We start from the raw sequence: 55,849 nt of genomic DNA on the forward strand, positions 1-55,849 counted from the left end.
GCTGACGCCCAGCCAGCGGGCGAAGGCCGGATTGCAGCCGGCGATGCAGCCATCGGCCCCGGCCCAGGCCAACGGCGTGCCCAGGGCATCGAGGGACGGCGGGGGTGCGGGGTCGGACATTGCACCAATGTAGTGCAAAAACGCGGGTCCGGGGTCGGATCCCTTTCCGTCAGGAAAGGGCCCTGACCACTGCCGCAGGGCGAGCAAGCTCGCCCACTACCGGATACGTGAGCGGGTCACAGTTTCATATTGAGGCCGACGAACACGCTACGGCCAGGGGCCGGCGAAAACATCGGGCGAGCGCTGTCCCAGAAGAAGCTGTCGTACCAGGCGTAGGCGTACTGGCGTCCGGTAACGTTCTTCAGCTGCAGGTCCACGCTCCAGCGTGGGTTGATCTGGTAGGCCGCGCTGAGGTCGAGCACGGCAAAGCCACCGAACTTTCCGGCCACATTGCGCTCCTCAAGGTAGTAGTCGCCCTGCGCGCGTGCCTGCAGGCCGAGGCGAAGCGCGTCGCTGGCGCGGTAATCCGCCCCCAGGTTGCTGATGTATCGCGGGGTGGCGGCCACTTCGCGGCCCTGCAGGGAAATGCTGGCGTCGCGGTCGTCGCGGGTGATCTTCGCTTCCTGGTAGGCGTGCGACGCCCATACCGTCCAGTCGTCGCCCAGCTTCAGGCTCAACTGCGCATCCACGCCGCGTCGGCGGGTCTTGCCCAAGGTGACCGTGGTACCGGTGGCCGGCATGTTGGACACCTCGTTTTCCGCATCCTGCTGCCATACCGCCAGACGTACCTGGCTGCCCGCGAACGGCTGGAACTTCAGGCCCAGCTCCATGCCGGTGTTGGTGGACGGATGCATCGGCGCCTGGCCCGGGGCGAGGTAAGCCGGCGCGGTGGATCCAGTGAGCACCTGGAAAGTGCGGCCCCAGTTTGCGTAGACGTGGGTGTTCTCGCCCAGGCTGTGGATGACGCTCAGTTTGGGCTGGCCGATGCTGCCGTAATCCTGCAGCCGAGCGCTGAGGCCGTTCATCAGGTGGGTACGGCCACTGAAGCGGTCCACACGGTAGGCCGGCACGATCTTCCACGCCTCGACGGGCTGGTAGATGGCCTGCACGTAGGCGCCCCAATTGTCGAAGCTGTGGCGGTCGTTGTTCTGCACCCGTGTCGGGGCACGGCTGAAGTCGGTGGGTTCGGCGTAGGCGTAGCGATCGCGGAGGTAGCTGTTGTCCTGCTGCTCGTAGTTCAAGCCGCCCTCGACGGTAAGCGCGGGGCTGGCCTGCCAGGTGAGCGTGCTGAGCAGGCCGGTCTGCCGCTCATCCCACACGCGGCGCTGGCGCGGCAGGTTGCCGGTGGGCAGGTCGCTGAAGGTCACGCGGCGGTCGTCTTCGTAGCGGTTGTAATAGAGCCGCGTGCCGAAGGTGAGCCTCTCAGACAGTTTCATATCCAGGTGCGCGGCAATCTGGCGCATGTCGCGGTCATCGCCATCGTTGCCGTTGCGCAGGTCGCTGCCGCGGCGATGCGTGCGCAGTTCGTCGGCGGTCATGAAGCCGGGTTCTTCGGCTTCGTGGTGGTACGCACGCGCGGTCAGGCCCACGCGCAGGCCTTCGTCCAGCGAGCCGTAGAACCATTTGCCGCCCAGCGAATATTTCTTCGAGGTGTCGTGGTCGCGGTAGCCATCGCTGGCCTGGGTGCCGACGAAATAGTTCTGTGCGACGCCATTGGCTTCACGGCCTACCGCCAGCTGCGCATCACGGGTGTTGTAGCTGCCGTAGGCCAGCCGCGCATCGGTATAGCTGCCGCCCTGGCGCGTGCCGAAATTCACGTTGCCGCCGATGTTGTGCAAGCCATAGCGCGGATCGTTGGTACCGCGCACTACTTCGATGTAGCTGATTTCCAGCGGGAACAGCATGTCGATGAAGCGCTGGTTGCCGCTGTTGACGTTGCTGGGAATGCCATCGATCAGCGTCTTGATGGCATTGAGGTAGCCCTCACCGTTGAAGGCGCGGAAGCTGACCTTGCCCGATTCGGCACCCTGCCGGGTTTCGGTGAGCTGGATGCCGGGCATCTGCCCGAGCAGTTCCCAGCTGTGCGAGACGTTGCGGTCTTCGATCTGGTCCGCGCCCAGCACGTCCACCGAGGTCAGCACCTGGTGCGCGCTCAGCTGGCCCTCCCCGTGCTGGTGTACCTGCACCCTGCCGAGGGTGAGTGCGGCGTCGGCCGATTGTGCGAGTGCTTCAGGGGCGAACGGAGCCGCCGCGAGGGCGGCCACCAGCGTGGAGGTCTTCATCGGGGCAGAAGGGTGCGGGCAAAAATGTAATTATATAACATTTCGTCCGCGACTCTTTGTAGAGTCGAGCCGTGCTCGACTGCCGCAGCCAAAAGCAGTCGAGCATGGCTCGACTCTACAAGGGCGGTGAAGCAGTCGAGCGTGGCTCGACTCTACAAGGGCGGTGAAGCAGTCGAGCGTGGCTCGACCCTACAGGCGCGGGTGCCGAATGATGCGCTTACACCGGGTAGCCGGTGGCTTCCCTGGCCTTCTTCCAGGCGCTTTCAAACTCGCGCGCGGAGATTTCGTCGTCTTCGTCGAAATCCAGGAACGACACCGGCTGGTCGGCCAGCAGGAAGCGGTCATCGCTGTGGGCGTGCTCGTCGGCCCAGACCATCTTGGTGCCGTAGATCTCCACCTGGCGCACGATCTTCTCGCCACGGGCTTCCATCAGCACGTTGCCCTTGCCCAGGCCCGATTCGGCCCAGTGCTTGTAGTACTTCTTTGCGTTGTTGTTCTTGATGTTCTTCATTGCAGGGGGTCCTGGCCGCAGGCGCGGCCGGAGAGTTCGGAATGGCGCCATTATCAGGCATCCGGGGTCAGAACCCTTTCCTGCGGAAAGGGATCCGACCCCTGCCGATTCAGTTCGGCAGCGCCACGCCCTTCGGCCACAGCATCCAGATGTTGCCCTTCTGCTTCATGTCGCCGGCCAGCTTGCCTGCGGCATCGCCACTGCCCCAGTACAGGTCCGCGCGCACTTCGCCGGCAATGGCGCCGCCGGTGTCCTGCGCGGCCACCGGGCGCACCACCGGGGTGCCGTCCGGGCGCGTGGTGGACAGCCACAGCAGGCTGCCCAGCGGCACCACGGTGCGATCCACTGCGACGCTGTAGCCGGCGCTGAGCGGCACGTTCAGTGAACCTCGCGGGCCTTCCGGGCTGTCCGGGTTGCGCACGAAGAACACGTAGCTGGGGTTGCTGCGCAGCAGTTCCGGCACGCGCGCGGGATTGGCCCTGGCCCAGGCGCGGATCGCGTCCATGGTGACGTCTTCCTTCTTCAGCTGGCCCTGGTCGACCAGCCAGCGACCGATCGCGCGGTAGGGGTGGCCGTTCTGTTCCGCATAGGCCAGCCGCACCTGCGTGCCATCGGGCAGGCGCACGCGGCCTGACCCCTGGATTTGCAGCAGCTGCAGGTCCATCGGGTCAGTCAGCCAAGCCAGTACCGGGGCCTTGGCGCCCTTGGCCGCGATGGTGCCGGCGTCGTCATAGGGCTTGAGCACCTTGCCCTCGACGCGCCCGCGCAGGCGCTTGCCCTTCAGTTCCGGGTAGACGCTGTCCAGCTGCACCACCACCAGATCATCGGGCGTGCCGTACACCGGTACGCTGGCAGCAGCCGTGCGGGTGAGGCTGCCGGCGTAGATCGGCTCGTAGTAGCCGGTAATCAGTCCGTCGGTCTGGTGACCGCCGGCACGCAGCGCATAGACATCGAGGTCGCGCTGCAGGAACTGCCGGATCGCGGCCGGGTCCTTGTCTGAAACCGCCGCGGCGGTGGCGCAGGGTTTGGCCCAGACCGCATCGTTCTTCAGGCGGGTGCAGCTACTGCGCCAGGCGACGAAACCGGCCTGCAGGTCGTTGTCGGAAACAGACGGCAATGCACCCCATTCGGCCTTGACGTACGTGGCAGGCGATGGGGCAGGCGGTGCCTCTGGTGGCGTTCCCAATGTGGAACACCCCGCCAGCAGCACGAGGGTACCCAGGCTCCAGTACCTGCGGTTCGATTGGGCGTTGAATGCGGTCATGGGTCAAATGTAGTGCAAATGACCCTCTGCGTAGCAGCTTTTTCACGGCGTTTACCAACTCATCCGCTTCAGGATCGCATTGCCCGACAGATGATGCTTGACCACGGCGGCGATATGCAGGAACAGAAGCCCGCCCAGAACGACGCATGCATAGCGGTGTGCAGTATTGAACGCCATGGTCAGCTGCGGGTCGCTGATGGGCTGTGGAAAGCTCACCAGGTTGAACACATTTATCTCCCGCTCCATCATCAGCACGCCCGTCAGCAGCACGACGGTCGTGACAAGATACAGAGCGGCGTGAGCAATCAAGGCAGCCCATTCCGCTCCGCTGGCGGGTGCATCCCGGTGATTTGAGATGGCAATCACCACGCGTATGGCGAACAACGGAATCAACACCGAGGTGATGGACACGTTGAAGAAACCAATGGTTTCAGCGACGGTATGCGGCACGTCAAGAAGCGCCACGTAGAAACCACTGACAGTGGCCCAGAGGATGATGACCGCAGAGATCCAGTGCAGCAGCACCTGGGCTTTTGAGTAGCGCATGGGAGGCAATTCGCTCGATTGACGATGTCGGGCGACCTTAGGCATTCACCTCCTTGAACAACATCGAATGGATTGCAAAAAGTTCCCAGAGCCATCCATTCAGTGATTCCGATCAGATTCCCGAGGGATTCGCCCGTTGCCAGCTGCAAGCCGGCAGCCCTCTTTACGGCGTCTGCAGTAGCAGCGAGTGCAGGATGCGCGCGTCTTCGGCATCCAGTGTCTTCGGCAGGTCGTCGCGGCCACGGAAGCGGCGGTGGAAGGCGGCGATGGTGGCTTCGCGGTTGTCCAGCGGATAGCCGAAGCGGGCCAGCGCATTCCACGCGTCGAAACCCTCCGGCGCAGCACCGTCGGCCGCGCGCGGCCAGACGCCGAACCCGGCGTCGGCCAGCTGCTGCCAAGGGAAGAAGCGGCTCGGATCCTGCTTGCGGGTCGGCGCCAGGTCGGCATGGCCGATGACCTGCCGCGGCGGGATGTTCAGCCGTTCAGTGAGATCGCGCAGCAGCACGATCAATGACTCGATCTGCGCCGGGCTGAAGGGGCTGCGACCGTCGTTGTCGAGTTCGATGCCGACCGAGGCTGAATTGAGATCGGTGATGGTGCCCCAGCGTCCGGCACCCGCGTGCCACGCACGGCGTTCATCGGCCACCAGCTGGTAGCGATGGCCATCGGCACCGATCAGGTAGTGCGCGCTGACCCGTCCGCCGCTGTTGGCGGTACGCAGCGTGTGCAGGCTCTGCTGCACCGACTTCTGCTCGGTGTGATGGATGACGATGATGACCGGCGTGCGTGCATTCTGGTTCGGCGACGGCACCCAGGTGGCGAGCGGGTTGCGGGTTTCCTGCGGCGCGGAGGCACAGGCGGCCAGCAGCAGGCAGGCCGAGAGCATCAGGGCGGTGCGGATCGGGTGCATGGCCTGATTGTGCGTGATCAGGCGCGATGATGCATGCCGCCGTGCCGAGCAAGCTTGGCACCCACCCGAGAGGATGCGGTAGATCCACGCCATGCGTGGATGGTCTACCCGCTGTGCCGACCAAGTGGTCGGCACCCGCCAGAGCAGACCCAGACCCAGTGCCAAGCAAGCTTGGCACCCACCAGAACAGTAGAAGTGCCGACCAACGGTCGGCACCCACAACATCAATGCAGTAGCTCGGCCGCTACTTCAGGCCTCGTAGGCGGACTCGCCGTGCGAGGTCACATCCAGGCCGGTGCGCTCTGCTTCCTCGGTCACGCGCAGGCCGACCACGCTGCGCACCACCAGCAGGATCAGCGTGGTCACTACCGCCGACCAGACCACGGTCAAGCCGACGCTGACCACCTGCACCCAGACCTGATGGGCGATATCCAGATCGGCCTTGGTGCCGCCCAGCGACTGCGCACTGAACACACCGGTGAGAATCGCGCCGACGATGCCGCCGACACCATGCACACCGAACACGTCGGCGGTGTCGTCCACCTTCAGCAGGCGCTTCAAACCGGTCACACCCCACACGCAGACCACGCCGGCGACGAAGCCGATGATGATCGCGCCGAGCGGGCCGACGGTGCCGCAGGCCGGGGTGATGCCGACCAGGCCGGCCACTGCGCCCGAGGCCGCGCCCAGTGCAGACGGCTTGCCCTTGCTGATCGCTTCCACCAGCGTCCAACCGAGTACGGCAGCGGCCGTGGCCAGCACGGTGTTGAGGAAGGCTAGCGAGGCGACGGTATCGGCGGCAGCGGCGGAACCCGCGTTGAAGCCGAACCAGCCGACCCACAGCAGCATCGCGCCGATATAGGTAAACGGCACGTTGTGCGGCTTCAGCGCGGTCTGGCCATAGCCCAGGCGCTTGCCGACGAACCACGCGGCGACCAGACCGGCCACACCGGCGTTGATGTGGACCACGGTGCCACCGGCGAAATCGATCGCGCCCATCTCACCCAGGTAGCCGCCACCCCAGACGATGTGCGCCATCGGGATGTAGCTGAGGGTGAACCACAGCGCCGAGAACAACAGCACCGCGCGGAACTTGATACGCTCGGCGAACGCGCCGACGATCAGCGCAGTGGTGATGCCGGCGAAGGTCGACTGGAAGGCGACGAACAGGTAATCCGGCAGGCCCTTGATCGGGGTGTTGCCGACCGACTCCGGAGTGAAGCCCTTGAGGAAGGCGAATTCGGTGAACGAGCCGAAGAACGGGTTGCCGGCGCTGAACACCGCGCTGTAGCCATACGCCACCCACAGCAGCAGCACCAGCGAGAACACCACCAGGATCTGGCTGAGCACCGACAGCACGTTCTTCGAACGCACCAGGCCGCCATAGAACAAGGCCAGGCCCGGCACCACCATCAGCAGCACCAGCAGAGTGGACGTCAGCATCCAGGCCACGTCGCCATGGTCGTAGGTCGCGGCGGCTTCAGCCGCGGCCGGTGCGGCGGCCGGAGCGACCGGGTCCTGCAGTGGTTCGACCGCCACGCTTTCGCTCGGCAGCGGCGAGATCTGGGCCTGAGCGTGGGCACTGCCCGGCCACGCACCGGCGGCCAGCGCGCTGAGCAGCATCAACAGGCACACGAAGTGGAACCGGGCTTGCCACCCGGTGAGAAGGCGCATCTTCATGGGGGAGTCTCCGGAAAGGGGTTACAGCGCGTCGGCACCGATTTCGCCGGTGCGGATGCGGATGACCTGTTCGACGGCGGTGACGAAGATCTTGCCGTCACCGATCTTGCCGGTGCCTGCCGACGACTGGATCGCTTCGATCACCGCGTCGGCACGCTCGTCGGTGACCACGGTTTCGATCTTGATCTTCGGCAGGAAGTCGACGACGTACTCGGCGCCGCGATACAGCTCGGTGTGGCCCTTCTGGCGGCCGAAGCCTTTCACTTCGGTCACGGTGATGCCCGACACGCCTGCGTCGGAGAGGGCCTCGCGGACCTCGTCGAGCTTGAACGGCCGGATGATGGCGGAGATCAGTTTCATGTGCATGTCCCGAGGGTGGATGGGGCCAGCGCGCCAGCGCGCGTTGGCATCAGGCAACCAGCGGCCATCAGGATGATGGCCGTGGCTGTTGCACCGGACACGTACAGGGCCGGGACGGCCGTGCCTCTCTCCTTGCACGACCGACGCGGGAGGGAGGGCGGCCCTGGTCGCGTATCCGGTCTCTCTTGCCCCTGTTTCAGCGGACTAACAGTCCGCTCTACTGCAGCGGGCCAGCGGCCCGCTCTACCACGGCGGGTCGGGGTCCGCCCTGCGGCTCCCCAGCCGCGAAGACGGAAGCGATGGCGGCGGGTGGGAGGGGGAGGCCCACCGCCATCGCCACCGATCAGCTGGCGTAGTACAGCTGGTATTCCAGCGGGTGGGTGGCCGCGCGGAACTTGGTCACTTCCTGCATCTTCAGCGCGATGTAGCCGTCGATGAAGTCATCGCTCATCACGCCGCCGGCCTTCAGGAACTCGCGGTCCTTGTCCAGCGCTTCCAGCGCCTGGTCCAGCGAGGAGCAGACCTGCGGGATCAGCTTCTCTTCTTCCGGCGGCAGGTCGTACAGGTCCTTGTCGCTCGGTGCGCCCGGGTCGATCTGGTTCTTGATGCCGTCCAGGCCGGCCATCATCAGCGCGGTGAAGGTGAGGTAGCCGGACTGGATCGGATCCGGGAAGCGCATTTCGATGCGGCGTGCCTTCGGGTTGGACACCCACGGAATGCGGCACGAAGCCGAACGGTTGCGGGCCGAGTAGGCCAGCATCACCGGTGCTTCGTAGCCCGGCACCAGGCGCTTGTAGCTGTTGGTGCCCGAGTTGGCGAAGGCGTTGATGGCCTTGGCGTGCTTGAAGATGCCGCCGATGTACCACAGCGCCAGCTGGCTCAGGCCACCGTAGCCGTCACCGGAGAACAGGTTGGTGCCGCCCTTGGACAGCGACTGATGCACGTGCATGCCGCTGCCGTTGTCGCCGACGATCGGCTTGGGCATGAAGGTGACGGTCTTGCCGTTGCGGTGCGCGACGTTCTTGATCACGTACTTCATGCGCAGCAGTTCGTCGGCCTTCTGCACCAGGGTGCTGAACTTGGTGCCGATCTCGCACTGGCCGGCGGTGGCCACTTCGTGGTGCTGCACTTCCACTTCGATGCCGACCTGTTCCAGGGTCTTGCACATCTCGGCGCGCAGGTCGTGCAGGGTGTCGGTCGGCGGCACCGGGAAGTAGCCGCCCTTCACGCCCGGACGGTAGCCGCTGTTGGCGCCGTCGTACTTGGCGCCGCTGTTCCACGCCGCTTCTTCCGAGTCGACCTGGAAGAAGGTGTGGCCCATTTCATTGGCGAAGCGGACCGAATCGAAGATGAAGAATTCCGGCTCCGGGCCGAAGAACGCGGTTTCGGCGATGCCGGAGGACTTCAGGTAGGCCTCGGCGCGCTTGGCGATGCCGCGCGGGCAACGGCCATACGGCTGCATGGTGGCCGGATCGAGGATGTCGCAGCTGATCACGATGGTCGGATCGGCGTAGAACGGGTCGACGTAGGCGCTGGCGGTATCCGGCAGCAGCACCATGTCCGATTCGGCGATGCCCTTCCAGCCGGCGATCGAGCTGCCATCGAACATCTTGCCTTCTTCGAACAGCGACGGCTCGACGATGCTGACCGGGAAGGTCACGTGCTGCTCGACACCACGCATGTCGACAAAGCGCAGGTCGACGAACTCGATCTGGTTGTCCTTGATCAGCTTCTCAACGTTTTCCACGGACATCGGTACGACCTCGGATGGGGATGAATGCCTGCTGAGGTACAGCAACGACCGTGCCAACTTTTCGCAGGCTGCAAGTCATTGATTTCAAAAAGGCCGCCCCGCAGCGGTGCAGAACCGTTCGCACCAAATGGGTGCAACCGGCAGCGGACGCACCCGTTTGGTGCGGCAGTGATCGTCTATCCTCTCGACCTTCTTCCTTCCTGCCGCGCGTGCCCGCACCGTCCATGTCCGACCTGCTCTCCGCCCTGTTGCTGGGCATCCTCGAAGGCTTGACCGAGTTCCTGCCGATCTCCAGCACCGGCCACCTGCTCATCGCCCAGCACTGGCTGGGTGCCCGTTCGGACTTCTTCAACATCGTCATCCAGGCCGGCGCGATCGTGGCGGTGGTACTGGTGTTCCGCCAGCGCCTGCTGCAGTTGGCCACCGGTTTCGGGCAGCGCGAGAACCGCGAGTACGTATTCAAGCTGGGCGCGGCCTTCCTGGTCACCGCCGTGGTCGGCCTGGTGGTGCGCAAAGCCGGCTGGTCGCTGCCCGAGACGGTCAGCCCGGTGGCCTGGGCACTGATCATCGGTGGCATCTGGATGCTGCTGGTGGAGGCCTACACCGCGCGCCTGCCCGACCGCGACCAGGTGACCTGGACCGTGGCGATCGGCGTCGGCCTGGCGCAGGTGGTGGCCGGCGTGTTCCCCGGCACCTCGCGTTCGGCCTCGGCGATCTTCCTGGCCATGCTGCTGGGCCTGAGCCGCCGCGCGGCAGCCGCCGAGTTCGTGTTCCTGGTCGGCATTCCCACCATGTTCGCCGCCAGCGCCTACACCTTCCTGGAAATGGCCAAGGCCGGACAGCTGGGCAGCGAGAACTGGACCGAGGTGGGCGTGGCCTTCCTTGCCGCGGCCGTCACCGGCTTCGTCGTAGTGAAGTGGCTGATGGGCTACATCAAATCGCACAGGTTCACCGCGTTCGCGCTTTACCGCATCGCGCTGGGCGCCGCGCTGCTGCTGTGGTTGCCGTCCGGCAGCTGAACAGCGCCGGGGCACGGTAACCCCGTTGCCGGCCCCACCCCGTTTCCCCCACGGTTCCCCAAGGAGAATCACCATGAACCGCAAGCTCACCCTGCTCCTCCCGCTGGCCCTGATGGCCGCCTGCAGCCAGACCCCGGCCCCGGCCGGCAACGGCGGCGACGACGTGGCCCCGGCCGCGGCCAAGGCAGCAGACCAGCAGACGCTGGCGCACCTGGACGCGCAGCGCCTGCAGAGCCAGCACTGGCTGCTGCAGCAGGCCACCGGTGCCGATGGCAAGCGCATCGACGCGCTGTTCGCCCGCGAAGACAAGCCGGTCACCCTGGACTTCGCTGATGGCCGCCTGTCGGTCAGCAACGCCTGCAACCACATGGGTGGCGGCTACACCCTGGCCGACGGCAAGCTGACGGTCAGTGCGATGGCCTCGACCATGATGGCCTGCACCGACAAGGCGCTGATGGCGCTGGACGAGGCCGTGTCGAGCCGCCTGCAGGGCGAGCTGAAGGCCGAGCAGGATGCCGATGGCAAGCTGACCCTGACCAACGCGAAGGGCGATGTGCTGGTGTTCAACCCGGAACCGACCGCTGAAACCCGCTACGGCGGCGCCGGCGAAACCGTATTCCTGGAAGTGGCCGCCAAGACCGAGAAGTGCTCGCACCCGCTGATCCCGGACTACCAGTGCCTGCAGGTGCGTGAAGTGAAGTTCGACGACAAGGGCCTGAAGCAGGGTGAGCCGGGCAAGTTCGAGAACTTCTACGGCAACATCGAGGGTTACACCCACGAGGACGGCGTGCGCAACGTGGTGCGCGTGAAGCGCTACGAAGTGAAGAACCCGCCGGCCGATGCGCCGTCGCAGGCGTACGTGCTGGACATGGTGGTCGAGTCGGCCATCGAGAAGAAGTAAGACGACAGAAGGGCGGCCGCGAGGTCGCCCTTCTTCGTTGTGTAGAGTCGAGCCATGCTCGACTGCTTCTACGGTGAGTCGAGCATGGCTCGACACTACAGAAGCAAAGCCGGCCAGCGGCCGGCTCTCCCCATCGTGCCGCTCAGCCCAGCGCCGGGTTCAACGTGTAGGTGCCATGCAGTGCGGCTTCGGCCAGCACGTGGCCGTGCATGGCGCGATATGCGTCGGCGGCGGTGAAGCGCGCCGGAAGCTCCAGCGAGGCCACATCCAGCGCGAACACGCGGAAGAAATAGCGGTGCACGCGTTCGTCGTTGAACGGCGGATAGGGGCCGTCATAGCCCAGGTAATCGCCGGCCATGTCCGGGTTGCCCGCAAACCAGCCGGTGAAGTCGTTCAGGCCCTGGCGGCTGCCCGCCGGGCCAGCCGGTGCGGTCTTGCCCTTCACCACGAAGCCATCGCTGCAGCTACCGGCGGCGATCTCCTGCACCGAGGCCGGAATATCGGCCATCACCCAGTGCACGAAGTCGCAGCGCGGCTGGTCGCGCGGCACGGTCATGTCGCTGCGGCCGACCGTTTCCGCAACGGTCGGCACATCCGGGTCCACGCACACCAGCAGGAACGAACGCGTGCCTTCCGGTGCGCCGTTCCAGGCCAGGTGCGGATTGCGGTCCGGCGCGAAGCCGGTGGCATCGCCGGCGGCGAACGCGCGGTCGATCGGCGCGCCGTTGGTCAGGCTGTGGCTGCTCAGTTGCATCGGCTTCTCCTTACTCTTCCGGGTAACCCAGGCGCACCGCAATCGGGGTGAGCTTGGCAAAAGCGGCGCTCATCACGTCGCGGTAGTTGCGCCAGTGGCCCGGCGGAAAGCGCGGTGCGCCCAGCTGTGCGGCCGGCGGCATCTGCCGCTCGAACAGGCGTCCCAGCAGCTCGGCCATCGCGTGCGGATCATTGCCGATCTGGTCGATGCGCAGCAGCACGTGCGGATACAGTTCTTCCTCATGCAGGGTGGCAACCTGCGCCAGCCCGCGCGCCAGCCATTCGCTGGCTTCAGCCAGCGAGGTCATCGCCAGCGGAGCGGCAGCGCCGTAGGCCACCCAGTCCAGCAGCATGTCGCGCGGGTCACGCAGCACGAGCACCAGTCGTCCCTGCGGCAGCTGCGGGCGCAGCGCCCACAGCAGGGCGTTGTCCCACCACAGCAGCCAGTCGATGACGGCATCGCCCTGCAGGCCACGCGCCGGCAGCTGCTCGCGCCAGCGCTGCACCAGCCGCTCCGGGGTCAGCACGCCGGAGGCGAGGTCCTGCAGCGTGTGGTAGTTCTGGAATGCATCATCCGGCGGATTGCTGGTGTACCGGTCACTGCGCAGCACCGGGCTGGCGGCCGCCAGGCCGGTCGCAACCCGCTCCACACCCGAACCCGGCGCACCCCACAGGAAGATCGGCGCGGAGCTGGCATCACTGTCGATCTCGCCCTTCTCCGGCCAGCTCGGCGGCGCCTTGGCCTGTGGCGGAAGCGGCAGGCGCTGCGGTGCCTGGTCGGCCTGCAGCGCCATCCACGTCTGCAGCGCCTGTTCCGGCTGGCCAGCGCGGTCCTGGATTTCACCCAGCCAGGTACGCAGGTCGGCGCGATGGCCGTCCGGCGCCCTGTCGATCAGCGCCTGCACGCGCGCGATCGCGGCGACCGGATCACGCTGCAGCAGGCCTTCGACCAGGCGTGTTTCGCCACTGACGCGGCCCGGTTCGAGGCTGACGATACGTTCGGCGATGGCTTCGGCCTGTTCGTGTTCGCCCACCATGTCATGCAGGCGCAGGCGTGCTTCCAGTGCCGGCAGATGACCCGGCATCGCGTCCATCCAGCGCTCCACGGTCGCTGCGGCGGTCGGGCTGCCGACTTCTTCCACGGCCAGGCGTGCCAGCCACAGGTCGTGCAGCTGCGGATGCTGTTCCAGGGCAGCGTCCAGGCGCGCGCGGGCCTCGTCTTCGCGGCCCAGGCGCTGCCAGGACATCAGCAGCAGCTGCAGCACCTGGCGGTCGTCGGGGATCGATTCCAGCAACGGCAGCAGATGGTCCAGCGCCTGCAGCGGCTGGCCGCCGCGCAGCGACAGTTCACCGGCCAGGCGACGCATCGACGGCGTATCCATGCCTTCCTGCTGAAGCGCGATCTGCATCGCTTCGGCAGCCGCCTCCAGGTTGCCCTGGCGCAGCGCCAACTGCACTACCAGGCCATGCAGCGAGCTGATGGCCGGGTTCAGTTCCAGCACGCGGCGGAATGCCTGCTCGGCGAAGGCCAGCATGTCCTTGCCCAGGTAGGCGAAGCCCAGTGCGTACAGCACGCGGGTGTCGTTGGGCTGCGCCTGGTTGGCCGCGGACAGCAGCGTCAGCGCACGATCCGGGTCGTCGCGGCGCAGCGCGATCATGCCGTCGATGGTCAGCAGTTCCGGGTGGTCCGGCTCAACGCGCGAGGCCAGCGTGGACAGGCGCTGGGCTTCATCGAAGTCGTTGCGGCCGATCGCCAGGTGCGCCTGCATCAGATAGGCGGCGAAGGAGTTCGGGTCAAGCCCGGTGGTACGTGCCAGCGCTTCGTCAGCGCCCTGGTACTGGCGCAGGGCGAGCAGCAGGCCAGCGTGCTGCAGGTGCAGCTGGGCATCATCGGGGGCCAGCTGCAACGCCTGCTGCAGCGCCTCCATCGCATCCTCGGCCTTGCCCTGCTGCTGCAGCGCAAGCGCCAGCCAGCGGTGGGCTTCGGCCTGGCCGGGTTCATCACGGGTCCACGCTTGGGCCAGCTGCACGGCCTGGTCGGCCTGGTTCTGGCGCAACGCTTGGATGATCTGGTCTTGCATGGCGGTCCGGTTCAAGTGCAAACCCGCATTGTAGCGGTCCACGCACCGGTGCCGGTTCAGCCCGCCAGCACCCGCTGCAGGCGCTGCGCCACCCAGCGCTCGGAGAAGCCGTCACCCCGCCAGTTTTCCAGGAAGCCGCAGTGGCCTCCCCAGCAGGCGGTTTCCAGGTGCGCCTGGCGCGGCAGCTGCCAATCGCTGAAAGTCGCGTACGGGATCACCGGGTCGTCCTGCGCCATCAGGATGTCGGCCGGCACCTGCAGGGTGGACAGGCGGTCACCGGCAATCGAATAGCCATCGAAATAGGCCTGCAGCGAGCCGAAGGTGGTGTGCCGTTCGACCAGCCAGGCAGTCAGTGCACGGATGTCCAGCTTCAGCACGCGGTCGTCGCAGTCGCTCAGCTCGGGAAACAGATCGCGCTTGCGGCGCAGCGAGCCGGCCCATTTGCGGCGGAAGTACCAGTCGTACATCGCTGGGCCGTTTTCGATGCTCTCCATCGTCAGCCCCGGGTCCAGCACAGGGCACACCGAGGCCACCCGCAGCAGCGGCACGCCGGCAGCCGGCGCGCGCAAGGCCAGGCGCAGCACGAAGTTGCCACCCAGCGAATAGCCGGCGGCCACCAGCGGCAGCTGCGGCCAGCGCTGGGCGATGTCACCCGCGGCATGCACCACTTCATCGATCAGGTTGGAGTGGAAGATGCCGGGGTTCAGATGGTGGGTGTTGCCATGGTCGCGGAAGTTCAGCCGCACCACATCGAAACCCTGTTCGATCATGCGCGCGGCAGCCATGCGCATGTAACTGGATTCGGCACTGCCCTCCCAGCCATGCAGCAGCAGGGCCATGCCTTTCGGTTCGCGGCCTTCGACATGGCTGTGCCAGCCCTGCAGGCGCACGCCATCACCGCCGTCGAGGATCAGCTCTTCGCTGACCGCACCGGTGGCGGCCAGCAGCAGCAGGCCGCGCTGCAGGCGCATGCGGCTGGAGCTGAGCATCGACTGCAGGTGCGGATTGCGCAGCCAGCGCGGCGGCTGGTAGTCAGTCGCATGCAACGTCGGTGTACCGGCGTCCAGGACGGGTGGCGGGACCAGGGCCACCGTGCCCTCAGCCGGTGCTCATGGCCGCCACGATGCGCGCGCGCGAGGTTTCCGCGATGCGTCGACGGCCTTCCAGGTCCTGGGTACCGATCGGCTCCAGGAAATGCACTTCGGTATGCCGCGCCGGCTCACCCAGCAGGCGCAGGAAATTGGCGGCGAAACTCTCGCCCGGGCCGAATGCCACGATGGTCTGTGCGTCACCCTTGAACCCATAGACCAGCGCCACAGGCTGCACCGGAACACCGGTTTCGACCGCGGCCTGGAAGATGCGGGCATGGAACGGCCCCACTTCATGGCCACCGCGGGTGCGCCCTTCCGGGAACACGCCTACTGCCTTGCCGGCACGCAGGCGATCGGCCATCACCTGCATCACGCCACCGAGCGATTCGGTATTGCCGCGCTGGTGGAAGATGGTCTGCCCGCGCGCGGCGAGCCAACCGACCAGCGGCCAGCTGGCGATTTCGCGCTTGGCGACGAAGCCCATCATGCGCTGGCTGTGCAGGATGCTGATGTCCACCCAGCTGACGTGGTTGGCGACGAACAGCACGGCACCGGGCAAGGGCTGGCCCACCCGTGACAGGCGGAAGCCGAAGATCCACATCAGGCCCCCCTGCCACCAGTTCACCACCTTCGCCCCGAAGGTATCCTCGCCCACGCGCAGCTCGCCCCACGGCGGGAGCATGCCGATCAGGATCAGCGGCAGGAACACGGTGATGTGGACCAACAGCAGCGGTACGCGGTACAGGTAACGGCACACACGCGCCACGCCGCCACGGGGGGCCGGAGTGGGGGAAGTCATCCGCGCACGATACCGGAGCGCCGCAGCAGCTGCCAGCCGATTTAGGCCATAACCGCCATTGACCGGGGCAATCGGCGGGGAACGCTGGGTTCTGCCGCCGTCAACACGCCCGCCGGGGGCTCAACCGTGGCCGGCGGCCACCACCGCCAGGGTCAGCCGAGAGATGCACACCAGCCGGCCCTGCTCGTCTTCGATGCGGATCTCCCACAGCTGGGTGCTGCGGCCGACGTGCAGCGCGCGGGCGGTGCCGGTGACCGTGCCCGAGCGCACGGCGCGCACGTGGTTGGCGTTGATTTCCAGGCCCACGCAGATCTGCTTGCCGGTATCCACGCACAGGTTGCCGGCGCTGCTGCCCAGGGTCTCGGCCAGCACCACCGAGGCACCGCCGTGCAGGATGCCGTACGGCTGCCGGGTGCGCTCGTCCACCGGCATGGTGGCCTGCAGCCAGTCTTCGCCCGCAGCGCTGAAGACGATGCCGAGGGATTCGATCGCCGTGTTGCGGCTGAGCGCGTTGAGCTGCTCGATGGAAACGGCTTCGCGGAATACCTGGGTCATGCGGGCACCTTCAGAGGATGGGAACGAGGCCGGCGCCGAATGCAGTCAGCATGCGCACCAGCAGCCACTTCGGGCCGACGTTGACTTCGGGGAAGTCGCCGACGGCGACGTAGCAGTTGTGGAACGCCGGGTCCTGCCGTGGCAGCGGCTGCGGGCAGTCCGGACCGGGCTTGAACTCGTAGTCGGTGGCGTAGCGCCACGGCCAGAAGTCGAGGATCGGCAGCGCTTCGGAGGCTTTGCCGACGCTGTAGTTCAGGCCCGACAGCACTGGCGGCTTGGCCCGCGGCGCCACTGTCCACGAGTTCTGCGGATGGGTATCGCGCAGGATGCTCTCGGCCAGCTGCTCGGCAAACACCGGATCGTCGATGATCACCGCGCCTTCGGTGTTGTAGTTCTCGCTGCGCGGATCGAAGTTGTGGGTGCCGACCACGCCGATGCGGCGATCGACCACCAACGACTTGGCGTGCAGGCCCATGCGGGCGCCCTTGCGGGTGACCGGCAACGGCTTGTTGACCGCCTTGCTGCCCAGGAACGACGGACGCGTCTCGGTGCGCAGCAGGCGCGTTTCCACCTCGCTGCCGGCGGCGCGGCGACGTTCGCGCGCGTTCTGGTAGGCACTGCCGGTACGCGGATGATGCACCGCCACCTGCTTGCGGGGCGCGGCCAGATCCCCTTCGCTGCCACCACCGGCATTGCTGCCAGCGGCGCTGCCGCCGATCAGCGGATTGCGCCCGCCGTCGTCGTCGCCTCCGGGCGCGGCGATCGGGTCGGGCAGCAGATTGCGGTAGTCGACCGGTGCATCCAGCGGGAACGGCTTGTACTCGAAGATGTTGAAGCCCAGTTCGCGCATGTTGCGTCGCTTGTACTTGTACGACAGCGCATACACGATCGGGTTGTCGGTGGCCGCCAGGCTGTTGCTGGACACCACCACGCGCGGCGGCTGCGGGCGCTTGCGCAGCTCGCGGAACAGCTTCTGCGCCGGCTTGGACAGCACCAGGTACGGCGTCTGCAGGATCACTTCCTTCTGCGCACCGGCGATCAGTGCATCCAGCTGCGGCTCGGTCACGTGCTGGCCGGCCAGCGGGGCATCGGCCTTCTCGCGGCGGTGCTTGCGCGGCAGGTCGGCGACGTAGCGCACCGAGGCCACCGGCAGCGCGGTATCCACGAAGGAACGGGTGATGAACTCCATGTCATTGGCTTCAGCGCTGACCCGCTGCACCCGCTCCGGGCGGCGGAACGTGGCGGGCGGCAGCACCGGCACGCCTTCGCGCAGCAGGGTGCGGCCCACGTCATTCAGGCGCTCGGCCGGCACGCTGCGCTTGGCGCGCCAGAACGCATCGAAGTTGGCCGCCATCGCCCGCGCTTCCGGGCCGGCGATCATGACGTCGCGATCGCGGAAGTTGTACTCGCGATCCCAGTCGTAATAGTCGTCCTGGTAGTTGCGGCCGCCGACCACGCCGATCGCATCGTCGATCACCAGCAGCTTGTTGTGCATGCGCTGGTTGAAGCGACGGAAGCAGCACAGCACGCTGCCGGCGTAATCGAAGTAGTTCAGCCGGGCCTTGCCGAAGGTCGGGTTGTAGACCCGCAGCTGGAAGTTCTGGTGGGCGCCGGACAACGCGCCGAGGATCTGCAGGTCGGAGATCGCCGAGAGCTGGTCGATCAGCACCCGCACCTTCACCCCGCGCCGCGACGCGGCCAGCAGTTCGTCGATGACCAGCCGCGCGCTGTCGTCCTTGTCGAAGATGTAGGTCTGCAGGTCGATGCTGCGGGTGGCACTGCGCAGCAGGTTCAGGCGCGCCACCAGGGCGCCCTCCCCCTCGTCCAGCAGGGTGGCGTAGTGGCGCGGCTGCTCCGGGGTGGATTCGGTGAACGCCCGGCCGGCCAACGCCCGCAGCGGCGAATCCTGTGCGCAGCGGTCGGCGCGCTGGCAGTCGACCTGGATCGAGCGCGCCTGCACGGCGATCGCTTCGGCGCGGTCGCGCTCGGCATTGGACAGCGATGCACAACCGCTGCCCAGCAACACGGTTGCCAGCGCCAGTACACGCAGCAGGAGGTTCACGGTTTCGGCGCCTCGCTCAGGCGCGCTCGCAATACGAAGGTCACTCGGTCACTCAAGGCAAGCTGCCAGCTGTCCATTCCATACCGGCCTCGCTGCACGGTACCGCGGCTGACGACGTCGCAATCATAGCCGGGTCGGGCGCAATCCGCTTTCTCGACCTTCAGTGTCTCGGGGTGGCTGATCCCGCGCAGGGTCAGCCGCCCGTTGATGTCGCCCCCGTCTTCCACGGTCTCCGGCCAGTACGGCAGCGAGTCGAACTCGACCACCGGGTGGCGGCCTGCGTCGAAGAACTCCTCGCCGCGCATCCAGCCGGTGTAGCGCGCCTTGCCGGGGATCTCGACCGAGCGCGTGAACATCTTCAGGTGCACCTGGTGGCGGCCGTCGGAGAGGATCTCGATGCGACCCTCGAAGTGCGGGAACAGGCCTTCGATGCGCTGCCCGAAGCGGGTGCGCACCTCGAAACCGATCTGCGAGCGCTGGGTATCCAGGTGCAGGACCCGGTGCGCTTCAGCGACCACCGGCGGCAAGGGCGTTGGCGGTGGCGCGGCAGCCCAGGCCGCGCCGGAAGCCAGCAGCACGGGCAGCAGAAAGCGGCTGCGCCGCGCCAGGCTCATTGGATCACGGCCACCAGAACGCGTTCAGGCTGGCCACGCCCGGCTCGATCGAGGCCTCGCGCGGGAAGCCGAGCACGGCAATGCCGGCCGGCGGCATGCCGCGATAGTCGCTGCTGGTGCCTTCCGTCATCAACGCCACCAGGCGCTCCAGGCCGGGGTTGTGGCCGACGATCAGCACCCGGTCGAGGTCACGGCGGTCGTCCACCAGCGCCGCCAGGGTGCCGGGGGTGGCCTCGTAGATGCGGTCTTCCAGGCGCTTCTCGACATAGCCGATGGTGCCGAGCACGGCTTCCAGGGTCTCCCGGGTGCGCCGCGCCGGTGAGCACAGCACGCAGTCCGGCAGCAGGTTGTTCTCCTTCAGCCACTTGCCGGCGGCTTCGGCTTCGGCGAGCCCCACCGGCGACAACGGCCGGTCGAGGTCGGCCTGGCCGGGGGTAGCCGGTTCGGCATGGGCATGGCGCAGCAGGATCAGTTCACGCATCGCGGGTTTCCATGAAGAAGAGGATGCAGCAGAAAGAGTGACGCAGGCATCAAAGCTTCAGCCAGGACAGCAGCGGCTCCCAGTCGGCCTGGTGCTCGCGCACCTGGGCCGAGCGGTAGTCGAACAGGCTGCGGCCCAGGCCGGTCATGACCACATAGCTCTGGCTGTCGCGCAGCTGCGCGACCACCGGGTACGGCCATTCACCCAGCATCTGCAGCGCCTGCTGCGAGGTCTGGGTCCATGGTTTGGTACGGTTGAGCACCAGCCCCACCGGCAGCTTGCGGCTGTGCACGCGCGGGTTCTGGGCCAGGCTGTTGAGGAAGCCGACGATCGCTTCTATGTCCAGCGCCGAGGGCAGCACCGGTACCACCACCGCGTCGGCAGCGTCGAGGAAATGGGGAATATCGTCAGCCAGGGCACCGGCCGGCGCATCGATGATGACGGTGTCGGTGCCGTCGGGCAGCTTCTGCGCCCACTGCTTCTTCCGATACACGTCGATGGGGAGCACCGCGCTTTCCAGCCCGGCACGGCGTTGTGCCCAGCGGGTGCTGGAACCCTGCGGGTCGGCATCGGCAATCACCGTGGCCTTGCCCTGCAATGCCGCGTACGCGGCCAGGTGGGTGGCGACGGTGGTCTTGCCCACCCCGCCCTTGGAACCGGCCACCAGGATCGTCTTCATGCCAGCCTCGCTTCCGGGTACGTGCCCCGAGCGTACACCGGTGATGGTGACGGGAGGTAGCGTCGTGCTGAACCAGCGGCCATCGCCTTTGCTATCGTGGCGCCCCCGAAGGATCGAACCGGCATGAGCGAACTGCAGGATCTGAGCGCGTTGATCCGCGCCAATACCCCACTGATCGTCATCGAGACCCAGGACGAGGGTCGCATCGTCGAGCTGTTCCGGCAGACGCTGATGCACGTATGGCGGGCGCTGCACCGCTGGTCGATCACCGAGGGCCTGCGCCGGATCGACCTGGACAGCGAAGACCCGCCGGTCGGGCCGCCCGACGCCAGCGCGGCCCTGCAGATGATCCGCCAGGCCGACCAGCGCGGCGTCTACCTGCTGCTCGATTTCCACCCCTACCTGGGCTATGCCAGCCACCAGCGCGCCCTGCGCGACCTGATCCAGCGCCGCCACAGCGAGCCGCACGTGCTGGTGCTGATCGGCGCCAAGGTGGAACTGCCGGCCGAGCTGGAAGCACTGGCGGTGCGCTTCAACCCGCGCCTGCCCGATGCCAATGCCCTGCTGAAGATGCTGCGCGAGGAGGCCGACGCCTATGCGCGCGAGCATGGCGGCCGCCGGGTTGAAGTCGACAGCGAAGCGGTCAAGAAGATCCTGAAGAACCTGCAGGGCCTGAGCCTGGTCGATGCCCGGCGCATCGCGCGCCAGCTGATCTACGCCGACGGCGCACTGCGCGACGACGACCTGCCGCAGCTGGCGCGGCTGAAGTTCGAGCTGCTCAACCGCAGCGGCCACCTGTTCTTCGAGCATGACAGCGCGCGCTTCGGCGATGTGGCCGGTGCCAACCGGCTCAAGCGCTGGATCAACCAGCGGCGGGTGGCGTTCATTGCCGGCTCCGCCCCGGCCGGGCTGGACCCGCCGCGCGGCATGCTGCTGCTGGGTGTACAGGGCTGTGGCAAGTCGATGCTGGCCAAGGCCACCGCCGCCGGCTTCGGCGTGCCCCTGCTGCGCCTGGACGTGGGCGCGCTGTACAACAAGTACCACGGCGAGACCGAAGCCAACCTGCGCCAGGCACTGGCCTCGGCCGAACAACTCGCGCCCTGCGTGCTGTGGATGGACGAGATCGAGAAGGGCCTGGCCAGCGGAGGCGAGGACGGCGGCGTGTCACGCCGCGTGCTCGGTTACCTGCTGACCTGGATGGCCGAACGCAAAGCGCCGGTGTTCATCGTCGCCACCGCCAACCAGGTGCACGAGCTGCCCGCCGAGCTGCTGCGCAAGGGCCGCTTCGACGAGATCTTCTTCGTCGATCTGCCCTCGCCTGACGTGCGCGTGGAACTGCTGCGGCTGCACCTGGGCCGGCGGCAGCTCAACGCCGACGACTTCGCACTGCCCGCGCTGGCGGCGGCCGCCAATGGTTTTTCCGGCGCCGAGATCGAGCAGGCGATCGTGGCTGGCCTGTATGCGGCGCATGCCGAGGGCCGGCCGCTGGACACCGAGCTGCTGATGACCGAGATCCGCGCCACCCGACCGCTGTCGGTGCTGATGGCAGAGCAGGTAGAAGCACTGCGTGCGTGGGCGTCGGAGCGGACGGTTTCCGCGGACGACTGAGGGGTTTCCAGCGAACGGCGCAGCCCCTCGTGGCTGGTCGCTCAAAGCAACAGCCGTGGTTGGCCGGGTGGGTAGGCTGCGCAGGGGACGCTGCAAGTACGTCCATGTAAGCTCGGTCGCCGCTTGCTTGTGTGCGCTGTCCTGCGCACACGGCAAGACCGGGGTTGGGCGTCCTGCCCAGCCCGCCCGAGGCATGCCTCGGACCCATGCGGCTCACGCCCCTGCGCAGCCTACCCACCCGGCCCCTGATAGTCTCCGGGGGCGATCAGCCACGTGGAAGAAAGAAGAAGAGCAAAAGCGCTTGGCCGGCCGCTCTTTGTAGAGCCGAGCCCACACTCGGCTGCTCTTCGATCAGATATCGAATAGTCGATTCCGTTACAGATTCATCCACGCATGGCGTGGATCTACCGTGTCGACCAAGGTCGACACCTACCAACAGCTGCCGGAATCTGTCGAAGGCGGGGCACTGTGGGTTTGCGGGGTGTGAGCCGCATGGATGCGGCGACCAAGCCCCCAGGACGGGTTTACGGCGGCCCCGCAAACCCACAGTGCCCCGCCATCCCGCAGGAAGCCCGCTGTTGCTTCGGCTGTTGCTGTTGCTTCAGCTGTTGCCTCTGCGGGTGCCGGGTGCAACCCGGCCGAACCCCTTCCCTCAGGGCCAGGCAGGCGGTGCGGCCGCCCAGGCCTGCTGCACCTCGGCCAGCGACGTGCGCTCATCCTCACGCCACTGCGGCAGCAGCTGCCCATAGTTGGCCGTGGTACTCCACTGCGTCGGCTCGGTGCGTACCGCAGCCGCATACCACTGCACCGCCTCCTGCTTCTGCCCCATCCGCCACAATGCCAACGCATAGGTCGGTGGCACCCAGGTGGGCTTCGTACGGGCGTTGCTGGCCGATACCAGCCACTGTTCCAGCGCCGCCTCCGGCTTGCCCTGGCGCAGCAGGTCCCAACCGTAGTTCCAGCGCACGCTGCGGCCGCTGCTGCTCTGTGCCGGCGCCTCTTTCATCGCCTCGCCATACAGCTGCTCGGCCAGCTCGCCACGGCCCTGCGCGCCGGCCACCGATGCCAGCTGCACCGTCGCTTCCACCGCGCGGCGGCCGCGCTCACGCAGCTTGACCAGCTGGGCCACCAGCTCATCGCCATCGCCCTGCACCGCCACCATCGGCGTTGCCGCCAGGTCGTTGTCGAAGTAGAACTCCTGTGGTGCCGGCACAGCCGGCGCGGCCCACGCAGTGGCCACTCCCGAGGCCAGCAGCACGCTGGCCAGGATCTTTCCTGGAACTGACATCCCTTCTCCCCAGGCCGCAACTGCAGCCTCCCTCTCTCTCCCCGATCCTAACCCCAGCACCGCCGCGGGCGCGAGTGCCGGGGGCTCGCGGCCCCGCTGCTACAATTCGCGCCTTTCCCGCCGCGTGCCTGCACGCGGCCGGTGCCAGCCGATCCTACCGGGCCAGCCATGACCAGTACCGCGCAACTCACTTCGCCCTCGTCCGCCGACCTGCTCGACCGTGATTACACGCTCGACCACAAGTACACCCGCAGCGAGGGGCGGATCTATCTGAGTGGCGTGCAGGCGCTGGTGCGGCTGCCGCTGATGCAGCGGCTGCGCGACGCCGCCGAAGGCATCGACAGCGCCGGCTTTGTCAGCGGCTACCGTGGCAGCCCGCTGGGTGGCTTCGACCTGGAGCTGTGGCGCGCGCGCAAGCACCTTGAAGCAGCCAAGGTGAAGTTCACCCCGGGCCTGAACGAGGACCTGGGCGCCACCATGGTGTGGGGCACGCAGCAGACCAACCTGTTCCCCGGCGCCAACGTGCAGGGCGTGTTCGGCATGTGGTACGGCAAGGGCCCGGGCGTGGACCGCTGCGGCGACGTGTTCAAGCACGCCAATGCCGCCGGCACCTCGCGCTACGGCGGCGTGCTGGCGCTGGCTGCCGACGACCATGCCTGCCGCAGCTCGACGCTGCCGCACGGCAGCGAGGACGAATTCGTCAGCGCGATGATGCCGGTGCTGAACCCGGCCGGCGTGCAGGACATCCTCGACATGGGCCTGCTGGGCTGGGCGATGAGCCGCTATACCGGCCGCTGGGTCGGCTTCAAGACCATCGCCGAGACGGTGGAATCGTCGGCCTCGGTCGAGGTCGACCCGATGGCGCGCCGCATCGTGCTGCCGGAAGACTTCGAGATGCCGTCGGGTGGTCTCAACATCCGCTGGCCGGACCCGCCGCTGGACCAGGAAATGCGCCTGCACCGCTATGCGGTGAAGGCGGCGCAGGCGTTTGCCCGCGCCAACGGCATCGACAAGGTGGTGATGGATGCGCCGCGCGCGCGGCTGGGCATCGTCACCACCGGCAAGAGCTATCTGGACGTGCTGCAGGCGCTGGAATACCTGGGCCTGGATGAAGTCGCGTGCGCCGACATCGGCATCCGCGTGTACAAGGTCGGCATGACCTGGCCGCTGGAACCGCAGGGCATCGCGCGCTTCGCGCAGGGCCTGGAAGACATCATCGTGGTGGAGGAGAAGCGTGCCTTCATCGAGCGCCAGATGAAGGAACAGTTCTTCAACTGGCCGGCCAGCTGGGGCCAGCGCCCGTCCATCGTCGGCAAGTACGACGAGAGCGGCGAATGGATCCTGCCGTCCACCGGTGAGCTGACGCCGGCCACCATCGCCGGCGTGATCGGCCGCCGCATCCAGAAGTTCTTCAACAACGAATCGATCGAGCAGCGCCTGCAGTGGATGCAGGAGAAGGAAGCCGAGCTTGCGTTGCCGCGCGCCAGCTTCCCGCGCGTACCGCACTACTGCTCGGGCTGCCCGCACAACACCTCCACCCAGGTGCCGGAAGGCTCGCGGGCGCTGGCCGGCATCGGTTGCCACTACATGGTGACCTGGATGGACCGCAGCACCGACACCTTCACCCACATGGGCGGCGAAGGCGTGACCTGGGCCGGGCAGGCGCCGTTCACCGACACCCCGCACGTATTCCAGAATCTGGGCGACGGCACCTATTTCCACAGTGGCTCGCTGGCGATCCGCCAGGCGGTCGCCGCCGGCGTCAACATCACCTACAAGATCCTCTACAACGACGCGGTGGCGATGACCGGCGGCCAGCCGGTGGACGGCCCGCTGAGCGTGCCGGACATCGCAAAGCAGATGCGCGCCGAAGGCATCCACACCATCGTGGTGCTGTCGGACAACATCGGCAAGTGGACCGGCCAACGCGAGCACTTCCCCAGCGACGTCGAGTTCCACGACCGCAGCGAGCTGGATGAGGTGCAGAAGCGCCTGCGCGAGGTGAAGGGTGTTTCGATCCTGATCTACGAACAGACCTGCGCCACCGAGAAGCGCCGCCGCCGCAAGCGCGGCAAGCTGGAAGATCCGCAGAAGCGCGTGCTGATCAATTCGCTGGTCTGTGAAGGCTGTGGCGACTGCGGCAAGAAGAGCTTCTGCGTGTCGGTACTGCCGAAGGAAACCGAGTTCGGGCGCAAGCGCGAGATCGACCAGTCCAACTGCAACAAGGACTATTCCTGCGTGAACGGTTTCTGCCCGAGCTTCGTCACCGTGCACGGGGGCCAGCCGCGCAAGGGCAGCAAGCGCGATGCTTCCACCCTGCTGGACAACCTGCCGGCACCGGCCATCCGCGGCACCCTCGAACAGCCCTGGAACATCCTGATCACCGGCGTCGGCGGTACCGGCGTGGTGACCATCGGCGCGCTGCTGGGCATGGCCGGCCACCTGGAAGGCAAGGGTGCGACCGTGCTCGACCAGACCGGCCTGGCACAGAAGGGCGGCGCGGTGACCACGCACATCCGCATCGCCCGTCGTCCCGAAGACATCCACGCCGTGCGCATCGCCGCCGGTGAGGCTGACCTGGTGGTGGGCTGCGACATGGTGGTGGTCAACGACTACTGGGCCCTGTCGAAGGTGCGTGCCGGCCGTTCGCAGGTGGTGCTGAACACCTACGAAGCGATGCCCGGTACCTTCACCACCCGCCCGGACATGCAGTTCCCCGCCGCCGACATCGTGGCCGGTGTGCGCGTGGCGCTGGGTGGCGAGGAACCGCTGCTGCTGGATGCCACCCAGCTGGCCACCGCGCTGCTGGGCGATGCCATCGCCGCCAACCTGTTCATCCTCGGCTACGCGTGGCAGCAGGGTCTGGTACCGCTGTCGTTCGACTCGCTGATGCGCGCCATCGAACTCAACGGCGCGGCCGTGGCGATGAACCAGCAGGCCTTTGCCTGGGGCCGCCTGTCGGTGGTCGATCCGCAGGCCGTGCAGCAGGCCGCAGGCCTGCTGCGCAACCGCCACACCGATACCGAATCCACCCCGGGCCCGCTGCATCCGCTGCCGCCGGGTGAGTGGGAAGGCAACGAATGGGGTGCCACCGCCGCACCGCGCAACACCGGCGATGAACGCGAACTGCGTGGCCTGCCCTCGCACGGTGGCGACGTGGCGTTCCTGCCGCTGGACGATGCACGCCTGTCGCGTTCGCTGGATGAAATGATCGAGCGCCGCGCCGCCTTCCTGGTCGAGTACCAGGACGCCGCCTACGCCAACCGCTACCGCAGCGTGATCGAGCGCGTGCGTGCGGCCGAAGCCGAGCGCATCGGCGGCTCCACCGCGCTGACCGAGACCGTGGCCCGCTACCTGTTCAAGCTGATGGCCTACAAGGACGAGTACGAAGTGGCCCGCCTGTACACCAGCGGTGACTTCCAGCGCCGCCTGCAGCAGCAGTTCGAGGGCGATTACCAGCTGCGCTTCCACCTGGCACCGCCGCTGTTCGCCAGGAAGGACGAGCAGGGCCGGTTGCTGAAGAAGGAATACGGCCCGTGGATGTTCAAGGCCTTCGGCCTGCTGGCCAAGCTGAAGTTCCTGCGTGGCGGCCGACTTGATGTGTTCGGCCGCACCGAGGAACGCCGCATGGAGCGCAAGCTGATCGGTGACTACGAGGCCACCGTGCAGCTGCTGCTGGATGGCCTGGAAGACGGCCGCCTGGCACTGGCGGTGGAAATCGCCAGCGTGCCCGAGCACATCCGAGGCTTCGGCCACGTCAAGGAAGCGCATTTCGAGCAGGCCAAGGCGCGCGAAGCCGCCCTGCTGGCGCAGTGGCGCAATCCGAAGGCGCTGCATATCGTGCAGGTGGCTTGAGCACCGCTGACGGCACGAAAGCAACCTATTGATTGCATAATGAGATAGCAATCGATAGGTTGCCTCCAGCGAAGGAAAGAGATAGGTTGCTTGTCGTAATGCAACCTATCCTTTGCGTACACGTTCGCGTACGGCCACTTTCTAGGGGACTGCCGATATGGACAGGCCGCTGCACACGGTGAGGACACCTCAACAACTGGCACCGCTGATGCGTGCGTTCAGGCGCCAGGCGGGCCTGAGCCAGGCGCAGTTGGCGGCACAGCTCGGCATAAGCCGCCAGGCAGTAGGCGCATTGGAGCGCGACCCGGCATCGGCAAGCTTCGAACGGCTGATGCGGGTCTGGGCAGTGCTGGGTCTGGAAGTCAGATTGCAGCAGCGAAGCCCCCCGGAGACAACGTCAACGTTGGAGTGGTGAGCCATGGGTACGCTGCGGGTCTGGATGAATGGTGTCGAGGTCGCGCTCTGGGATGATGTCCGGAGCGGCTCTCCCCGGCTTTCGTACGTCGACTCGTGGATCAGCTCCGCCCAGTCCCGGCCGTTGTCACTCTCACTGCCCCTGCTCCCGGAGGGTGAGAGCCATCGGGGCGATGTCGTCAACAACTACTTCGACAACCTTCTTCCCGACAACGCCGTCATCCGCAACCGGATCCGCGACAGGTTCTCCACGCGCAGCAGCGACACATTCGATCTTCTCGAAGCCATTGGCCGGGATTGCGTCGGCGCAGTGCAACTGCTGCCGCTTTCGCATACACCGGGGGACATCCAGCAGATTACGTGCGAAGCGTTGGACGAATCAGGCGTCGCTGCGATCCTGCGTCAGGTGACGGCAGGGAATCTACCTGGCGCACCCACCAGTGATGATGCGTTCCGCATATCCATCGCCGGTGCGCAGGAGAAGACGGGACTTCTGCTGCATGCTGGCCAGTGGTGCATTCCTACCGGCAGTACCCCATCCACCCATATCTTCAAGCTGCCGCTTGGCATTGTAGGCAACATGCGGGCGGACATGCACCAATCCGTCGAGAACGAATGGCTGTGCATGCAACTGCTTTCCGCCTTTGGAATCCCCGTTGCGAATACGCAGATGGGACGCTTCAAGGACGAACGCGCGCTTATTGTGGAGCGATTCGACCGCCGCCTTTCTGCAGATCGCCGGTGGTGGCTGCGGCTGCCGCAGGAAGACATGTGCCAGGTCTTCGGTCTGCCCGCTGCCAGGAAGTATGAATCCGATGGCGGCCCAGGCATCGTGACCATCATGGATCTGCTTCGACAATCCGAGCATTTCGAGGATCGGGCGACCTTCTTCAAGACGCAAATTCTTTTCTGGATGTTGGCTGCAACCGATGGACATGCCAAGAACTTCAGTGTTTACCTCGAAGCCGGTGGACGCTTCCGCCTGACACCCGTCTACGACGTATTGTCGGTGCATCCCATCCTGGGTAGGGGGCCAAACCAGCTCGACCCGCGGAATGCACAGCTCGCCATGTCCGTCCAGGGCAAGAACCGCCACCGGAAGCTGCACCTTGTGCGACGACGCCATTGGAACGAAACCGCACGCGCCTGTGGTGTCGCTGATGGTGCGGAGCCGTGGATCGAAGCGCTGATCGCAGCCGTCGAACCCGCCATCGAGCAGGTCACGCGTCAGCTCCCAAGTGATTTCCCCGTAAACGTGTCCGAACCCATTTTCAACGGGCTGCGCGCTGCGGCGGCACGCCTTTCCAGCATGTCGCCGGACGCCTGATCACCCCAGCCGCCACAGCAGCAACCGGTTGTTGGCCGGCATCGCCACATCACCCAGGCGGGTGAAGCCGTTGTCCGCCGCCAGTGCCTGCACCGCTTCCACATCGCGGATGCCGCTGCGTGGATCACGCGCCTTAAGCCAGGCATCGAACTGCGCGTTGCTGTCGCTGGTGTAGCGGCCGCCGTAGTTGAACGGGCCGTATACCGCCAGCAGCGCACCATGCCGCAGCACCGATGGCAGCGCGGCGAACAGCGCCTGCACATGCTCCCAGCTCATGATGTGCAACGTGTTGGCGCTGAATGCGGCATCGAACGTGCTGCCCTCGGGCAACGACAGGCCCGGCGCCGGGGGGAGTTCCACCTGCAGTGCCACCGGCGGCAGCAGATTCAGCAACGCCGCCTCCGCGCGCCAGGCCTCGATGCCGGGCAGATGGTCCGGATGATCGCTAGGCTGCCAGCGCAGCCAGGGCCAGCGCTCGGCGAAGAACGCCGCGTGCTGGCCGGTGCCACTGCCGATCTCCAGCAGCCGATGGCGGTCGCCCATCCACGGGTCGAGTGCGGTGGCGATGGGTTCGCGGTTGCGCTCGCAGGCTTCTGAATACGGCTTGCTCGACATCAGGGACGGTGTCCAGGCGGGGTCGGCCCCATTGTGCACGAGGGGGTGTCTGCAGGGCTTGCAGCCCTGCACCCGCAGGAGCCGGAGCAACAGCAACAGCAACAGCAACAGCCAAAGCAACTGCAACAGCGGGCTTCCTGGGGGATGGCGGGGTGGGTCCGGTTGCGGGGGACGCCGTGAATCCATCCATGGAGGCTCGGTCGCGCCATCCATGGCGCTCACGCCCCCGCAACCGGACCCACCCCGCCTTCGACAGTTTCCCGCCATCTGTCGGAACCTGCTGCTGATGGAACCTGCTGCTGATGGAACCTGCTGCTGTTGGTGGGTGCCGACCGTTGGTCGGCACGACAATGATCAGTGCTCGAACAGTTCCCCCTGCACCACCGGCTCCTTTTCGCGGAAGCCACCGAGTCCGACACCCACCAGCCGGTAGCGGGTCTCCGCCGGCAGGTCCACCCGCGCGCGCAGGGCCAGGGCGATGTCGCGCAGTTCTTCCATCGATTCCGGCGGGCGCTCCGGGGTGAAGCTGCGGGTGAGGATGCGGAACTGTGCGGTCTTCAGTTTCAGTACCACGGTGTGGCCGACGCGTTCGGTCTTGCGCGTGGCATTCCAGGTCTTCTCTGCCAACTGCACGATCGCCTCCCCCAGGTCTTCCAGCGGCAGATCCTCGGCGAAGGTGTCTTCGGAGGAAATCGACTGCACCTGCTGGTCCGGCTCCACCGGCCGCTCGTCGATGCCGCGTGCGCGGTTGTATAGGCTGCGGCCGAAACTGCCGAACGCCTCTTCCAGATCGATCAAGGCCCACTGCCGCAGATCGCCGCAGGTGACGATGCCACGTGCGGCAAGTTTTCCTTCCATCACCTTGCCGACGCCGGGCACGCGGTTCACCGGCAGCGGCAGCAGAAACGCGTCCACCCGCTGCGGCGGAATCACGAACTGGCCATCGGGCTTGCGCCAGTCCGAAGCGATCTTGGCCAGGAACTTGTTCGGCGCGATCCCGGCTGAAGCGGTCAGGTTCGTCTCCTCGCGGATCTGCGTGCGGATGGTACGGGCGATATCGGTGGCCAGTTCGATGCCGCTCTTCGGCTCGGTCACGTCCAGGTAAGCCTCGTCCAGCGACAACGGCTCGACCAGGTCGGTGTGGCGCAGGAAGATCTCGCGCACGTGGCGTGACACCGCTTTGTAACGTGCGAAGTCCGGCGGCACGAAGATCGCATCCGGACACAGGCGTTCGGCACGCAGCGCCGGCATTGCCGAACGCACGCCGAACACGCGTGCCTCGTACGAGGCCGCGCACACCACCGAGCGGGCGCCACGCCATGCCACAACCACCGGCTTGCCGCGCAGTGACGGATCGTCGCGCTGCTCCACCGACGCGTAGAACGCGTCCATGTCGACGTGGATGATCTTGCGCAGTCGGGTCATGTCAGGCGGAAAGGGAGGGGACGTGCCGAACGGGCCACACGCCGAAGTATGGTCGTTGCACATCAACAGGATGCGCGTATTCCATTGAAAACACTACGGTTGCGTACGGTTGAAATGTTTGATCGGCGCAGTTTCCACGGGCATCCTCGAGCGCTTGTTTCCCTGTTTCCCCGCTTCCAGGATTGTGCTTCATGACCCGTCTCCACGCGTTCAACCGCGAACAGCTGCTGGCCAGCGCACGCGGTGAACTGTTCGGCACCGCCGCCGGCCGTTTGCCCAACGATCCGATGCTGATGTTCGACCGCATCACCGACATCCGCGAGGACGGCGGACCGCATGGCAAGGGCATGGTACGCGCCGAACTGGATATCCGCCCGGACCTGTGGTTCTTCGGCTGCCACTTCATCGGCGACCCGGTGATGCCCGGCTGCCTCGGCCTGGATGCCATGTGGCAGCTGACCGGCTTCTTCCTGACCTGGCTGGGCGCCCCCGGCAAGGGCCGCGCACTGGGCTGCGGCGAGGTGAAGTTCACCGGCCAGGTACTGCCGGAGGCCAAGCTGGTGCGCTACGAGATCGACATCAGCCGTGTCATCAACCGCAAGCTGGTGATGGCCCAGTCGGACGCCCGCATGTACGTGGATGACCGCGAAATCTACAGCGCGCGCGACCTGCGCGTCGGCCTGTTCACTGAAACCGGGAGCTTCTGATGCGTCGCGTCGTCATCACCGGCATGGGCATCACGTCCTGCCTCGGCAATGATCTGGATACCGTTTCGGCTGCGCTGCGCGAAGGGCGCTCGGGCATCACCGCCCTGGCCGACCACGCCGAAGCGGGCCTGCGCAGCCAGGTCGGCGGTCGCGTCGACCTCGACCTGGAGGCGCTGATCGACCGCAAGCAGAAGCGCTTCATGAGCGATGCGGCGGCCTTCGCCTACCTGTCCATGCGCGATGCGATCGCCGATGCCGGGCTCAGCCCCGAGCAGGTCAGCAACCTGCGCACCGGCCTGATCGCCGGTTCCGGCGGCGGCTCCAGCGAATGGCAGATCGGCGCGGTCGACCTGCTGCGCGAACGTGGTGTGCGCAAGGTCGGCCCGTACATGGTGCCGCGCACGATGTGCTCGACGGTCTCGGCCTGCCTGGCCACCGCCTACCAGATCAAGGGCGTCAGCTACTCGCTGTCAGCCGCCTGTGCGACCTCGGCACACTGCATCGGCGCCGCCGCGGACATGATCCGCCATGGCGCGCAGGACATCATGTTCGCCGGTGGCGGTGAAGACCTGCACTGGTCGATGAGCGTGATGTTCGATGCGATGGGTGCGCTGTCGACCAGCTTCAACGAGACCCCGGCCAGCGCCTCGCGTCCGTACGACAAGGACCGCGACGGCTTCGTCATCGCCGGTGGCGGCGGCATGCTGGTGCTGGAGGACTACGACCACGCCGTTGCGCGCGGCGCGCACATCCATGCCGAGCTGATCGGCTATGGCGTGACCTCCGATGGCGCCGACATGGTCGCGCCGTCCGGCGAAGGCGCGGTGCGCTGCATGAAGATGGCGCTGCAGGGCGTCGACCGCCCGCTGGACTATCTCAACACCCACGGCACTTCCACGCCGCTGGGCGACGTAACCGAGCTCAACGCGATCCGCGAAGTGTTCGGCGATGCGGTGCCACCGCTGTCCTCGACCAAGGCGTTGTCCGGCCACTCGCTGGGTGCGGCCAGCGTGCATGAGGCGATCTACTGCCTGCTGATGATGCGCGATGGCTTCGTTGCCGGTTCGGCCAACATCGGCGAACTGGACCCGAAGGTGGAAAGCTTCCCGATCCTGCGCGAGAGCCTCGAGCAGAAGCTGGATACGGTGATGTCCAACAGCTTTGGCTTCGGTGGCACCAACGCTGCACTGGTGTTCGGGCGGGTGTGATGGGGCAGGTGTGCCGACCAACGGTCGGCACCCACCTGGGCGGTGGTCGGTACCTACCGGTTATTTCGGCAGCAGCGGCAGCAGCAGCGCGTGCGCGTCCACCAGCGAGCCGACGATGCGGTGGCCCAGTGCGCGCAGCTCTTCATCCGGATGCACCAGGTCCGGCACCTGGATCACGGTCATGCCTGCCGCCAGCGCTGCACGCGTGCCGGCCGGTGAGTCTTCCAGCGCCAGGCAGCGCTCGGGCACCTGGCCCAGCCGCTGCGCGGCCAGCAGGTAGATATCCGGCGCCGGCTTCGGCCGCGCCACATCACCACTGGTGATCACGGCATCGAAATACGGCAGCAGGCCGGCAGCGGCCAGCTTGCGGTTGGCCCGCGGCTGCCGCGTGGTGGTTGCCACCGCGCGCGGTACCGCGTGCGCTTTCAGCAGCTCCAGCAGCTCCAGAATGCCCGGACGCAGCGGCAGGCCGGTCTGTGTGCGTGCTTCGTACAGCTCATGGCAGCGTGCGGCCACCGCTTCGATCACGCTTTCCTCGATACCCTGCGCACGCAGCAGCGCGTGCGTGTCACGGTCACCGAGGCCGACCATGCGCAGGAACACGGTCTCGTCCAGGCCCAGCCCGAATTCGTCGGCCGCCTCGCTCCAGCAGGCCAGCGAGACCCGCTCGCTGTCGATCATCAGGCCGTCCATGTCAAAGATGACGGCGTCGGGCAGGAACGGCAGCGCAGCGATGGTGGTCATGGAGCGAACAGCGTATCCAGATCGGTGGAGGTGAGCTGCCGCCATTGCCCCTCGTCCAGTCCCTGCAGGTCCAGCCCGCCGACACGGCTGCGGTGCAGGGCCTGCACGTGGTTGCCGGTGGCGGCGAACATGCGGCGTACCTGATGGTAGCGGCCTTCATGCAGCACCAGGCGTGCGCGGCGCGCATCCAGCACTTCCAGTTCAGCCGGCAGCAGGGGGGTCTTCTCGGACTCCAGCATCAGCGTACCGCTGGCGAACAACGCCACTTCGTCGCCGCGCAGGTCGTCGCTCAGTTCCACTTCGTAAACCTTGGGCAGCTTCGACTTCGGCGAGATGATCCGGTGCAGCAGGCCGCCATCGTCGGTCAGCAGCAGCAGGCCGCTGGTCTCGCGGTCGAGGCGGCCCACGGTGGACAGCACCGGATCGCGGTCACGGAAGCGCGGCGGCAGCAGGTCGTAGATCAAGCGGCCGGTGTCCTTGGTCGAACAGGTGTAGCCGGCCGGCTTGTGCAGCGCGATCGACAGCCCCACCGGCGGGTCCAGCGGCTCGCCGTCGACCCGGATCGCCTCGTGCGGCACCTGGTCGTCGGCATACAGCACCTCGCCGCCGGCGTCGGTGACGCGGCCTTCGCGGAACATCCACTGCACCTGCTTGCGGCTGCCATAGCCCAGGTTGGCAATAAGCTTGACCAGCTTCACTTGCCCTTCCCCTTCACCGCTTCCACCAGCTTGAAGCCATCACGCTCGGCGATCACGCGCACCGCGCCAAAGCTCTCGTTGAGCGTGTACTCGTACGGCAGGTGGCGGTTGGCCACCACGTACAGGCGTCCGCCCGGGCGCAGCGCCTGCGCGGCCACGGCGATGAAGCGCTGGCCGATATCCGGGCGATCGGCGCGCGAGGGCGTGTGGAACGGCGGGTTGCTGATGATGACGTCGTAGCCCGGCTCGATGCCGGCGGTGACGTCCTGCCACAGGAAGCGCAGCGGCAGCGCGCGCGGCGGCGGCGCCAGGTTCAGTTCGGCCAGGGCCAGCGCACGCTGCTCGGCTTCGTACAGATCCAGCGCGGTGATCTTCGGGCAGCGTTCCAGCAGCTCGCGCGACAGGTAGCCATAGCCCGCGCCGAGGTCGGCGGCACGCCCGGCCAGGTCGGCCGGCAGGTGCTCGGCCAACAGCGCCGACGCCGGGTCGATGCGATCCCAGGCGAACACGCCCGGGCGGCTGAGGAAACGGCCGCCGACGATCGGCCGCACCGCATCCAGTGCCGACCAGCGCTTGGCCAGGTCGGCGTCGTGCTGGCCCTGCATCGGGGCGGTCCAGTACACGCGGCAGTGGTTCTTGGTCAGGCTGCCGCCGAGGCCGGTCAGTTGCTTGAGGTCGCCCTCGCCCGAACGTGCGCCTTCGTTGTTGGACTGGCAGGCGACGATGCGGCCGCCGTCGGCGACCAGCGCCAGCGCGCGCGCGAACAGGGCACGGGCCTCCTCGCGCTGGCGCGGCGGCAGCACCAGCACCAGCGGGTAGCGGCCCTTGCCGGCCACATCATCCAGCTGGCCGCTGACGGTCCAGCCGGCGGCCTGCTGCAGCGGCTGCGCGAACGGGGCAAAGCTCTGCTCGCAATGCACTTCGCGGTTGCCGGCCACTTCGCGCAGCGGCCAGCCGTCGCGGGCACGCAGGAAGGCCACCGGGCCCTCCGGCCAGCGCAGGGCGCCTTGGGAGAACGGCAGGAACAGGGTCTGCAGGGGGGCGTCGTCGCTGGAGGCCATCGGCGCGGGTACTTCAAGCGTGAGGGCCGTCCATTGTACCGGCTTGGCCGGGCCGGCCCCGGCGGCCGCTTTGCGAAACCCGAACGGGGCCTTGATCTGCCAGCAACATTGAAACGTTCAGGGTAGAGGCTCCCCCGGAAACCCAGGAGAACCTGCATGCGAGCCTTGTTCGTCGGTGGCGTGGTCGACAACAGTGAAATGGACCTGGAAGGCAGCCATCCGCCCGTGCATTACCCCGAGGACACCGGCGGTGGCCACTCGCGCTACCGGCTGCACCAGGTCGGCCATGGTGCCGACGGAAGCGTGGCCTATGCGGTGTACGGCGCACCGGACCTGGCCGACGACGAGGTGGCGAGGGTCGCGGAAGAACGCGCCTACGCGCGCCGGTTCGAGGCGACGCCTACGTTGTTCGAGCATTGATCCAAACAGCCACGCATGGCGTGGCTCTACTGCAACCTCTGGAAAATCCACGCTGTGCGTGGACGGCATGAGGCCTGGCCGATGACGAGGTCACGCACATCCATGCGTGGCCCTTTCCAGTAGATCCACGCCATGCGTGGATGGGGTTGGCAGGTTGCCGTCAGACCCTGGGCGGCAACCTGCGGATGCTGGCGATCTCGTCCAGCCACACGTGGTGCTGCTGCACCGGCGTATCGTAGTCATCCAGCCGCAGCTGGCCGTTGCTGCCTTCGTCGCCGGCCTCGTTGCGGTATTGCTGCACCGTCGGTTTCACGGCGACGGTGCCGAGCAACCGGCGACCATCCTGCAGGGTCAGTTCCACCTGCGTTTCGCCTTCCAGCTGCGGCAGCAGGGCTTCCAGGCGCGCGATCTGCGCCGGATCGGTATGGATGCGGGGAGCTGTACGGGACATCGGCGACCTCCTGCGTGCAGGGTCGCCGATCGGCCGTGAATGCTCAGTGCAGCGCGCTGTCCGCGCGTGGCACCTGCACTTTGCGTACCGCAGCCACCAGCTGTGCCACCGAGTACGGCTTGGCCACGTGTTCCTGGAAGCCCGACGCCAACGCTCGGCGCCGGTCATCGGCACGTGCCAGCGCGGTCACGGCAACCGCCGGCAGGGTCATCGCATCCACGCCCATGTCCTCGCGCAGCGTGCGCACCAGGCCATAGCCATCCATGCCCGGCATGCCGATGTCGGTCAGCATCACGTGGTACTGCAGGTGCCCGGTATCGGCCAGCAGCGCCAGCGCTTCACCGGCCGAGCTGGCTGCCGACACGCTTGCGCCCTGCTCTTCCAGCATGCGCCGCAGGTACTCCAGCACTTCCGGCTGGTCTTCCACCGCCAGCACGTGCATGCCACGCAGCGGATACGGCTCGACGATCACCGGCTCCAGGATCGGTCCGCTGATCACTTCGCGCAGCGGCCGCCGTTCGGCATCGGGAATGTGCTGCGGCAGGCGCACGGTGAAGGTGGCGCCGTGGCCATGGCCCTCGCTGGCGGCGGCGACGGTACCGCCATGCAGTTCGACCAGCTGCTGCACGATTGCCAGACCCAGGCCGAGGCCGCCATGCCGTCGGGTGGTGGTGCCATCGGCCTGGCGGAAGCGGCTGAACAGATGATTGAGGAATTCGGGCGCGATGCCGTCGCCGGTGTCGCGCACGGTGATCACCCAGTGGTTGCCGTCGGCCTGCAGCTGCAGATCGATGCGGCCTTCGGCCGGGGTGAACTTGATCGCATTCGACAGCAGGTTCCACAACACCTGCTGCAGGCGGGTGGCATCGCCCAGCACCAGGCTGGGCTGCTCCGGCAGCTGCAGGCTCACGTCCAGCGCCTTGCCTTCGGCGACCAGCTCCTGCGCGCCGATGGCTTCGCCCAGCAGGTCGCGCAGGTCCAGTATCTCCACCTCCAGCTGCACCTTGCCCAGCAGCATGCTGCTGAGGTCGAGCATGTCCGAGATCAGCCGCTTCTGCGCACCGGCGCTGTTGGCGATCACGTTCAGGCCCTTGTACAGCGGGCTGGTGTTGTCCACGCGCTGCAGCAGCAGCTCGCTCCAACCGAGGATGGTGGTCAGTGGCGTACGCAGTTCATGCGACAGCGTGGCCAGGAACTCATCCTTCAGCCGCGCCATGTTCTCGGCTGCGCTGCGCGCGGCACGCTCGGACTGCAGCAGCTCCTCGCGGGCCAGTTCGATCTCGCGGCGTTCGGTCACGTCCGGGCTGCTGCCGGCCAGGCCGATGAAGCGGCCCATCCGCGAGAAGCGCGGACGCGCGTTCATCTCCAACCAACGCCAGTCGCCATCGGCGCGTCGGGCCCGCACCAGCGCATGCATCGACCGCTGCGCCTTCAGCGCTTCCTGCAGTTCGTACTCGAACACCGACGCATCGTCCGGGTGCACCAGGCCACGCCAGACGTCTTCCGGCACGCGCGTCTCGTCGCCGCCGAAGAACTCACTGAAAGCGCTGTTGACGAAACGGGCATGGCCGCGCTCGTCGAGCACCCACACCGGCATCGGCAGACCGTCGGCCAGCGCACTGAAGCGGGCTTCGCTTTCGCCCAGCTCCACTTCCATCTGCTTGCGCGCGGTGATGTCGAAGAACAGGATGCCGACCTTGTCCTCACCCGGGCGGCCCACGCGCACCGCATCCACCGCGAACGAGCGGCCCAGCGCACGCGCTTCCATCTCGAACTGTGCCGGCCGGCCACTGCGGGCAACTTCGCCGTAGATGCGGAACCAGTCTTCCTCGTGGCCCGGTTCCAGCGCCGTCATGCGCTGGCCACGCGCATCCTTCAGGCCGGTGTGGCGCTCGAAGGCGTCGTTGACCTCGATGAAACGATAGTCGACCGCACGATCGCCCTCGAACAGCACCTGGATCACGCAGAAACCGGCGTTGATGCGCTCAAGCACGCCATGATGCAGGTCGGGTTCGGGCGCCGGCACCATCATCGGTGGGCGCTCCACGAGGGGCGGCAGTGTGGACAAGGGCGTCAGTGCAGGCCGGGTTGGAGGCACAGCATCTTCCAAAGGGCGTATTCACAGCGTCAAGCGCCGTCAGTCATGGTTGACGACGATGAATTGGCGGCAACCACTCTTGCGCATGACGCAATCTGCCATTGCGGCGGCCCGGCCGCAGGATCACACTCGATCTGTGATCAACATCGTCCCCATCGCGGGGACGCAGGAGACCGTCATGAAACGCTCACTCGCGATTGCCCTGCTGGCAGGCGCCCTGGTGGCGGGCGGCGCCAACGCTGCACTTCGCACCGTGACCGATGCGGACGCGCCACGTGCGTTGCAGGCCGATGGCCCGGTCAGCGTGAAATGGGAGGACCCGGCCAAATTCACCGAGATCCGCCAGAGCACCAACCGCTTCGAGGCCGAGCGTGGCGACTGGGTACAGCAGCTGGCACGCTACCTGCAGACCACCGCCGCCAAGCCGCTGCAGCCTGGGCAGACCCTCGATGTGACCCTGGTCGACATCAAGCGCGCCGGTGACTACGAGCCGTGGCATGGCCCGCGTGGCCGCGACATCCGGATCATGCGTGACATCTACCCGCCGCGGATCAGCCTGCAGTACACGTTGAAGGACGCCAGCGGCCGTATCGTCAGCGAGGGCGATGCGCGCCTCAGCGATACCGGCTACCTGCACAACCTGGGGCTGAAGAGCGACAGTGATCCGCTGCGCTACGAGAAGCGCCTGATCGATGACTGGGTGAAGCGGCAGCTGGCCAGCCAGGCCACCGCCGCACGATGATCCCGGGCGGCGCGACCCACCGGTAGGTGTCGACCTTGGTCGACACGCATTCAAAGCGCCGACCAAGGTCGGCCGCTACCAGAGCCGTGCACGGCCAGCGTTCGGTCAGTCCTGATAGACCTTCGCCACGCGCTTGACCGCGCAGGGCAGCTGGTACGCACTCACGCCGCAGCGCGGCGCCAGTTCGGACAGCGTCGGTGCACTGCCCCACAGTTCCACCACGCTGCCGATGCCGGCCTGCGCGTGCGCGGTCAGGTCCACGGTCAGCATGTCCATCGACACGCGCCCGATCAGGGCACCGGGCTGACCATCGATCAGCGCCGGGGTGCCATTCGGGGCAAACTGCGGATAACCGTCGGCATAGCCGAGCGCGACCACGCCCACGCGGGTGCGTGCCTTGGCCACGAAGCGGGCGCCATAGCCCACCGGCTCACCGGCCTCGATCCAGCGCTCGGCGATCACCCTGGACTGCATCGTCATCACCGGGCGCAGGCGCTCGGTCAACGCGGTGTTGTCCGGCAGCGGGTTGGCGCCGTACAGCATCAGGCCCGGGCGGACCCAGTCGCTGCGCACATCCGGCCAGCCCAGCAGTGCCGGCGAGTTGCACACGCTGGTCTCGCCGCGCAGGCCGTCGATGGCCCGCGCGAAGGTCGCCGCCTGCTCGTGGGTGCGTTCGCTGTCCAGCTCGTCGGCGCGCGCCAGGTGGGTCATCAGCACGATGCGCTCGACCTGCGGCAGCGCCGACAGGCGTGCATGCGCCGCGCGGAAGCTGTCCACGTCCAGGCCGAGGCGATGCATGCCGCTGTCCAGCTTCAGCCACACCGTCAGCGGGCGCGGGCTGTCGAACGCGACCAGGGCTTCCAGCTGCCACGGCGAGCCCACCGCGAACCAGAAATCGTGTTCGGCCACCAGCGCCATGTCGCTGGGCTCGAAGATGCCTTCCAGCAGCAGGATCGGCGCACGGATGCCGGCCTGGCGCAGTTCCAGCGCCTCTTCGATGGTGGCCACGCCGAAGCCATCGGCCTCGCCTTCCAGTGCCTGCGCACAGCGCACTGCGCCGTGGCCATAGGCATCGGCCTTGATGATCGCCAGGGCCTTGCCACCGCCCAGTTCACGGGCGAGCCGGTAGTTGCTGCGCAGGGCGCCCAGATCGATCAGCGCGCGGGCAGGACGCATGTGCGGTTCTCTTGTTGCGGCGCGTGACCGTACTGGCCGTAGCGGAAAATATCCAGGCCTTCGGTGCTGATCTGCGGCTGGCGCGCGCTCATCAGGTCGGCCAGGTAGCGGCCCGAGCCGCAGGCCATGGTCCAGCCCAGCGTGCCGTGGCCGGTGTTGAGGTACAGGTTGCGGAATGGCGTGGCGCCGATCACCGGCGTACCGTCCGGCGTGGCCGGGCGCAGGCCGGTCCAGAACTGCGCGCGCGACAGGTCACCGCCCTTCGGGTAGAGATCGCTGACCACCAGCTCCAGGGTCTCGCGACGGCGCTGCGACAGCGACAGGTCGAAGCCGGCCACTTCGGCCATGCCACCGACGCGGATGCGGTCGTCAAAACGGGTCACCGCCACCTTGTAGCTCTCATCGAGGATGGTCGAGGTCGGCGCCATCGCCGGGTCGGTGATCGGCAGGGTCAGCGAGTAGCCCTTCAGCGGATACACCGGCAGGCGCATGCCCAGCGATGCGACCAGCGCCGGCGAATAGCTGCCGAGCGCGACCACGAAGCGGTCGGCGGTTTCCAGCTTGCCGTCGATGCGTACGCCGGTGATGCGATCGCCATCGAACTCCAGGCCGGTGATGTCCTGGTCGAAACGGAACTCGACACCGGCATCCACGCACATCTGCGCCAGGCGGCGGGTGAACAGCTGGCAGTCGCCGGTCTGGTCACGCGGCAGGCGCAGCGCGCCGACCAGGCCATCGACATGGGCCAGGGCCGGTTCGGCCTGGATGATGCCGGCGCGGTCCAGTACCTCGTACGGCACGCCGTACTGGGCCAGGATCTCGATGTCCTGCGCCGAGGCATCAAGCTGCTGCTGGGTGCGGAACAGCTGGGTGGTGCCCAGGTCGCGGCCTTCGAACTCGATGCCGATCTGCGCGCGCAGCTCGTTCAGGCAGTCGCGGCTGTACTCGGACATGCGCACCATGCGCGCCTTGTTGATCGCGTAGCGCTCGTGGGTGCAGTTGCGCAGCATCTGCCACAGCCAGCGGTACTGGGCCAGGTCCATGCCCGGCTTGATCGCCAGCGGCGCATGCTTCTCGAACAGCCAACCGATGGCCTTCTTCGGCACGCCCGGGGCGGCCCACGGCGAGGTGTAGCCGAACGACAGCTGGCCGGCATTGGCAAAGCTGGTTTCCAGCGCCGGGCCGGGTTGGCGGTCGATGACCGTGACTTCAAACCCGGCCTGTCGCAGGTACCAGGCACTGGTGGTGCCGATCACGCCGCTGCCGAGAACTAGGACTCGCATGGGACTTCTCCAACCCGATCATTCCCTGCACTGGAGCGTGCCGGGACCATAATTGGGGAAGTATAGACAGCCATTCCCAGTTGATTTGCCTGATTTGCAATCAACCGGCAGAATGTTCCCCTGCAATTCATTCCCCAAGGTTGACGGCCATGGCCACCCGTACCCGCGAACTGGACAAGATCGACCGCAAGATCCTGCGCATCCTGCAGGCCGAGGGCCGTATCTCCTTCACCGAACTGGGCGAGCGGGTCGGCCTGTCGACCACCCCGTGCACCGAGCGCGTGCGCCGGCTCGAGCGCGAAGGGGTAATCACCGGCTACCACGCCCACCTCGACCCGGCGGCGGTGAAAGCCAGCCTGCTGGTGTTCGTGGAGATCAGCCTGGCCTACAAGTCCGGCGACATCTTCGAAGAGTTCCGGCGCGCGGCCCTGAAGCTGCCCAACGTGCTGGAGTGCCATCTGGTCTCGGGCGACTTCGATTACCTGCTGAAGGCACGGATCAGCGAAATGGCCTCCTACCGCAAGCTGCTCGGCAGCACCTTGCTGACACTGCCGCATGTACGAGAGTCGAAGAGCTACATCGTGATGGAAGAAGTGAAGGAAACGCTGAGCCTGCCGATTCCGGATTGAGTCCGGAACGGTAGTGGGGCCAGATCCCGTGCAGCGGGCTCTGACCCCCGGGTCCGTCAGCGCTGCTGCGGATGCTTCTGCGAGCGCTGTTCCTGCTGCTTGCCACCCTTGTGCGGCTGCTGCGGCTCCATCTGCTGCTGTTGCTGTTGCTGCTGTTGTTGCTGCGGGTTGCGGCCCTGCGGTTCCTTGCCGGGATGACGGTTCTGCTGGTTTTTCATGATCGCGATCCAGTGGACGAAGGACATGCGGCGGCGGAATGCCGGCGCACGGTCACGTTGGTCCCGGAACGGTTAATCGCAGGCGAAAAAGCAGTGATCTGCAGCAGGTTGTTTTCGTGCGTTCAGGCCGGACAGCGTGCGGTAGCCGCCAACCTCGTTTGGCACCCGAGATCAGCGCTTGATCTGCTGGCCATCGCCGGCCGGCACGCTGTCGTAATAGCGGCCAGTACGCGAATCGAACACGCGGTTCGGACCGGCCGGGCGTACCCCGGGGACGATACGGCCATTGCGGTCGTACACCTTGTCGGCCGGCTTCGGCGCCGGGGTGGGCGCGATCTGGGCGGGGCCGGTGGACCTGATCGGCTGCGCCGGCTGCGGCGACGGCAGGACCTGCGGCTGCGGGCGGGCGGCCTGCGGCGGCGGCATCACCGGCTGCGGTGCCACGGTGGTGGCACTGCGGGTGGCGGTCGGGCTCGACGACGTCGGTACCTGGGCCTGCACGACCAGGGGCACCAGGGCCATCAACAGCAGGGAAAGGGTCGGTTTCATGTCACGCTCCGGCGTGGATCACATGTACCTTGCGCCTGCACCTGTGTGCCGGCCATGAACGGCCATCACACTTGCAAGCGCGCGCCGGCACCCCCACGTTTTCCGCCATCCCCAGGCCATCAACCCCACGGAGCGCCGCCATGACTGCCTTCGACCTGACGCCCCCCACCGCCACCCAGACCGAGGCGCTGATCGCCGGCCTCAGCAGCGAGGAGCGCCGCGTGCTGCTGCAGCACGGTACCGAGGCGCCGTTCTGCGGCGTGTTCCTCGACAACAAGCGCGAGGGTGTCTACTGCTGCCGGCTGTGCGCACTGCCGCTGTTCCGCTCCAGCACCAAGTTCGATTCCGGCACCGGTTGGCCGAGCTTCTTCGCCCCGTTCGACCCGGCACACGTGCGCGAAATCCGCGATACCAGCCACGGCATGGTCCGCACCGAGATCACCTGCGCGCGCTGCGGCAGCCACCTGGGTCACGTTTTCCCGGACGGCCCGCCGCCCACCTACGAGCGCCACTGCCTGAACTCCGTCTCACTTTCGTTCACCGGCAATGGCGAGCCCTGGCCCGACCCGTTGCAGCGTGGCGGCGCCGAAAGCGGCGTGGCGGGCTGAAACACCCCGTTGACCGATTTCACAGAATTCCCTCTTCAGAAAACCGGGCGACGGGCCGACAAGGAGATATCCCCTCTCCTTGCGTCCCCCATGCTCATCATCGTTGGATTCCTGGTCGTCATCGTCAGCGTGATCGGGGGCTATCTCGGTGCCCACGGCCGCCTGGGTGCCCTCTGGCAGCCCTACGAGCTGGTCATCATCGGTGGCGCCGCGCTCGGCGCCTTCCTGGTCGGCACCCCGGCCAAGACGGTCAAGCAGACCCTGCAGGCCATGGTCGGCGTGTTCAAGGGCCCGCGCTACAAGCAGCAGGACTACATCGATGTGCTCAGCCTGCTCTATGAACTGCTCAACAAGGCCCGCCGCGAAGGCTTCATGGCGCTGGAAGACCACGTCGAGCGCCCGGCCGAAAGCGCGCTGTTCGGCAACTACCCCAAGGTGCAGGCCGACCACCACCTGATCGACTTCATCACCGACTGCCTGCGCCTGATGATCGGCAGCAACATCGAGCCGCACGAGCTGGAGCCGCTGCTGGAACTGGAGCTGGAAAAGCACCACGCCGAGGCCATGGCGCCGTCGCAGGTTCTGACCAAGGTCGCCGACGGACTGCCCGGTTTCGGCATCGTCGCGGCGGTGCTCGGCATCGTCATCACCATGGGTTCGATCGGCGGGGATATCGTCGAGGTCGGCGGCCATGTGGCCGGCGCGCTGGTCGGCACCTTCCTGGGCATCCTGCTGGGCTACGGTTTCGTCGGCCCGATGGCGGCCGCGATGGAAGCGCGCGCCGAGCAGGACAGCCGCATCTACGAATCGGTGAAGACCGCGCTGCTGGCCTGCCTGCGTGGCTACAACCCGAAGATCGCGCTGGAATTCGCCCGCAAGACGCTGCCGTCGAACGTGCGCCCGGCCTTCTCCGATTTCGAGCAGCACCTGAAGACGGTCAAGTAAGCCATGGCCGAGACCAAGCCCACCGTCATCGTCCGCCGGGTCAAGAAGGCCGGCCACGCCGCCCATCATGGCGGTTCGTGGAAGGTGGCCTATGCCGACTTCGTGACCGCGATGATGGCGTTCTTCCTGGTGTTGTGGCTGATGGCCACCACCAACAAGAACGACCGTGCGGCCATTTCCGAGTACTTCCGCAACCCCAGCCCGCTGAGCGGGCAGAACGCCACGCCGGCGCCCGGCATGGCCGGCCCGGGTGGCGCCAGCACCTCGATGATCAAGCTCGGTGGTGCCACCGACATCTCGCGGGGCAGCAGCAACGATCCCTTCCAGAACCAGAAGGAAGCGGTGCCGCAGCCGGTGGACCAGCAGCAGCGCGACAAGCAGCAGCTGGAAGCGCTGATGAAGGAACTGCAGGAAGCGATCAGCAAGAGCCAGGCACTGGAGCCGTTCAAGGACCAGCTGCTGCTGGACCTGACCCCGGAAGGCCTGCGCATCCAGATCGTGGACAAGCAGAACCGGCCGATGTTCGACCTCGGCAGCGCCACGCTGAAGCCGTACACGCAGCAGATCCTGCACGAGCTGGCCAATTACCTGAACCACGTGCCGAACCGGATCAGCCTGACCGGCCACACCGACATCACCGCCTATTCGGCCGCGCGCGGCTACGGCAACTGGGAACTAAGCGCCGATCGTGCCAACGCCGCACGGCGCGCACTGGTGGACGGCGGCCTGGAGGACAGCAAGATCACCCGCGTGGTCGGCCTGTCTTCGTCGGTGCTGTTCGACAAGGTCGACCCGCAGAATCCGATCAACCGCCGCATCAGCATCGTGGTGATGACCCAGGCCGCCGAAGCAGCCGCCCTGGCCGGTGCCGGCCCGCAGGTGGGGCTGTCGGCCCCCGCCGCCGACCCGGACGTGCAGGCCGCGCAGGGGCCGGCAAAGTAAATGGTAGGTGCGGACCTTGGTCCGCACCCACCAGGGGCATGACCCGGCGCACCCGCTACAATGGCGGTCTTTCCGTTTCCAGGTGACTCCACCCCATGTCCCAGAACTCCAAGGCCAAGCGCGACAAGCGCAAGAAGCAGCAGGCCAAGCGCCCGTTCCTCCGCCTGAACGCCCAGCAGCAGGTGCAGAACCATGCCGTGCTGACCAACGAAGACGGCCAGGTGGTCGCGGCCATCGGCCTGCAGGGCCGTGAGTGGCTGCTGGCCATCGGCGGCCAGACCATGGGCAACGCCGAGAACCCGGTGCCGATGCTGGCCATGCTCAAGCACCTGGCCAACGTGCAGGAGAAGGAAGGCCGCAAGGTCAACCTGGAGTACTCCGAACTGCTGCAGAAGCTGCTGGACACCCTGGCCGCCGAATCCGAGCAGACCGCCGACGAGTACCTGGACAAGCTGGTCGCCGAGTTCGAAGGCGTCGACGCTGCTGAGGGCGAGGAAGGCGAAGCCGCCGAGGGCGAGGTGGCCGAAGACGCCGCTGCCGAGGCCGCTCCGGCCGCTGACAGCGACAGCAAGCCGCAGGCCTGAACCGGCCGCGGCGGTGACGGTCTACGTCGATGACGCGGTGCATCCCTGGCGCGGACAGCGCTGGGCGCACCTGATGGCCGACACCCTGGCCGAGCTGCACGCGATGGCGGCGCAGCTCGGCATTCCCCCGCGGGCCTTCCAGAACAAGGCCAGCGGCGCCCACTACGACGTCACCGCCGAGCTGCGTACGCAGGCGATCGCGCTCGGCGCGCAGGCGATCTCAAGGCACACCGACCGCGCGCTGGTCAAAGCGGTGATCGCCAACGCCAGGGCGCAGTACCGGCCGTAGATGGGAGCGCCGGGCATGGCCCGGCGCTACCGATCAATCTCAGAACGGGTCGCTGCCCAGCCGGATTTCCACGTTCAGCAGCGAGCACAGCGCCAGCATCGCGTCGTCGTCGCGGGTCAGCGCCATCACGCCGGTGAAGCCGTCGCTGCCGGCATCCACGCTCCACAGCGTGTAGTTGTGCTCGCGCAGGCGGTCGAAGGCGGTGGACATCAGCTGCACGCCGTCCAGGTCTTCGGCGAAGTCCTCGTCGTCCAGGTCGCCGCCCCAGTCCAGCTGCAGGTTGAAGCGCGCCGACAGCTCGTTCACCGCCGACTGCAGCGATTCCAGGTCATCTCGTTCCACCTCGAAACCGGACTGCCAGGCAATGGCCGTGAACAGCGCTGGCAGCCAGTCGCTGTCCGCTTCCAGCGGCTGCCCGTCCTCGGACAGGTGCTCGCGCCAGCGGTTGAACTGCTGCAGGGCCAGTTCCTCGTCACCCGGGTTGATCAGCACCAGCAGGTTCCAGACCCGCGCCTCGAAGCCGTCTTCGTCGAAGTCGTGGATGTCTTCCTCGAAGTCGAAATAGTCGCTGTTGTCGGGCATGGCGGAGCTTCCTCTGGGGCAAGCCGGCATTCTACGGTTTATCCTGTGCCGCTGAAGCCGGCCTTGGTGGCCGTCACTGTGAATGAAGCGATGAGCGATACCCCTCCCGACCACCTGGCAATCAACCCGGCCAGCCCCTTCCATGATGCGCAGGCGCTGGAGCGCGGCGTTGGCGTGCGTTTCAACGACGTCGAGCGCGACAACGTCGAGGAATACTCGGTCAGCGAAGGCTGGATCCGCGTGCAGGCCGGCAAGGCCCGCGACCGCCGCGGCAACCCGATGACCATCAAGGTCAAGGGCAAGGTCGAGGTGTATTTCCTGGAAACGAAGCCGGAATAACCGGCTTGTGTAGAGTCGAGCCATGCTCGACTGCTTTCCGTTCCGGGTTCATGACGCCTGGGGCAAGAGCAGTCGAGCATGGCTCGACTCTACATTCGGCGTCATTCGCGCTTGCGCGATTCCAGCAGGTCCAGGTTGCGGATCAGGCGCCGTGAGATCTCGTCGGAGATCACCCCGCGCCGGGTCAGCCGGAACAGCTCCTCGCGCTCGGCATTCAGGCCGGCGCTGCGCAGCTGGCGGTAGCCCAGTTCCATGCGCCGCACCTTCTCCGGGTCGACGTCGGGCCCGTCGCTGTCCTTCTCCAGGTGGCGCTGGTAAAGCAGGCTGACCCGCGAGGCGGCATCGTTGTACAGCTGCACGTTCTCGGTGTTCTGGTTCATCACCATCTGCTGGCGCATGCGCTCGACCCCGGCCAGCGCCGCCTTCGACGACAGCCGGCGCGCCAGATCCTCTTCCTTGCGCTCACCCGAATCGGACGGCAGCTGCAGGCCTTTCAACAGCCGCGGCAGCGCGATGCTGGCGCCCAGCAGCGAGAACAGGATCACCGACGCGGCCAGGAAGATCACCAGGTCACGCGCCGGGAATGCACTGCCGTCGGGCAGGAAAAGCGGCAGGGTCAACACGCCGGCCAGGGTAATCGCACCGCGCACGCCGGCCACCGAGGTCGCCACCACGATGCGCCAGTTCGGCGCCTCGCCCCGCTCCAGGCCGCGACGACGCGCGCGCAGCAGGTTCCAGCGCAGCGACAGCCACACCCACAGCAGGCGCAGCACGACCAGTGCCAGATTGATCACCACCACATACACCAGCAGCCACCACGCACTCTGGTGGCCGGTCTCGTTCATGGTGGTGGTGGCGCGTTCGACAATGCCCGGCAGCTGCTCGCCCAGCAGCACGAACATGATGCCGTTGAAGCTGAACTGCAGCATGTTCCAGACCCCGGCGCGCTGCACGCGCATGCTGCCGGAGACGCGTCCGGTCAGCTCGACATAGCTCATCGCGATACCGGCGGCGACCGCGGCGAGGATGCCCGAGGCATGGATCTCTTCGGCCAGCAGATAGGCTGCGAACGGAATCAGCAGGTTGACCAGCATCGCCGCGCCCGGCTCTTCGCCGAAGCGGCGCCACAGCCAGCGCTGGAAGGTCGACACGCCCAGCGTCACCGCCACGCCCACGGCGAGGCCGGCCACCGCCACCCACACGAAGGTCAGCGAGGCGGTGGCCAGCGAGAAGGTGCCGGTCATCACTGCCGCCACCGCGAAGCGGAAGCAGACCAGGCCCGAGGCATCGTTCAGCAGCGACTCGCCCTCAAGGATGTGCATCAGGCGCTTGGGAATCGGCGCCTTGGAAGCGATGGCCCCGACCGCCACCGGGTCGGTCGGCGACACGATGGCCGCCAGCGCGAAGCACACCGCCAGCGGCATCACCGGAATCAGCCAGTGGATGAGGAAGCCGGCGCCGATGACGGTGAACACCACCAGGCCGAACGCCAGCTCGAGGATCGCGCCCTTGTCGCGGAACAGGCCCTGCTTGGGAATACGCCAGCCATCCAGGAACAGCAGCGGCGGCAGGAACAGCAGGAAGAACACCTCCGGCTCCAGCGCGTGGCCGCGGTTGAACACGCCGGCGATGACCGCACCCAGGCCGATCTGCACCAGCGGCAGCGGCAACGAGAACGGCAGGACACGAACCAGGTAGCCGCTGGCGACAACGGCCACCAGCATCGCCAGGACGACTTCAATGGTATGCATGCTTCTTCCAGGAAGCGGCGCGCGGGGAGGCTCGCAAGCCAGCGCCGGAAACCCGGAAAAAACTACCACATGCGGCCATGACCGCGACGGCCGGGGCCGCCGCGCGTCAGCCCCGGCTCATGCCCCGTCGAAGCGGTACAGATCCATGGCGAGGAAGCCAGCATCGATACCGGCGTCGATGCGGCGTGCACCGAAGCCGCCCTCGCCGGCCGCGCCCATCGCGAAGAACAGCGGCAGCAGGTGCTCGTCGGTCGGGTGCGCACGTTCGGCGAACGGCGCCTGCCGGCGGTAATCGAGCAGGGCCTGGCGGTCGTCGGCGGCCAGGCGCTGCTCCACCCACTCGATGAAGGGCCGCACGTACGGCGCTTCCTTGCCGTCCTGGTAGTCGCCCCAGTCGTGCAGGTTGTGGGTGATGCTGCCCGAGCCGACCAGCAGCACGCCCTGCTCGCGCAGCGGCGCCAGCGCGCGGCCGAGCGCGAACTGGTGCTCGGGGCCGAGCATCGGCTGGATCGACACCGGCACCACCGGGATGTCGGCCTGCGGGCGCAGCAGCCGCAGCGGCACCCAGGCACCGTGGTCGAGGCCACGCTGCGGGTCGAGTGCCACCGGCAGGCCAGCGGCGGCGATGCGGCCGGCCACCTCTTCGGCCAGCGCTGGATCGCCCGGCGCCGGGTACTGCAGTTCAAACAGCGCGCGCGGGAAGCCGCCGAAGTCATGGATGGTCGGTGGCTGCGGATGCGCGCCGACCAGCGGCTGCCGGCCCAGCCAGTGCGCCGAGGCCATCACGATGGCGCGCGGCGTCGGCAGGTCGCGCGCCAGCTCGGCCAGGCGCACGCCAACCTGGCCCGGATTCAGGGCGGTCATCGGCGAACCATGCGAGATGTACAGCGAAGGCAGGCGGGACATGGAATTCTCCAGTTGCAGGGTCAGGCGGCGATCAGCGCGAACGCAGGGTCCACTTGCCATCGCCGACTAGGAACAGCACTACCAACGCCAGTGCCCAGAACGCGGGGTATTCCCAGCCGCCGCCGGCATTGGCGAAACCGAAGCCGTTGGCGCCGTGCACGGTGACGATGGTGCCCAGCAGCAGCGGCACACCGACCAGGCCCACCCAGCGTGCGTAGATGCCCAGCAGGAGCGCGACGGTGATCACCAGCTCGACGCCGATGGTGAGGTAGCCGAGCACGCCGGGCAGGCCCAGCGACTCGAAGAACGCCGCCGTGCCGGCCGGGGTGAACACCAGCAGCTTGGTCAGCGCATGGACCAGGAACAGCACGCCCAGGGCCAGGCGCAGCAGGGTGGCGCCGTACGGGGCCAGCGGCGAAACAGGAGCGGTCGTGGTGCGCATGGGGAAACACCTTGAAGGGAGTGGGCACAGGTTATTGCGCCTTCGTGGACCAATAAATACGATGGATTGACCGTATTTATTTCAAAAGGCGCAACAATGGACACCCTCGAGGCGATGCGCGTGTTCGTGGCGGTGGTCGAGCGCAACGGCTTCAGTGCCGCCGCCCAGGCCCTGGATATGTCTACTGCCGGCGTCACCCGCCAGGTCGCCGCGCTGGAAAAGCGCCTGTCCACGCGCCTGCTCCACCGCACCACGCGCCGGGTCAGCCCGACCAGTGCCGGCGCGGCCTACTACGCCCAGTGCGTGCGCCTGCTGGCCGAGTTCGACGCGCTGGAGGCCAGCATCGGCGCGCAGGCGCTGGAGCCCTCCGGCACGCTGCGCATCAACGCACCGGTCAGCTGGGGTATCGCCCGCCTCGGCCCGCTGCTGGCCAGCTACCGCGAACGCTTCCCGCAGGTGGAACTGGACCTGGCCCTGTCCGACCGGCTGGTGGACATGGTCGAGGAAGGCTACGACGTCGCCATCCGCATCACCCGCGAGCCGGGGCCGACGTTGATCGCGCGACGTCTGGGCGAATCGCGGGTGAGCCTGTGCGCCGCGCCGTCCTACCTGGCCGCACGCGGCACCCCACAGACGCCGCAGGACCTGCAGGCACACGCGTGCCTGAGCTACAGCTACTGGGCCGCCGGCAACAACTGGCCGCTGCAGGGGCCCGGCGGCGAAGTGAAGGTGGCGGTGAGCAGCCTGCTGCACGCCAACAACGGCGACGTGCTGCGCGAAGCAGCAATCGCCGGCATGGGCGTGATCCTGCAACCGGATTTCCTGCTGGAAGACGCGCTGGCCGATGGCCGCCTGGTGCGCATCCTGCCCGAATGGGAGGCCTCGCCGATCGGCATCTTCGCGGTCTATACCAGCCGCAGCCATCTGGCACCGAAGGTGCGCAGTTTCATCGACCATCTGGTGGAGGCTGGGGTGTAGCCGAATCTGGCGCTTGCCGGTAGTGCCGGCCGCTGGCCGGCAATCAGACACATCCCGGTCCTGGGCGAATGCCGCCAGCGGCCGGCACTACACTTAGGCGGCAACCTCATCCAGCGCCTCGATGATCCGCTCCAGCGGCGCCGGCCGCCCAAGCAGGTAACCCTGCACCTGGTCGCAGCCGTGCGCAGCCAGCCAGTCCAGCTGTCCGGGCGTCTCCACGCCTTCGGCGATGATGGTCAGGCCCATGCTGTGGCCCAGCGACAGCAGCGCGCGGCAGATCGAGGCATTGCGCGGATTGGTTTCCACGTCGGCGACGAAGCTGCGGTCAATCTTCAGGATGTCCAGCGGCAGGTGCTGCAGGTAGGACATGCTGGAATAACCGGTACCGAAATCATCCAGCGACACACTGATGCCCTGCTCGTGCAGGCGTTGCATGGTCTGCATCGCCTGCGCCGGCTTGCGCATCAGGCTGCTCTCGGTCAGCTCCACGTGCAGCGCGCCGCGGGCCAGGCCGAACTCCTGCTGCGCGCGGGTGAACTCGGCCACCAGGTCGCTGTTGAAGAACTGCACCGCCGATACATTGACCGCGATCGGCAGCTCGCCCCAACCGGCCTCGACCAGCCGGCGCTGCGCCTTCGCCGCCGCACGGATCACCCAGCGGCCCAGCGCCAGGATCAGCCCGGTGTCCTCACACAGCTGGATGAACTCGTTGGGCGGGATGAAGCTGCCATCGGCCTGCGGCCAGCGCAGCAGAGCCTCCAGCGCGGCCGGGCTGCCATCGCTGGCGTGCCGGATCGGCTGGAAATACAGCTGGAACTCGTTGTCGATGGCGGCGTGGATGCGTCCGGCCAGGCGCAGGCGGTCGGCCAACCGCGTGGTCACCGCCGCGTCGAACCAGACCACCACATTGCCTTCGGCGCGCGCGGCATGCGCGGCCTGTGCGGCCATGCCGATCACCTGCTCGGCGCTGTGGCCGTCGCCGGCAATGTGCACGGCCACGCCGATGCGCGGCTCGAACTGGTGCAGCGAATCCTTGCCGCGCATCGGCGCCGACACGATCTGCAGCAGGTCGTCCAGCACGCGCTGGGTATCGTGCTCGGCACCGATGGCAAACACGAAGTCCTCCGCCGGCTGGAATGCCAGCGTGCCGCAGCGCGCGCCCAGGCCACCGAGCCGGGTCGCCATCGACTGCAGCACCGCATCGCCGATCTCGCGGCCCAGCGTATCGGCCACCAGCTGCAGGCCGCGCAGCTGCACGAACGCGATGGTGTAGCCCTCCTGCTGCTCGTCCAGCTGCTCGGTCAACGCACGCACGTTGAGCAGGCCAGTGGCCGGGTTGTGCCGCGCCTGGTAGGCCAGGTCGCGCTCGTAAGCCAGCCGTTCGCTCACATCCTCGGCCAGCACCAGGCAGGCGGGCTGGCCATCGAAATCGAGCCTGGACAGGTGTGCGCGCACTTCGAACACACTGCCGTCCTTGCGCCGGTGCAGGCGCACGGTGGCATCCTGCAGCTCGCCGACACGGGCCTTGGCGATCGCACCCTTCACCTCGTCCCAGCCTTCGCGCGGGCGGATGTCGAGGATGCTCATCGCCAGGAATTCCTCGCGGCTGTAGCCGTACTGGCGCACGGCGGCATCGTTGACCTCGATGAAGCGCAGCGTATCCGGATCGAACACCCAGAACGGTGCTGGATTGCGGTCGAACAACAGGCGGAAGCGGCGTTCCACTTCGCTCATCTGCTCGCGGGCCTGGTAGCGTTCGCTCAGGTCGGTCAGGGCACCGATCATGCGGCGCTCGCTGTCGGCCACCTCCACCCGCTGCCCGCGTGCGCCCACCCAGCGCACTGCGCCTCCGGGCAGTACCAGGCGGAACACCTGGTCGAGCACCGCGCCACCGGCGAAGGCCTGGTCGAAGGCCTGCTGCAGGCGCGCCGCATCATCACGATGCACGCGCGCGAAGAAATCGGCCACCGGCAGCGCATCGGTCTGCACGCCGAAGATCTCACGCGCCAGCGGTGACCAGCGCAACAGTGCGGCATCCTCGTCCACGTACCAGGTGCAGACGCGCCCGACCTGGTGGGCCAGGCGCAGTTCGGCATGCCCGGTCTTCAGTTCCTCCGCCATCGACTGCTGACGGCGGGTGCTGCGGCGCACCGCGTACAGCAGGACCAGCAGCACCCCGACGTAGGCCAGCACGATCGCTACTGACGCCTGCAGGTAGGGCCACCATGGCGCCAGCACGTCCTCATCGGCCAACCCGACCTGCACCGCCAGCGGGCTGCGCTCCAGCGTGCTGATGGTGATGATGCGCTGCACACCATCGACCGCGCCCGGCAGGCTGCCCAACTCGACCACGGCCTGCTTGCCGAGCAGGTCGCGATGCGGGAGATCGTAGCGACGGCCGACCGTACCGTGCGGGTCCGGTACGCGGGCCAGCATGTAGCCTTCCGCATCGCTGATCGACACCAGCCCGTTCGGGCCAACATCGAGGCCGCCGATGATGCGCTGCAGTTCGCCGCAGCGCAGCCGCGCCAGCAACCAGCGGTCACCGGCCATCGGCAGCGCCAGCGGCACCACCCAGCCACCGTCGCTGGCGCGCAGCGGCGGGCCGATGTACAGCGAACTGCCCAGGCCGCGGCGCTGCGGATCGGTCCACAGCGGCAGGTTCAGGTCACCTTTGCCGGCCGTCAGGGCGCGGCCATAGCTGTCCAGCACCACGATGCTGTGCAGCTCGGCATGCCGGCGCAGCACGCCGCCGATGGAGGCATCAAGCAGCGCCGGCGCCTGCGCGGGCACGCTGCGGAACACTTCAACGGCATCGGCGGCGATGCCGGACATCGCCCGCTCCAGGTTGCGCAGCTCCAGCGCCAGCAGGCGCTCGCTGCCCACCGCCAGTGCACGGCTCTGGCGCTGTGCGGCCTCCAGCCGGCGGTGATGGTCGTTGGCCAGCATGGTGGTCAACCCGGCCACCAGCAGAATGCCCAGCAACACCCCGCCCCAGGTAATGGCGCGCAGCGGCCGGGCCAACGCCCGTTTCAGCGCGGGCATCGGTTGGTCTTCCTTGTGCAGTCGGCTGGCTTCATGCGCGAACGAATCCTCCACATCCCCGACCTCAACGGCCGGCGGACGCCATTCTTGACGCCTGACCCGCCCCCGCATGGCCACCTCCCCGTGTCCGCGCAGGGCTCCTGAGGCCAGCATGCACCACACCGGTGACGGCGTGAAGATCGCTTCCGCGCGTTCAGCCAGATCCCGCACAGGGCGGGCGGCACTACGGGAGGGCCAGCCGGGGCGGAGCGGATTAGACTTGGGGTTTTCCGCTGCAAGAGAAGTCCATGTCCAAGCTGCGCCGTCCCACCCTGGCACTGGCCATCGTTGCCAGCCTGTCCCTGGCCGCCTGCGACCGCCCGGCCGATCCGGCTGCCGGCACCGCCGCGCCTGCCGATGCCGCACCTGCGGCCGCCAAGCCGATGCTGGGCAGCTTCGGCTTCGATGCCAGCGGCATGGACCGCAGCATCAACGCCGGCGATGATTTCTTCGGCTTCGCCAACGGCACCTGGGTGAAGAACACCGAGATCCCGGCCGACCGCTCGCGCTTCGGCAGCTTCAACGTCATCGCCGAGAAGACCCTGGCCGACACCCGCGCCATTCTCGAAGGCGCCGCCGGCAACACCCAGGCCAGCGGTGACGACAAGCTGATCGGCGACTACTACGCCGCCTACATGGACGAAGCCGGCATCGAGCAGCACGGCATCGCGCCGGTGCAGCCGCAGCTGAAGGCGATCGAGACCATCGCCGACAAGGCCGGGCTGGCTCGTGCCCTGGGCGGCGACGTGCGTGCCGACGTCGACCTGCTCAATGCGACCAACTTCTACACCGACCGCCTGTTCGGCCTGTGGGTGTCGGTGGACCTGCTGCAGCCGGACCGCAACGCGCCCTACCTGGTGCAGGGCGGCCTGGGCATGCCCGACCGTGACTTCTACCTGGGCGGCGGCCGCATGGCCGAGCTGCGCAAGCAGTACCAGGCCTACATCGCACAGATGCTGCAGCTGGCCGGTGTCGCCGATCCGGCGGGCAAGGCGCAGCGCATCCTCGCGCTGGAGACGAAGATCGCGCAGGCGCACGCCACCCAGGAAGAAACCAATGATGTGACCAAGGGCGCCAATCCCTGGACACAGGCCGACTTCAATGCCAAGGCGCCGGGCATGGACTGGAACGCCTTCCTCGACGCGGCCGCGCTGGGCAAGCAGCAGGACTTCATCGTCTGGCAGCCCAAGGCCGTGGCCGGCCTGTCCAAGCTGGTCGCCACCGAGCCGCTGGATGTCTGGAAGGATTACCTGGCCTTCCACGCGCTGGACCGCGCCGCTGCCTACCTGCCGAAGAAATTCGCCGATGCCCGCTTCGCCTTCCACGGCACCACGCTGAGCGGCACGCCGCAGCAGAGCGACCGCTGGAAGCGTGCAGTGGACGACGCCAACCATGCCATCGGCGAAGCGATCGGCAAGCGTTACGTCGAGAAGCACTTCGACGCCAAGACCAAGGAACGCGCGGACGAGATGGCAAAGAACATCATCGCCGCCTTCGCCAAGCGCATCGACGCGCTCGCGTGGATGTCGCCGCAGACCAAGG

Annotated in this window: 54 protein-coding genes (2 of these 54 only partly in view); 19 read left to right on the plus strand and 35 right to left on the minus strand. The window is 67.1% G+C overall.

Annotation, left to right across the window (positions count from 1 at the left end; genetic code table 11):
- From R1L06_RS01930 to glnA, 9 genes are all read right to left on the minus strand, one after another.
- On the minus strand, nt 1-120 hold the 5' end (the start) of the coding sequence (locus R1L06_RS01930) for a two-component system sensor histidine kinase NtrB (protein WP_317216784.1). 942 nt of this gene lie to the left of the window's left edge; the window shows 120 of its 1,062 coding nt (coding positions 1-120); its start codon is at nt 118-120; its stop codon lies beyond the left edge, outside the window.
- Nucleotides 121-236: 116 nt separating this feature from the next.
- Entirely contained in the window at nt 237-2,282 is a 2,046-nt protein-coding gene (locus tag R1L06_RS01935; protein WP_317216785.1) for a TonB-dependent receptor, read from the minus strand.
- Nucleotides 2,283-2,499: 217 nt separating this feature from the next.
- Nucleotides 2,500-2,793 carry a hypothetical protein gene (locus R1L06_RS01940; RefSeq protein WP_014035514.1) on the minus strand — a complete coding sequence of 98 codons (294 nt, stop codon included), beginning with the start codon at nt 2,791-2,793 and terminating at the stop codon, nt 2,500-2,502.
- 109 nt (nt 2,794-2,902) lie between these two features.
- Entirely contained in the window at nt 2,903-4,057 is a 1,155-nt protein-coding gene (gene mltA, locus R1L06_RS01945) for a murein transglycosylase A (RefSeq protein WP_317216786.1), read from the minus strand.
- Nucleotides 4,058-4,108: 51 nt separating this feature from the next.
- Nucleotides 4,109-4,648, minus strand: coding sequence for a cytochrome b (locus R1L06_RS01950; RefSeq protein ID WP_317216787.1), 540 nt, complete (start codon nt 4,646-4,648; stop codon nt 4,109-4,111).
- A 118-nt stretch (nt 4,649-4,766) separates the two neighbouring features.
- Nucleotides 4,767-5,513, minus strand: coding sequence for an N-acetylmuramoyl-L-alanine amidase (locus R1L06_RS01955; RefSeq protein WP_317216788.1), 747 nt, complete (start codon nt 5,511-5,513; stop codon nt 4,767-4,769).
- Nucleotides 5,514-5,762: 249 nt separating this feature from the next.
- Entirely contained in the window at nt 5,763-7,193 is a 1,431-nt protein-coding gene (locus tag R1L06_RS01960; RefSeq protein WP_121505011.1) for an ammonium transporter, read from the minus strand.
- A 21-nt stretch (nt 7,194-7,214) separates the two neighbouring features.
- Complete coding sequence (locus tag R1L06_RS01965; protein WP_004134334.1) at nt 7,215-7,553, minus strand: P-II family nitrogen regulator; 339 nt, start codon at nt 7,551-7,553, stop codon at nt 7,215-7,217.
- Between the two features lie 343 nt (nt 7,554-7,896).
- Complete coding sequence (gene glnA, locus R1L06_RS01970) at nt 7,897-9,306, minus strand: type I glutamate--ammonia ligase (protein ID WP_004153533.1); 1,410 nt, start codon at nt 9,304-9,306, stop codon at nt 7,897-7,899.
- A gap of 224 nt (nt 9,307-9,530) precedes the next feature.
- On the opposite strand from glnA, the gene R1L06_RS01975 reads away from it, so the two are divergent.
- Both R1L06_RS01975 and R1L06_RS01980 read left to right on the plus strand, forming a co-directional pair.
- A complete protein-coding gene (locus R1L06_RS01975) occupies nt 9,531-10,325 on the plus strand; it encodes an undecaprenyl-diphosphate phosphatase (protein ID WP_032130149.1) in 795 nt (264 codons plus the stop codon).
- 73 nt (nt 10,326-10,398) lie between these two features.
- Nucleotides 10,399-11,226, plus strand: a complete 828-nt coding sequence (locus R1L06_RS01980; protein WP_188487018.1) for an META and DUF4377 domain-containing protein — start codon at nt 10,399-10,401, stop codon at nt 11,224-11,226.
- A gap of 142 nt (nt 11,227-11,368) precedes the next feature.
- Here R1L06_RS01980 and R1L06_RS01985 read toward each other — a convergent pair whose 3' ends face one another.
- The 9 genes from R1L06_RS01985 to R1L06_RS02025 all read right to left on the minus strand — a co-directional run bounded on the left by R1L06_RS01985 (nt 11,369) and on the right by R1L06_RS02025 (nt 20,341).
- Nucleotides 11,369-11,980 (minus strand): YbhB/YbcL family Raf kinase inhibitor-like protein, encoded by a 612-nt coding sequence (locus tag R1L06_RS01985; protein WP_049423164.1) that lies wholly within the window; start codon nt 11,978-11,980, stop codon nt 11,369-11,371.
- A gap of 10 nt (nt 11,981-11,990) precedes the next feature.
- Nucleotides 11,991-14,060, minus strand: coding sequence for a tetratricopeptide repeat protein (locus R1L06_RS01990; RefSeq protein WP_049398186.1), 2,070 nt, complete (start codon nt 14,058-14,060; stop codon nt 11,991-11,993).
- 56 nt (nt 14,061-14,116) lie between these two features.
- Entirely contained in the window at nt 14,117-15,106 is a 990-nt protein-coding gene (locus tag R1L06_RS01995) for a YheT family hydrolase (protein ID WP_050509830.1), read from the minus strand.
- Between the two features lie 52 nt (nt 15,107-15,158).
- The gene (locus R1L06_RS02000) at nt 15,159-15,950 is read right to left on the minus strand and encodes a lysophospholipid acyltransferase family protein (RefSeq protein WP_032128720.1); all 792 of its coding nucleotides are present in this window, start codon (nt 15,948-15,950) and stop codon (nt 15,159-15,161) included.
- A 120-nt stretch (nt 15,951-16,070) separates the two neighbouring features.
- On the minus strand, nt 16,071-16,505 hold the full coding sequence (locus R1L06_RS02005; protein WP_032128719.1) for a hotdog fold thioesterase: 435 nt from the start codon (nt 16,503-16,505) through the stop codon (nt 16,071-16,073).
- Between the two features lie 10 nt (nt 16,506-16,515).
- On the minus strand, nt 16,516-18,567 hold the full coding sequence (locus R1L06_RS02010; RefSeq protein ID WP_317216789.1) for a phospholipase D family protein: 2,052 nt from the start codon (nt 18,565-18,567) through the stop codon (nt 16,516-16,518).
- Nucleotides 18,564-19,181, minus strand: a complete 618-nt coding sequence (locus R1L06_RS02015; protein ID WP_032128717.1) for a YceI family protein — start codon at nt 19,179-19,181, stop codon at nt 18,564-18,566. The genes R1L06_RS02010 and R1L06_RS02015 overlap by 4 nt, the downstream gene beginning before the upstream one ends.
- Nucleotides 19,182-19,185: 4 nt before the next feature.
- The gene (locus R1L06_RS02020; protein WP_005407539.1) at nt 19,186-19,662 is read right to left on the minus strand and encodes a SixA phosphatase family protein; all 477 of its coding nucleotides are present in this window, start codon (nt 19,660-19,662) and stop codon (nt 19,186-19,188) included.
- A 49-nt stretch (nt 19,663-19,711) separates the two neighbouring features.
- On the minus strand, nt 19,712-20,341 hold the full coding sequence (locus R1L06_RS02025) for a nucleotide-binding protein (protein WP_010487235.1): 630 nt from the start codon (nt 20,339-20,341) through the stop codon (nt 19,712-19,714).
- A 123-nt stretch (nt 20,342-20,464) separates the two neighbouring features.
- Here R1L06_RS02025 and R1L06_RS02030 point away from each other — a divergent pair, with 123 nt between their 5' ends.
- Nucleotides 20,465-21,949, plus strand: a complete 1,485-nt coding sequence (locus R1L06_RS02030; protein WP_317216790.1) for an AAA family ATPase — start codon at nt 20,465-20,467, stop codon at nt 21,947-21,949.
- A 652-nt stretch (nt 21,950-22,601) separates the two neighbouring features.
- Here the strand turns inward: R1L06_RS02030 and R1L06_RS02035 are convergent.
- Nucleotides 22,602-23,237, minus strand: a complete 636-nt coding sequence (locus R1L06_RS02035; protein WP_317216791.1) for a tetratricopeptide repeat protein — start codon at nt 23,235-23,237, stop codon at nt 22,602-22,604.
- Nucleotides 23,238-23,405: 168 nt separating this feature from the next.
- Here R1L06_RS02035 and R1L06_RS02040 point away from each other — a divergent pair, with 168 nt between their 5' ends.
- The 3 genes from R1L06_RS02040 to R1L06_RS02050 all read left to right on the plus strand — a co-directional run bounded on the left by R1L06_RS02040 (nt 23,406) and on the right by R1L06_RS02050 (nt 28,833).
- Nucleotides 23,406-27,092, plus strand: a complete 3,687-nt coding sequence (locus tag R1L06_RS02040) for an indolepyruvate ferredoxin oxidoreductase family protein (RefSeq protein ID WP_317216792.1) — start codon at nt 23,406-23,408, stop codon at nt 27,090-27,092.
- Between the two features lie 157 nt (nt 27,093-27,249).
- Nucleotides 27,250-27,507, plus strand: coding sequence for a helix-turn-helix domain-containing protein (locus tag R1L06_RS02045; RefSeq protein ID WP_004134030.1), 258 nt, complete (start codon nt 27,250-27,252; stop codon nt 27,505-27,507).
- Nucleotides 27,508-27,510: 3 nt separating this feature from the next.
- The gene (locus tag R1L06_RS02050) at nt 27,511-28,833 is read left to right on the plus strand and encodes a type II toxin-antitoxin system HipA family toxin (protein WP_317216794.1); all 1,323 of its coding nucleotides are present in this window, start codon (nt 27,511-27,513) and stop codon (nt 28,831-28,833) included.
- Here the strand turns inward: R1L06_RS02050 and R1L06_RS02055 are convergent, their stop codons facing one another.
- The gene (locus R1L06_RS02055) at nt 28,834-29,448 is read right to left on the minus strand and encodes a DUF938 domain-containing protein (protein ID WP_317216795.1); all 615 of its coding nucleotides are present in this window, start codon (nt 29,446-29,448) and stop codon (nt 28,834-28,836) included.
- Nucleotides 29,449-29,802: 354 nt separating this feature from the next.
- Entirely contained in the window at nt 29,803-30,873 is a 1,071-nt protein-coding gene (gene dinB, locus R1L06_RS02060; protein ID WP_317216796.1) for a DNA polymerase IV, read from the minus strand.
- Between the two features lie 191 nt (nt 30,874-31,064).
- On the opposite strand from dinB, the gene fabA reads away from it, so the two are divergent.
- Entirely contained in the window at nt 31,065-31,580 is a 516-nt protein-coding gene (gene fabA / locus R1L06_RS02065) for a 3-hydroxyacyl-[acyl-carrier-protein] dehydratase FabA (RefSeq protein ID WP_005407930.1), read from the plus strand.
- Entirely contained in the window at nt 31,580-32,788 is a 1,209-nt protein-coding gene (gene fabB, locus R1L06_RS02070) for a beta-ketoacyl-ACP synthase I (protein ID WP_317216797.1), read from the plus strand. The genes fabA and fabB overlap by 1 nt, the downstream gene beginning before the upstream one ends.
- A 60-nt stretch (nt 32,789-32,848) precedes the next feature.
- Here fabB and R1L06_RS02075 read toward each other — a convergent pair whose 3' ends face one another.
- Genes R1L06_RS02075 through R1L06_RS02085 form a run of 3 tightly spaced genes read right to left on the minus strand, consistent with a single transcriptional unit; the run spans nt 32,849 to nt 35,291 of the window.
- A complete protein-coding gene (locus R1L06_RS02075; protein ID WP_317216798.1) occupies nt 32,849-33,532 on the minus strand; it encodes an HAD family hydrolase in 684 nt (227 codons plus the stop codon).
- On the minus strand, nt 33,529-34,230 hold the full coding sequence (locus R1L06_RS02080; protein WP_317216799.1) for a pseudouridine synthase: 702 nt from the start codon (nt 34,228-34,230) through the stop codon (nt 33,529-33,531). The genes R1L06_RS02075 and R1L06_RS02080 overlap by 4 nt, the downstream gene beginning before the upstream one ends.
- Nucleotides 34,227-35,291 carry a class I SAM-dependent methyltransferase gene (locus tag R1L06_RS02085; protein WP_032128737.1) on the minus strand — a complete coding sequence of 355 codons (1,065 nt, stop codon included), beginning with the start codon at nt 35,289-35,291 and terminating at the stop codon, nt 34,227-34,229. Before R1L06_RS02085 ends, R1L06_RS02080 begins: the two co-directional genes overlap by 4 nt.
- A 156-nt stretch (nt 35,292-35,447) precedes the next feature.
- Between R1L06_RS02085 and R1L06_RS02090 the strand changes: the two genes are divergently transcribed.
- Nucleotides 35,448-35,711, plus strand: a complete 264-nt coding sequence (locus tag R1L06_RS02090; protein WP_005407925.1) for a hypothetical protein — start codon at nt 35,448-35,450, stop codon at nt 35,709-35,711.
- Between the two features lie 160 nt (nt 35,712-35,871).
- Here the strand turns inward: R1L06_RS02090 and R1L06_RS02095 are convergent, their stop codons facing one another.
- Both R1L06_RS02095 and R1L06_RS02100 read right to left on the minus strand, forming a co-directional pair.
- The gene (locus R1L06_RS02095) at nt 35,872-36,162 is read right to left on the minus strand and encodes a DUF3247 family protein (protein ID WP_032128738.1); all 291 of its coding nucleotides are present in this window, start codon (nt 36,160-36,162) and stop codon (nt 35,872-35,874) included.
- Between the two features lie 43 nt (nt 36,163-36,205).
- Nucleotides 36,206-38,194, minus strand: coding sequence for a hybrid sensor histidine kinase/response regulator (locus R1L06_RS02100; RefSeq protein WP_032128739.1), 1,989 nt, complete (start codon nt 38,192-38,194; stop codon nt 36,206-36,208).
- Between the two features lie 244 nt (nt 38,195-38,438).
- On the opposite strand from R1L06_RS02100, the gene R1L06_RS02105 reads away from it, so the two are divergent.
- The gene (locus R1L06_RS02105; RefSeq protein ID WP_317216800.1) at nt 38,439-39,002 is read left to right on the plus strand and encodes a DUF3016 domain-containing protein; all 564 of its coding nucleotides are present in this window, start codon (nt 38,439-38,441) and stop codon (nt 39,000-39,002) included.
- A gap of 105 nt (nt 39,003-39,107) precedes the next feature.
- On the opposite strand, the gene alr is transcribed toward R1L06_RS02105, so the two are convergent.
- Nucleotides 39,108-40,178 carry an alanine racemase gene (gene alr / locus R1L06_RS02110; protein ID WP_317216801.1) on the minus strand — a complete coding sequence of 357 codons (1,071 nt, stop codon included), beginning with the start codon at nt 40,176-40,178 and terminating at the stop codon, nt 39,108-39,110.
- A complete protein-coding gene (locus R1L06_RS02115) occupies nt 40,157-41,461 on the minus strand; it encodes a D-amino acid dehydrogenase (protein WP_032128742.1) in 1,305 nt (434 codons plus the stop codon). The genes alr and R1L06_RS02115 overlap by 22 nt, the downstream gene beginning before the upstream one ends.
- A gap of 149 nt (nt 41,462-41,610) precedes the next feature.
- On the opposite strand from R1L06_RS02115, the gene R1L06_RS02120 reads away from it, so the two are divergent.
- Nucleotides 41,611-42,090 (plus strand): Lrp/AsnC ligand binding domain-containing protein, encoded by a 480-nt coding sequence (locus R1L06_RS02120; protein ID WP_005407919.1) that lies wholly within the window; start codon nt 41,611-41,613, stop codon nt 42,088-42,090.
- A gap of 56 nt (nt 42,091-42,146) precedes the next feature.
- Here R1L06_RS02120 and R1L06_RS02125 read toward each other — a convergent pair whose 3' ends face one another.
- Both R1L06_RS02125 and R1L06_RS02130 read right to left on the minus strand, forming a co-directional pair.
- Nucleotides 42,147-42,335: a lana protein gene (locus R1L06_RS02125; protein ID WP_149909008.1), complete on the minus strand. Its 189-nt coding sequence runs from the start codon at nt 42,333-42,335 to the stop codon at nt 42,147-42,149.
- A 144-nt stretch (nt 42,336-42,479) separates the two neighbouring features.
- Complete coding sequence (locus R1L06_RS02130) at nt 42,480-42,857, minus strand: classical arabinogalactan protein 4 (RefSeq protein WP_317216803.1); 378 nt, start codon at nt 42,855-42,857, stop codon at nt 42,480-42,482.
- Between the two features lie 140 nt (nt 42,858-42,997).
- On the opposite strand from R1L06_RS02130, the gene msrB reads away from it, so the two are divergent.
- The 5 genes from msrB (at nt 42,998) to R1L06_RS02155 (ending at nt 46,225) form a co-directional block, all read left to right on the plus strand.
- Complete coding sequence (msrB, locus tag R1L06_RS02135) at nt 42,998-43,465, plus strand: peptide-methionine (R)-S-oxide reductase MsrB (protein WP_005415117.1); 468 nt, start codon at nt 42,998-43,000, stop codon at nt 43,463-43,465.
- A 90-nt stretch (nt 43,466-43,555) separates the two neighbouring features.
- Nucleotides 43,556-44,410, plus strand: a complete 855-nt coding sequence (gene motA, locus R1L06_RS02140) for a flagellar motor stator protein MotA (protein ID WP_032128746.1) — start codon at nt 43,556-43,558, stop codon at nt 44,408-44,410.
- Between the two features lie 3 nt (nt 44,411-44,413).
- Entirely contained in the window at nt 44,414-45,352 is a 939-nt protein-coding gene (motB, locus tag R1L06_RS02145) for a flagellar motor protein MotB (RefSeq protein WP_317216804.1), read from the plus strand.
- Nucleotides 45,353-45,447: 95 nt separating this feature from the next.
- Nucleotides 45,448-45,936, plus strand: a complete 489-nt coding sequence (locus tag R1L06_RS02150; protein ID WP_154262166.1) for a hypothetical protein — start codon at nt 45,448-45,450, stop codon at nt 45,934-45,936.
- A 13-nt stretch (nt 45,937-45,949) separates the two neighbouring features.
- Nucleotides 45,950-46,225, plus strand: a complete 276-nt coding sequence (locus tag R1L06_RS02155) for a DUF4031 domain-containing protein (RefSeq protein ID WP_049398338.1) — start codon at nt 45,950-45,952, stop codon at nt 46,223-46,225.
- A 39-nt stretch (nt 46,226-46,264) separates the two neighbouring features.
- Here the strand turns inward: R1L06_RS02155 and R1L06_RS02160 are convergent, their stop codons facing one another.
- A complete protein-coding gene (locus tag R1L06_RS02160; protein WP_049398337.1) occupies nt 46,265-46,807 on the minus strand; it encodes a DUF6630 family protein in 543 nt (180 codons plus the stop codon).
- Between the two features lie 90 nt (nt 46,808-46,897).
- Here R1L06_RS02160 and R1L06_RS02165 point away from each other — a divergent pair, with 90 nt between their 5' ends.
- Nucleotides 46,898-47,146: a DUF3297 family protein gene (locus R1L06_RS02165; protein WP_049456360.1), complete on the plus strand. Its 249-nt coding sequence runs from the start codon at nt 46,898-46,900 to the stop codon at nt 47,144-47,146.
- Between the two features lie 101 nt (nt 47,147-47,247).
- Here the strand turns inward: R1L06_RS02165 and R1L06_RS02170 are convergent, their stop codons facing one another.
- The 3 genes from R1L06_RS02170 to R1L06_RS02180 all read right to left on the minus strand — a co-directional run bounded on the left by R1L06_RS02170 (nt 47,248) and on the right by R1L06_RS02180 (nt 50,245).
- Entirely contained in the window at nt 47,248-48,897 is a 1,650-nt protein-coding gene (locus R1L06_RS02170) for a Na+/H+ antiporter (RefSeq protein WP_032128751.1), read from the minus strand.
- A 117-nt stretch (nt 48,898-49,014) separates the two neighbouring features.
- Complete coding sequence (locus R1L06_RS02175) at nt 49,015-49,803, minus strand: dioxygenase family protein (RefSeq protein ID WP_317216805.1); 789 nt, start codon at nt 49,801-49,803, stop codon at nt 49,015-49,017.
- A 31-nt stretch (nt 49,804-49,834) separates the two neighbouring features.
- Entirely contained in the window at nt 49,835-50,245 is a 411-nt protein-coding gene (locus R1L06_RS02180) for a DoxX family protein (RefSeq protein WP_317216806.1), read from the minus strand.
- Between the two features lie 96 nt (nt 50,246-50,341).
- On the opposite strand from R1L06_RS02180, the gene R1L06_RS02185 reads away from it, so the two are divergent.
- Nucleotides 50,342-51,223 carry a LysR family transcriptional regulator gene (locus R1L06_RS02185; RefSeq protein ID WP_317216807.1) on the plus strand — a complete coding sequence of 294 codons (882 nt, stop codon included), beginning with the start codon at nt 50,342-50,344 and terminating at the stop codon, nt 51,221-51,223.
- Nucleotides 51,224-51,316: 93 nt separating this feature from the next.
- Here R1L06_RS02185 and R1L06_RS02190 read toward each other — a convergent pair whose 3' ends face one another.
- Nucleotides 51,317-54,379, minus strand: a complete 3,063-nt coding sequence (locus tag R1L06_RS02190) for a bifunctional diguanylate cyclase/phosphodiesterase (RefSeq protein ID WP_049398333.1) — start codon at nt 54,377-54,379, stop codon at nt 51,317-51,319.
- Between the two features lie 176 nt (nt 54,380-54,555).
- Between R1L06_RS02190 and R1L06_RS02195 the strand changes: the two genes are divergently transcribed.
- A protein-coding gene (locus R1L06_RS02195; protein WP_317216808.1) for a M13 family metallopeptidase crosses the window boundary here: on the plus strand, nt 54,556-55,849 show its 5' portion. It continues 818 nt past the right edge of the window; only the first 1,294 of its 2,112 coding nucleotides appear in the window; it begins with the start codon at nt 54,556-54,558; its stop codon lies beyond the right edge, outside the window.

This window comes from Stenotrophomonas mexicanensis, from assembly GCF_032911605.1.
In the GTDB taxonomy this organism is placed as follows: domain Bacteria; phylum Pseudomonadota; class Gammaproteobacteria; order Xanthomonadales; family Xanthomonadaceae; genus Stenotrophomonas; species Stenotrophomonas maltophilia_A.

Coding starts and splice junctions, on each gene's coding strand:
- R1L06_RS01935 (WP_317216785.1), bottom strand. CDS start 2,282: ATGAAGACCTCCACGCTGGTGGCCGCCCTCGCGGCGGCTCCGTTCGCC.
- R1L06_RS01940 (WP_014035514.1), bottom strand. CDS start 2,793: ATGAAGAACATCAAGAACAACAACGCAAAGAAGTACTACAAGCACTGG.
- mltA (WP_317216786.1), bottom strand. CDS start 4,057: ATGACCGCATTCAACGCCCAATCGAACCGCAGGTACTGGAGCCTGGGT.
- R1L06_RS01950 (WP_317216787.1), bottom strand. CDS start 4,648: ATGCCTAAGGTCGCCCGACATCGTCAATCGAGCGAATTGCCTCCCATG.
- R1L06_RS01955 (WP_317216788.1), bottom strand. CDS start 5,513: ATGCACCCGATCCGCACCGCCCTGATGCTCTCGGCCTGCCTGCTGCTG.
- R1L06_RS01960 (WP_121505011.1), bottom strand. CDS start 7,193: ATGAAGATGCGCCTTCTCACCGGGTGGCAAGCCCGGTTCCACTTCGTG.
- R1L06_RS01965 (WP_004134334.1), bottom strand. CDS start 7,553: ATGAAACTGATCTCCGCCATCATCCGGCCGTTCAAGCTCGACGAGGTC.
- glnA (WP_004153533.1), bottom strand. CDS start 9,306: ATGTCCGTGGAAAACGTTGAGAAGCTGATCAAGGACAACCAGATCGAG.
- R1L06_RS01975 (WP_032130149.1), top strand. CDS start 9,531: ATGTCCGACCTGCTCTCCGCCCTGTTGCTGGGCATCCTCGAAGGCTTG.
- R1L06_RS01980 (WP_188487018.1), top strand. CDS start 10,399: ATGAACCGCAAGCTCACCCTGCTCCTCCCGCTGGCCCTGATGGCCGCC.
- R1L06_RS01985 (WP_049423164.1), bottom strand. CDS start 11,980: ATGCAACTGAGCAGCCACAGCCTGACCAACGGCGCGCCGATCGACCGC.
- R1L06_RS01990 (WP_049398186.1), bottom strand. CDS start 14,060: ATGCAAGACCAGATCATCCAAGCGTTGCGCCAGAACCAGGCCGACCAG.
- R1L06_RS02000 (WP_032128720.1), bottom strand. CDS start 15,950: ATGACTTCCCCCACTCCGGCCCCCCGTGGCGGCGTGGCGCGTGTGTGC.
- R1L06_RS02005 (WP_032128719.1), bottom strand. CDS start 16,505: ATGACCCAGGTATTCCGCGAAGCCGTTTCCATCGAGCAGCTCAACGCG.
- R1L06_RS02015 (WP_032128717.1), bottom strand. CDS start 19,181: ATGAGCCTGGCGCGGCGCAGCCGCTTTCTGCTGCCCGTGCTGCTGGCT.
- R1L06_RS02020 (WP_005407539.1), bottom strand. CDS start 19,662: ATGCGTGAACTGATCCTGCTGCGCCATGCCCATGCCGAACCGGCTACC.
- R1L06_RS02025 (WP_010487235.1), bottom strand. CDS start 20,341: ATGAAGACGATCCTGGTGGCCGGTTCCAAGGGCGGGGTGGGCAAGACC.
- R1L06_RS02030 (WP_317216790.1), top strand. CDS start 20,465: ATGAGCGAACTGCAGGATCTGAGCGCGTTGATCCGCGCCAATACCCCA.
- R1L06_RS02035 (WP_317216791.1), bottom strand. CDS start 23,237: ATGTCAGTTCCAGGAAAGATCCTGGCCAGCGTGCTGCTGGCCTCGGGA.
- R1L06_RS02040 (WP_317216792.1), top strand. CDS start 23,406: ATGACCAGTACCGCGCAACTCACTTCGCCCTCGTCCGCCGACCTGCTC.
- R1L06_RS02045 (WP_004134030.1), top strand. CDS start 27,250: ATGGACAGGCCGCTGCACACGGTGAGGACACCTCAACAACTGGCACCG.
- R1L06_RS02050 (WP_317216794.1), top strand. CDS start 27,511: ATGGGTACGCTGCGGGTCTGGATGAATGGTGTCGAGGTCGCGCTCTGG.
- R1L06_RS02055 (WP_317216795.1), bottom strand. CDS start 29,448: ATGTCGAGCAAGCCGTATTCAGAAGCCTGCGAGCGCAACCGCGAACCC.
- dinB (WP_317216796.1), bottom strand. CDS start 30,873: ATGACCCGACTGCGCAAGATCATCCACGTCGACATGGACGCGTTCTAC.
- fabA (WP_005407930.1), top strand. CDS start 31,065: ATGACCCGTCTCCACGCGTTCAACCGCGAACAGCTGCTGGCCAGCGCA.
- fabB (WP_317216797.1), top strand. CDS start 31,580: ATGCGTCGCGTCGTCATCACCGGCATGGGCATCACGTCCTGCCTCGGC.
- R1L06_RS02075 (WP_317216798.1), bottom strand. CDS start 33,532: ATGACCACCATCGCTGCGCTGCCGTTCCTGCCCGACGCCGTCATCTTT.
- R1L06_RS02085 (WP_032128737.1), bottom strand. CDS start 35,291: ATGGCCTCCAGCGACGACGCCCCCCTGCAGACCCTGTTCCTGCCGTTC.
- R1L06_RS02090 (WP_005407925.1), top strand. CDS start 35,448: ATGCGAGCCTTGTTCGTCGGTGGCGTGGTCGACAACAGTGAAATGGAC.
- R1L06_RS02095 (WP_032128738.1), bottom strand. CDS start 36,162: ATGTCCCGTACAGCTCCCCGCATCCATACCGATCCGGCGCAGATCGCG.
- R1L06_RS02100 (WP_032128739.1), bottom strand. CDS start 38,194: ATGATGGTGCCGGCGCCCGAACCCGACCTGCATCATGGCGTGCTTGAG.
- R1L06_RS02105 (WP_317216800.1), top strand. CDS start 38,439: ATGAAACGCTCACTCGCGATTGCCCTGCTGGCAGGCGCCCTGGTGGCG.
- alr (WP_317216801.1), bottom strand. CDS start 40,178: ATGCGTCCTGCCCGCGCGCTGATCGATCTGGGCGCCCTGCGCAGCAAC.
- R1L06_RS02115 (WP_032128742.1), bottom strand. CDS start 41,461: ATGCGAGTCCTAGTTCTCGGCAGCGGCGTGATCGGCACCACCAGTGCC.
- R1L06_RS02120 (WP_005407919.1), top strand. CDS start 41,611: ATGGCCACCCGTACCCGCGAACTGGACAAGATCGACCGCAAGATCCTG.
- R1L06_RS02125 (WP_149909008.1), bottom strand. CDS start 42,335: ATGTCCTTCGTCCACTGGATCGCGATCATGAAAAACCAGCAGAACCGT.
- R1L06_RS02130 (WP_317216803.1), bottom strand. CDS start 42,857: ATGAAACCGACCCTTTCCCTGCTGTTGATGGCCCTGGTGCCCCTGGTC.
- msrB (WP_005415117.1), top strand. CDS start 42,998: ATGACTGCCTTCGACCTGACGCCCCCCACCGCCACCCAGACCGAGGCG.
- motA (WP_032128746.1), top strand. CDS start 43,556: ATGCTCATCATCGTTGGATTCCTGGTCGTCATCGTCAGCGTGATCGGG.
- motB (WP_317216804.1), top strand. CDS start 44,414: ATGGCCGAGACCAAGCCCACCGTCATCGTCCGCCGGGTCAAGAAGGCC.
- R1L06_RS02150 (WP_154262166.1), top strand. CDS start 45,448: ATGTCCCAGAACTCCAAGGCCAAGCGCGACAAGCGCAAGAAGCAGCAG.
- R1L06_RS02160 (WP_049398337.1), bottom strand. CDS start 46,807: ATGCCCGACAACAGCGACTATTTCGACTTCGAGGAAGACATCCACGAC.
- R1L06_RS02165 (WP_049456360.1), top strand. CDS start 46,898: ATGAGCGATACCCCTCCCGACCACCTGGCAATCAACCCGGCCAGCCCC.
- R1L06_RS02170 (WP_032128751.1), bottom strand. CDS start 48,897: ATGCATACCATTGAAGTCGTCCTGGCGATGCTGGTGGCCGTTGTCGCC.
- R1L06_RS02175 (WP_317216805.1), bottom strand. CDS start 49,803: ATGTCCCGCCTGCCTTCGCTGTACATCTCGCATGGTTCGCCGATGACC.
- R1L06_RS02180 (WP_317216806.1), bottom strand. CDS start 50,245: ATGCGCACCACGACCGCTCCTGTTTCGCCGCTGGCCCCGTACGGCGCC.
- R1L06_RS02185 (WP_317216807.1), top strand. CDS start 50,342: ATGGACACCCTCGAGGCGATGCGCGTGTTCGTGGCGGTGGTCGAGCGC.
- R1L06_RS02190 (WP_049398333.1), bottom strand. CDS start 54,379: ATGCGGGGGCGGGTCAGGCGTCAAGAATGGCGTCCGCCGGCCGTTGAG.